Consider the following 47,618-nt stretch of genomic DNA (forward strand, 5'->3'; position numbering starts at 1 on the left):
ACGAGCAGGGGAAGATCATGACGCTCTCGCCGTACGTACCGATCCTGGGGCTGCTGGCCCTGGCTGCCTTCTTCGCGCTGTTCTCCGTGGCCTCAGCGCGCATCGCCGGCCCACGCCGTTACAACCGCGCCAAACTCGACGCGTACGAGTGCGGCATCGAACCAAGCCCGCAGCCCGTTGGCGGCGGCCGGTTCCCGATCAAGTTCTACCTGACGGCGATGCTGTTCATCGTCTTCGACATCGAAATCATCTTCCTGTACCCGTGGGCGGTCAGCTTCGACTCGCTCGGCCTCTTCGGGTTCGTCGAGATGGTCATGTTCATCGGCACCGTGTTCATCGCCTACGCCTATGTCTGGCGTCGCGGCGGCCTGGACTGGGACTGAAGGGAGGCACGCCAGCATGGGCATCGAAGAGAAACTCCCCGCGGGCGTCCTGCTCACCTCCGTGGAGAAGCTGGTCAACTGGTCCCGCAAGTCGTCGGTCTGGGGCGCGACGTTCGGCCTCGCCTGCTGCGCGATCGAGATGATGGCGGCCGGCGGCCCGCACTACGACATGGGCCGCTGGGGCATGGAGGTGTTCCGCGCCTCGCCCCGTCAGGCCGACCTGATGATCGTGGCCGGCCGGGTGTCGCAGAAGATGGCGCCCGTGCTGCGGCAGATCTACGACCAGATGGCGGAGCCGCGCTGGGTGCTCTCCATGGGCGTCTGCGCGAGCAGCGGCGGCATGTTCAACAACTACGCGATCGTCCAGGGCGTCGACCACGTCGTGCCCGTCGACATGTACCTGCCCGGCTGCCCGCCGCGGCCGGAGATGCTCATCGACGCGATCCTCAAGCTGCGCGAGAAGATCATGCACGAGCCGCTCGGCCCCAACGGCCGCAAGATGCTCGAGCAGCGCAAGGAGCGGGGTGACGTGCCGGTCGTGCCGTACGGCTCGATGCCTTCCTCCTACCGCAACGACAAGGCCCGGCGGGCCGAGTGGACCGAGGCGGTCCGCGAGGGCCGCGAGGAGCAGTTGCGGATCGAGAACTGGATGAAGCAGGAACGACACCTCCAGGGAGGTGGACGGTGGTGACCACCTCGCCGGACAAAGACCCGGTGACCAACCAGACCCCGAGCCAGCCGGGCGCCAAGCCGGGCGGAGGCGTGCCCGTGCAGGCCACTCCGGCCGGTGCGCACACCGGTGCGCCGGCTGAGCTGCCGCCGTCCTCTGTGGCCGGTCGTGGCATGTTCGGCATCCAGGGCTCCGGCGACACCTCCGGCTTCGGCGGCCTGGTCCGCCGGCGGGTCGGTGCCGGTGGCAGCGAGCGGCCGTACGGGAGCTACTTCGACGAGGTCTACGACGCGCTCGAAGAGGCGTTCCCGGGGCTCGACGACGCCATCGAGAAGGTGGTCGTCGACCGCGGCGAGCTGACCCTGCACGTCAAGGCCGAGCGGATCGCCGAGGTCGCCCGCACGATGCGCGACGACGAGTCGCTGCGCTTCGAGCTCTGCTCCTCGGTGTCCGGTGTGGACTATCTCGGTGCCGACGAGCGCCGGCTGCACGTGACCTACCACCTCGCCTCGATGACCTATCGGCGGCGGGTGCGGCTCGAGGTCGCGGTCGGCACCGACGACCCGCGCGTGCCGACGGTCACGCAGGTCTACCCGACCGCCGACTGGCAGGAGCGCGAGACCTACGACATGTTCGGGGTCGTCTTCGAGGGCCACCCCGGTCTGACCCGGATCCTCATGCCGGACGACTGGGAGGGCTACCCGCAACGCAAGGACTACCCGCTCGGCGGGGTTCCGGTGGAATACAAGGGCGCCGAGATCCCACCGCCCGACCGGCGGAGGAGCTACCAGTGACAACCAACCCGAGCTACGCCCCTGAGCGCGACACCTCCGAGGGCAAGGTCTTCACCGTTACGGGCGGCGACTGGGACACCGTCGTCGGCGCCGCGGATCCGGTCAGCGACGAGCGACTCATCGTCAACATGGGCCCGCAGCACCCGTCGACGCACGGCGTGCTGCGCCTGATCCTCGAGCTCGAGGGTGAGACGGTCCGCGAGATGCGTTCGGTCGTCGGCTACCTGCACACCGGCATCGAGAAGAACATCGAGTACCGCAACTGGGTGCAGGGCACGACGTTCGTGACCCGGATGGACTACCTCTCGCCGATCTTCAACGAGACTGCCTACAGCCTCGCGGTGGAGAAGCTCCTCGGCATCGAGGACGAGATCACCGAGCGGGCCACCACCATCCGCGTGCTGATGATGGAGCTCAACCGGATCTCGTCGCACCTGGTCTGGCTGGCCACGACCGGCATGGAGCTGGGCGCCATCTCGATCATGTTGTACGGCTTCCGCGAGCGCGAGTACATCCTCGAGATCTTCGAGATGATCTCGGGCCTGCGGATGAACATGGCCTACGTGCGCCCGGGCGGCGTGGCGCAGGACGTGCCGGACAGCGCGGTCGCGAAGATCCGCGAGTTCCTGAAGGTCATGCCGAAGCGCCTCAAGGAATACGAGGACCTGCTCTCGGGGCAGCCCATCTGGATCGAGCGGACGCAGGGCGTCGCCGTGCTCGACGTGACCGGCTGCATCTCGCTCGGCGTCACCGGCCCGGTGCTCCGCTCGGCCGGCCTGCCGTGGGACCTGCGCAAGACCATGCCGTACTGCGGCTACGAGAACTACGAGTTCGACGTGCCCACCTCGACCGACGCCGACGTGTGGGGTCGCTACCAGGTGCGGCTCGCCGAGATCCGCGAGTCCCTGAAGATCATCGAGCAGGCCCTCGAGCGGCTCCGGCCCGGCCCGATCATGGTCGCCGACAAGAAGATCGCGTGGCCGGCACAGCTCGCCATCGGCGTCGACGGTCTCGGCAACTCGCTGGAGCATGTCGCCAAGATCATGGGTCAGTCGATGGAGTCGCTGATCCACCACTTCAAGCTCGTCACGGAAGGCTTCCGGGTGCCGCCCGGCCAGGTCTACGTGGCGATCGAGGGCCCGCGCGGGGAGTTGGGCGCCCACGCGGTGTCCGACGGCGGCACCCGGCCCTACCGGGTGCACTTCCGCGAGCCCAGCTTCGTGAACCTGCAAGCGCTTCCCGCGATGGCCGAAGGCGGCCTGATCGCCGACGTCATCGCCGGCGGCGCCTCGCTGGACCCGGTGATGGGTGGGTGTGACCGATGACGACGCCAACGACGGTCTTCGACGAGGAGATCCGGCAGCGGGCCCGGGAGATACTGGCCCGCTACCCGGCCGACCGCACCCGGTCCGCCCTGCTGCCGCTGCTGCACCTCGTGCAGTCCGTCGAAGGGCACGTCTCGCCGGCCGGTGTGGAGTTCTGCGCCGAGGTGCTCGGCATCAACAAGGCCCAGGTCGGTGCGGTCGCGTCGTTCTACACGATGTACAAGCGCCGCCCGACCGGTGACTGGCTGGTCAGCGTCTGCACCAACACGATGTGCAACGTGCTCGGCGGCCAGGAGGTCTACGACACGCTCAGCGAGCACCTGGGCGTCGGGCACGACGAGACCACCGGCGACGGCTCGATCACGCTCGAGCACGCCGAATGCCTGGCCGCGTGCGACTACGGCCCGGTCATGACGGTCAACTACGACTTCTTCGACAACGTGACCCCCGGGTCGGCGACGGACCTGGTCGACGACCTCCGCCGGGGCAACCGCCCGCAGCCCAGCCGCGGCGCCCGGCTCTGCACGCTCAAGGAGATGTCGCTCCAGCTGGCCGGTTTCCCGGACACCCGGGACGACGCGGTCGCCGACGGAGTGCCGGGTGAACCGACGCTGCGCGGCCTGCAACTCGCACAGCAGCACGGCATCGCGGTCGCGGGGTTCAACCCGGACACCCCGATCAAGAAGGCCGGCGCCAAGGAGGACAAGAAGTGACCACAGCTCCGCGGCGGGAAGTCCTCGAGAAGCTCACGCCGGTCCTGACCAAGCGCTGGCTGTCGCCCAACGCCTGGGCGCTGCGGACCTACGAGCAGCTCGACGGCTACCAGGCGCTGAAGAAGGCGCTCAAGGCGCACCCGGACGACCTGATCCAGCTCATCAAGGACTCGGGCCTGCGCGGGCGCGGCGGTGCCGGCTTCCCGACCGGGCTCAAGTGGGGCTTCATCCCGCAGGGCGACGGCAAGCCCCACTACCTCGTCGTCAACGCCGACGAGGGCGAGCCGGGCACCTGCAAGGACCTGCCGCTGATGACCCACGACCCGCACTCGCTGATCGAGGGCGTGATCATCGCCAGCTACGCGATCCGCGCCGAGCGGGCCTACATCTACATCCGCGGCGAGGCGGTGCACGCCGCGCGCCGGCTGCGCAACGCGGTCGTCGAGGCGTACGACAAGGGCTACATCGGCCAAAACATCCTCGGGTCGGGCTTCAACCTCGAGGTGGTCGTGCACAGCGGCGCCGGCGCCTACATCTGCGGCGAGGAGACGGCGCTGCTCGACTCGCTCGAGGGCTTCCGCGGCCAGCCCCGGCTGCGCCCGCCGTTCCCCGCGACGCACGGCCTCTACGCCTCGCCGACGGTGGTCAACAACGTCGGCACGATCGCCAGCGTCCCCTACATCGTGCTCGGCGGCGCCGACTGGTGGCGCACGATGGGCACCGAGAAGTCGTCCGGCCCGATGATCTACTCGCTCTCGGGGCGGATCAACAACCCCGGCCAGTACGAGTGCTCGATGGGCATCACCCTGCGCGAGCTGATCGAGCTGGCCGGCGGCATGCGGCCCGGGCACGAGCTGCGGTTCTGGACCCCGGGCGGCTCGTCGACCCCGCTGCTCACGGCCGACCACCTGGACGTGCCGCTCGACTTCGAGGGCGTCGCGGGCGCCGGCAGCATCCTCGGCACCACGGCGACGCAGATCTTCTCCGACCAGGACTGCCCGGTCTACGCGACCTACCGGTGGCTGGAGTTCTACCACCACGAGTCGTGCGGCAAGTGCACGCCGTGCCGCGAGGGCAACTACTGGATGGTCCGGGTCTACGAGCGGATCCTGTCCGGTCGGGGCACCCACGAAGACCTCGACACGCTGCTCGACACCTGTGACAACATCCTGGGCCGCTCGTTCTGCGGTCTGGGCGACGGCGCGACGAGCCCGGTGACGTCCTCGTTGCAGTACTTCAAGCAGGACTACCTCGACTACATCGAGGGCCGGACGGCTCCCCGGCTGTCCGAGAAGGCTCTCGTGGGGGCGCACTGATGACCGACGTAGCTAAGAAGGCCGACGAGGTCACCCTGACCATCGACGGCGTCGAGGTGACCGCGCCGAAGGGCACGCTGCTGATCCGGGTTGCCGAGCAGCTCGGCATCGCGATCCCGCGGTTCTGCGACCACCCGCTGCTGGCGCCCGCGGGCGCGTGCCGGCAGTGCCTGGTCGAGGTCGAGGGGCAGCGCAAGCCGGTCGCCTCGTGCACCCAGCCGATCGCCGACGGCATGGTGGTCAAGACCCAGCTCACCTCTCCGGTCGCCAAGAAGGCGCAGGAGGGCATCATGGAGCTGCTCCTGATCAACCACCCGCTCGACTGCCCGATGTGTGACAAGGGCGGCGAGTGCCCGCTGCAGAACCAGGCGATGTCGACCGGCCGGGCCGACTCGCGGTTCCACGAGCACAAGCGGGAGTACCCGAAGCCGATCAACATCTCCTCGCAGGTCCTGCTCGACCGCGAGCGCTGCGTGCTCTGCCAGCGCTGCACCCGGTTCTCCGAGGAGATCGCCGGCGACAAGTTCATCGACCTGATGAACCGCAGCAGCAACGAAGAGATCAACGTCTACCGCGACGAGGTGTACGACGCGGAGGCGGGCGAAGAGGCCGAGGGCGACGTTCCCTTCAACTCCTACTTCTCCGGCAACACCGTGCAGATCTGCCCGGTCGGCGCGCTGACCGGTGCCCAGTACCGCTTCCGCTCCCGCCCGTTCGACCTCGTCTCGAGCCCGTCGATGTGCGAGCACTGCGCCTCAGGCTGCGCACAGCGCACCGACCACCGCCGCGGCAAGGTGCTGCGCCGGCTGGCCGGCGACGACGCGGCGGTCAACGAGGAGTGGAACTGCGACAAGGGCCGGTGGGGCTTCCGCTACGCGACCGCCACCGACCGGCTCACCACCCCGCTGATCCGCGACGCACAGAGCGGTGAGCTGCGCGAGGCGTCCTGGAGCGAGGCGCTGCGCGTCGCCGCCGACGGCCTGCGCACCGCCCGCGACGGCGCACACGGCGTCGGCGTGCTCACCGGCGGCCGGCTGACCGTCGAGGACGCGTACGCGTACGCGAAGTTCGCCCGCGTCGCCCTGCACACCAACGACATCGACTTCCGCGCGCGGCCGCTGTCGACGGAGGAGACCGAGTTCCTGGCCTCCTCGGTGGCCGGCACCACGGACGTCACCTACGCCGACATCGACACGGCGCCGGCGGTGGTCCTGGTCGGGCTGGAGCCCGAGGAGGAGTCGCCGATCCTCTTCCTGCGCCTGCGCAAGAACTTCACCAAGCGCAAGCTGCCGATCTACGCGCTCTCCCCGTACGTGACCCGCGGCCTGGAGAAGGTCGGCGCCAAGGTCGCCCGGATCATCCCGGGCGAGGAGGCGCGCGTGCTCGCCGAGCACGACGTGGTCGCCGAGGCGCTCAAGGCGCCGGGCGCGCTGCTGATCGTCGGCGAGCGGCTCGCCTCGGTGCCCGGTGGCCTCTCGGCCGCCGCGGCGCTGGCCGAGCGCACCGGCGCCAAGCTGGCCTGGGTGCCGAGGCGCGCGGGTGACCGCGGCGCGGTCGACGCCGGCTGCCTGCCCAACCTGCTTCCCGGCGGGCGCATCGCGTCCGACGCGGCGGCGCGGGCCGAGCTGTCCGGCGCCTGGGACGTGGAGCCCGGTGTCATCCCGAGCCAGCCCGGTCGCGACACCGACGCCATGATCGTGGCGGCTGCCGGTGGCCGACTCGGCGCGCTGGTCGTCGCGGGCGTCGACCCCGCCGACCTGAGCGACCCGAAGCTGGCCGAGCAGGCCCTCGACGCGGTGCCGTTCCTGGTCAGCCTCGAGGTCCGGCGCAGCGCGGTGAGCCGGCGGGCCGACGTGGTCTTCCCGGTCGCGCCGGTCGCCGAGAAGGCGGGCAGCTTCCTCGACTGGGAAGGTCGCCTGCGCACCTTCGAGACCGTGCTCGCCACCGACGCGATGAACGACGGCCGGGTGCTCGACGCGCTGGCCGCCGCGCTCGGCGTCGGGCTCGGCACCGGCGACGTCAACACGGTCCGCCGCGAGCTCGGCGGCCTGCCGGTGACCCGGTCCGACCGCCCGCACGCGCCGCTGCACGAGCCGGCCGAGGTGGCCGAGCCCGCTGCCGGCGAAGCGGTGCTCGCGACCTGGCACCAGCTCATCGACCTGGGCAGCCTGCTCGACGGCGACCAGGAACTGGCCGGCACCGCCCGGCCGCCGGTGGTCCGGCTCGACAAGACGACCGCCGAGGCGATCGGCGTCGCCGACGGCGAGGCGGTCACGGTCGGCACGGGCCGCGGCGCGGTGACGCTGCCGGCGATGATCACTGAGATGCCGGCCGGCGTCGTCTGGCTGCCGACCAACTCGCCCGGTTCGACCACCCGGCGGACGCTGGGCGTCACCTCCGGTGCGGTCGTCTCGATCTCGGCTGGAGGGGCCCGATGACGTCCGCGGTGCTACTCGCGCAGGACCCGACGCTTTCCGACTTCGGGCATGATCCCTGGTGGATCGTGCTCATCAAGATCGTCTTCGCGTTCGTCTTCGCGGTGCTCGCGACACTGCTCGGCGTCTGGTTCGAGCGGCGCGTCGTCGGGTTCATGCAGGTGCGGCCCGGCCCCAACCAGGTCGGCCCGTTCGGCCTGCTGCAGACGCTGGCCGACGGCCTGAAGATGGCCTTCAAGGAAGACATCCTGCCGAAGACCGCCGACAAGGTCGTCTACTTCTTCGCGCCGACGATCTCGGTGATCTGCGCGGTGACCGCGCTGTCGGTCATCCCGTTCGGCCCGATGGTGAGCATCTTCGGCCACCACACGCCGTTGCAGGTCACCGACATCTCGGTGGCGGTGCTGCTGATCCTGGCCGTGTCCTCGATGGGCATCTACGGCATCGTGCTGGGCGGTTGGGCCTCCGGCTCGACGTACCCGCTGCTCGGTGGCCTGCGGTCGAGCGCCCAGATGATCTCGTACGAGGTCGCCATGGGCCTGTCCATCGTCGCGGTGTTCATGACCGCCGGCACGATGTCCACCAGCGGGATCGTCGCGGCGCAGGCCGGCAGCGACTCGAGCGCGTCGCTCGGCGGGTTCGAGTTCTTCGCACCCGGCTGGTACGCGATCCTGCTGCTGCCCAGCTTCATCATCTACTTCGTCTCCGCGGTCGGTGAGACCAACCGGGCACCGTTCGACCTGCCCGAGGCGGAGTCCGAGCTGGTCGCCGGCTTCATGACCGAATACAGCTCGCTGAAGTTCGCGCTGTTCATGCTCGCGGAATACGTCAACATGGTGACCGTCTCCGCGGTCGCCACGACGCTGTTCCTCGGCGGCTGGCGGGCGCCCTGGCCGATCAGCATCTGGTCCGGTGCCAACGAGGGTTGGTTCGGCCTGATCTGGTTCTTCGCCAAGGTGATCCTGCTGGTCTTCGTCTTCGTCTGGCTCCGCGGCACGCTGCCCCGGCTGCGCTACGACCAGTTCATGCGGCTCGGCTGGCGCGTACTCCTGCCGCTGAACCTGGTCTGGATCCTGGCCCTGGCCGGCATCCGGGTGCTGCAGAAGGAAAACAGCGACGCGGTGCGCTGGAGCATCATCGGCGGCGCGCTGGTGGTCATCCTGCTGATCACGCTGCTGTGGCCCGACCGCAAGAAGAAGCCGCAGCCCACCCTCCAGGAACAGGTCAACGCGCGGCCGCAGGGCAGCTTCCCGCTCCCGCCGATGGACCTCGTGGTGCCGCCGAGCCCGCGGGCCCGGCGCGGGGTGGCGCAGCGACAGCCGGCCAACGTGGGCGGTGGCGCTCCGGACGTCATCGAGGCCACCTCGACCGAAGAGAAGGAAGACTGAGATGGGCGCCATCACGGGCACGTTCAAGGGCTTCGGCGTCACGTTCTCGCACATGTTCCGCAAGATCGTGACGACGGACTACCCGTTCGAGCCGGCTCCGGCGGCACCGCGCTACCACGGCCGGCACATCCTCAACCGGCACCCGGACGGGCTGGAGAAATGCATCGGGTGCGAGCTGTGCGCCTGGGCCTGCCCGGCGGACGCGATCTACGTCGAGGGTGGCGACAACACCGACGAGAAGCGCTTCTCGCCGGGTGAGCGGTACGCCACCACCTACCAGATCAACTACGCCCGGTGCATCTTCTGCGGGCTGTGCATCGAGGCGTGCCCGACCCGGTCGCTGACGATGAGCAACGAGTACGAGCTCGCCCGCGACAACCGCCAGGACCTGATCTTCACCAAGGAGCAGCTCCTGGCGCCGCTGCTGCCCGGCATGGAGCAGCCGCCGCACCCGATGCGGCTGGGTGAGACCGAGAAGGACTACTACGTCGGCGCGCTCACGAACCCCGGCACCTCCGCCGGCGCGGAGCGGGCACCGTGGTCCGAGACCGGTACCAAGGACGCGACGGGAGAAGCGTCATGACCAACATCGCGCTCGCGGCGACCGTCACCACCGGCGAGGCGGTGACCTTCTGGATTCTCGCCCCGCTCGCGCTGCTCGGCGCGATCGGCATGGTGGCGGCCCGCAACGCCGTGCACTCCGCCCTCTGGCTGGTGCTGACGATGCTCAGCCTCGGCGTGTTCTACGTCGTGCAGGCCGGTCCGTTCATCGGCATGGTGCAGATCATCGTCTACACCGGCGCGATCATGATGCTGTTCCTGTTCGTGCTGATGCTGGTCGGCCGGGACGCGTCGGACTCGCTGATCGAGACGTTGCGCGGGCAGCGGGTCGCCGCGGTCCTGGTCGGCCTCGGCTTCGCCGGGCTGGTCGGCACGCTCGTCGCCCGCGCGGTCAGCGGCACCGAGGCGGTCGGTCTCGACGCCGCCAACCGGGACGGCAACGTCCAGGGCATCGCGGCGCTGCTGTTCACGAACTACGTGTTCGCGTTCGAGGCGACCTCCGCGCTGCTGATCACCGCCGCGGTCGGTGCGATGGTGCTCGCGCACATCCACAAGCCGAAGAGTGAGAAGCTGGGCCAGCCCGAGACCATGCGGCTGCGGTTCCGCCCGGGCAACTACCCGGCCCCGAAGCCCGGTCCTGGCGTGTACGCCACCTCAGACTCGGTCGCCACGCCGGCGCGCCTGCCCGACGGCACGCTCAGCCAGCGCAGCATCCCCGAGATTCTCCCGACGCGTGAGCTCAGTTCGCGCGAGACCGCCCCGAAGGGCACCGAGAAATGAACCCGAGCTACTACCTGGTGCTGGCCGGCATCCTGTTCACGATCGGCGCCGTCGGCGTGCTGATCCGGCGCAACGCGATCGTGCTGTTCATGTGCATCGAGCTGATGCTCAACTCGGCCAACCTGGCACTGGTGACGTTCAGCCGGATCAACGGCAACCTCAACGGCCAGATCATCGCGTTCTTCGTCATGGTCGTAGCCGCTGCTGAGGTCGTGGTCGGTCTGGCGATCATCATGACGATCTTCCGGACGCGGCGCTCGGCGAGCGTCGACGACGCGAACCTGCTGAAGTACTAGAGGGGCCGCATTCGTGGAACAGACGATCGAGTACGCCCACGCTACGGGCGTACTGGGCAGCGTGTGGCTGCTCATCGCCATCCCGCTGGTGAGTTCGGCGGTCATCCTGCTGCTCGGGCGCCGCAGTGCGAAGTTCGCGCACTGGCTCGGCACCGCGGCGATCGGCGCCGGCTTCGTGCTGACCCTGATCTACTTCTTCTTGTTGCGCGACCAGCCCAACCGGGCCGTGGAGCGCAACCTGTGGGAGTTCATCTCGGTCGGCAGCCTGAAGGTTGACATCGGTCTGCTGTTCGACCCGCTGTCCGCCGTCTTCTGCCTGCTGATCACGGGTGTGGGTTTCCTGATCCACCTGTACGCGGTCGGCTACATGGCGCACGACGAGCGCCGGCACACCTTCTTCGGTTACTTCAACCTCTTCGCCGCCGCGATGTTGCTGCTGGTCCTCGGCAACAACTACGTGATGCTCTACCTCGGCTGGGAGGGTGTCGGCCTCGCGTCGTACCTGCTGATCTCGTTCTGGTACACCCGGCCGTCGGCGGCGACCGCGGGCAAGAAGGCGTTCCTGATGAACCGCGTCGGCGACGCCGGCCTGGTCATCGCGATCTTCATGATGTTCGCCTACCTCGGGTCGACGAACTACGCGGACGTGTTCAACGGCGTCGGCTCGCTGTCGTTCACCGTCGTGCTGATGATGGGCCTGCTGCTCCTGCTCGGCGCGACCGGCAAGTCCGGCCAGTTCCCGCTGCAGGCGTGGTTGCCCGACGCGATGGAAGGCCCGACCCCGGTGTCGGCCCTCATCCACGCCGCCACGATGGTCACCGCGGGCGTCTACCTGATCGCCCGGTCCAACGCGATCTTCTCCGCCAACGAGGTGCTGCAGACGGTCGTGGTCAGCGTCGGTGCGTTGACGCTGCTGATCGGCTGCATCATCGGCGCGGCCAAGGACGACATCAAGCGCGTGCTGGCCTGGTCGACGGTCTCGCAGATCGGCTACATGTTCCTCGGTGTCGGCCTGGGCGGCGGCGCGTACGCGCTGGCGATCATCCACCTGCTCGCGCACGGCTTCTTCAAGGCCAACATGTTCCTCGGTGCCGGCTCCGTCATGCACGGCATGAAGGACCAGGTCGACATCCGGCGGTTCGGCGGGCTGTGGAAGCTGATGCCGTGGACGTTTGCCACGTTCACCGCGGGTTGGCTCGCCATCGTCGGCTTCCCGGGCTTCTCCGGCTTCTTCACCAAGGAGCCGATCATCGTGGCGGCCTTCGAACGCGAGGGCTGGACCGCCTGGCTGTACGGCTGGGCCGCGCTGCTCGGCGCCGGGCTCACCGCGTTCTACATGACCCGCCTCTGGGTGCTCACGTTCCTCGGCCCCAAGCGGTGGACCGAGGACATCGAGCACCCGCACGAGTCGCCACCGATCATGGTCGGGCCGCTGGTGCTGCTCGCGATCGGTTCGGCGATCGCCGGTGGCCTGATGGCCAGCCCGGTCGCCAAGTGGCTCGAGCCGCCGCTGCCCGCGGAAGCGCACGACCTCCACCCGGTGATGTCGCACGGGGTGATCACCACGCTCTCGCTCGTGCTCACGTTCGCCGGCATCGGCCTCGCCTACCTGCTCTTCCGCCGCGGCACTGCGCTGGTCGAGCAGCCGGCCGGCGTGGTCGTCACGGCCGCCCGCCGCAACCTCTACGCCGACGCCTTCAACGAGATCGTCTTCGAGAAGCCCGGCATCTTCCTGACCCGCGCGCTGGTGTTCTTCGACAACCGAGGCATCGACGGCGCGGTCAACGGCCTCGCGGCCGCGGTCGGCGGCGGCTCCGGCCGGTTGCGCCGGCTGCAGACCGGCTTCGTCCGGTCGTATGCGATGTCCATGATGGCCGGCGCACTGCTCGTGGTCGCCGCGTTCGTCGCCGTGCAGATGGGATGGCTGAGCTAGCGATGCAGGACTTCCCGTACCTAACGGTCCTGACCGGGCTGCCGCTCCTCGGCGCGCTCGTCGTCTGGTGCCTGCCCAAGGCTCGCCCGGAGCTGGCCAAGATCGTCGCGCTCGCGTGGTCGCTCGTGGTCTTCGTGCTCTCGGTGGTCATGTGGATCGCCTTCAACCCGGGCGGCGACCGGCTCCAACTGCGCGAGTCGTACCAGTGGATCCCCACCTGGGACGCCCGGTTCACCTTCGCGGTGGACGGCATCGCGCTGGTGATGCTGCTGATGGTCACGGTGCTCGTGCCGATTGTGATCCTGGCTTCGTGGCATGACGCCGACAAGAGCCGCCGCAGCATCCCGACCTACTTCGCGCTGCTGCTCCTCCTCGAGTTCACGATGATCGGCGTCTTCGCGGCCGCCGACATCTTCCTGTTCTACGTGTTCTTCGAGGTCATGCTCGTCCCGATGTACTTCCTCATCGGCAGCTTCGGCGGGCACCAGCGGCAGTACGCGGCCGTCAAGTTCTTCCTCTACTCGCTGGTCGGCGGCCTGTTCATGCTGGCCGCCGTGATCGGCCTGTGGGTGGTCGGCGGCCACACGTTCGACTGGGTGGCGCTGACCAACAGCGACTTCGCCACGAACACCGGCCGGTGGCTGTTCCTCGGCTTCTTCGTCGCGTTCGCGATCAAGGCGCCGTTCTTCCCGTTCCACACGTGGCTGCCGGATGCCGGTGGTGCCGCACCGGCGGGCGCCGCGGCGCTGCTGGTCGGCGTGCTCGACAAGGTCGGCACGTTCGGCATCCTGCGGTACTGCCTGCCGCTGTTCCCCGAGGCGTCCCGCTGGTTCGCGCCCTGGGCGATCGCGCTCGCGCTGATCGGCATCATCTACGCCGCACTGCTGGCGATCGGCCAGAACGACCTCAAGCGGCTGGTCTCCTACACGTCGATCGCGCACTTCGGCTTCATCGGCGTGGGCATCTTCGCGTTCACCACCCAGGCCGGCACCGGTGCGGTGCTCTACATGCTCAACCACGGCCTGGCCACCGGCCTGCTGTTCCTCGTGGTCGGCATGCTGGTCGCCCGCCGCAACTCGGCCAACATCCGTGACTTCGGCGGTGCCGGCAAGCTGGTGCCGGTGCTGGCCGGCGTGTTGTTCTTCGCCGGTCTCGCCTCGCTGGCCCTGCCCGGCACGGCGCCGTTCGTCTCGGAGTTCCTGGTGCTGATCGGCACGTTCACCGTCAACAAGCCGGTGGCCGTGATCGCGACGGTCGGGATCATCCTGGCGGCCGCGTACGTGCTCTGGATGATCCAGCGGACGATGCAGGGCAACCTCAACCCGACGCTGGTCGACGAGCCGGCGATGCGGCGCGACCTGAACCTGCGGGAGAAGCTCGTCGTCGCGCCGCTGATCCTGCTGATCCTGTTCCTCGGCTTCTACCCGAAGCCGGTCACCGACGTGATCAACCCCGCCGTCCAGGCGACCGTGCAAGACGTGGGTAAGTCGGATCCGGCCCCCATCTCCGGCACCACCACGGAGGCTGCAGTCAAATGACGATCAAGTTCCCGGCGTTCGACTACGCCGCGATCGCCCCGATCCTCATCGTGTTCGGTTTGGCGGCGGCCGGCGTGCTGGTCGAGGCCTTCGTGCCGAAGCGCGCGCGCTATCTGACCCAGCTCGTGCTGACGCTCGGCGGTCTGGTGGCGGCGCTGGTCGTGCTCGTCACCCAGGCCGACACCCGGGTGGTGACCGCCGGCCAGGCGATCGCGATCGACGGGCCGGCGCTGTTCCTGCAGGGCTCGATCATCGTGCTCGCCATCATGGCGGTGCTGATGATCGGTGAGCGGGCGCTGGAGCGGGGCGGCCCGTTCGTCGCACAGGCGGCGATCACGGTCGGGTCCGAGGAGGACCGCCGGCAGGCGGCACGGGCGGACGGCGCCACCGAGATCTACCCGCTGACCTCGTTCGCGGTCGTCGGCATGATGCTCTTCGTCTCGGCCAACGACCTGCTGACGATGTTCATCGCGCTCGAGGTGCTCTCGCTGCCGCTCTACCTGATGTGCGCGCTGGCTCGCCGCCGGCGGCTGGTCAGCCAGGAGGCCGCGCTCAAGTACTTCATGCTCGGCGCGTACGCCTCCGCGTTCTTCCTGTTCGGTGTGGCGCTGGTCTACGGCTTCACCGCGCAGGTGCAGGCGACGCCGGGCGCGCACGCGGGTGGTGTCGACTTCGCCACGATCCACGCGGCCGCGGCCACCTCGCCGGCCAACCGCGCGCTGCTCTTCGGCGGCCTGGCCCTGATCGCCGTCGGCCTGCTCTTCAAGGCCACCGCGGCGCCGTTCCACGTCTGGACGCCCGACGTCTACCAGGGCGCGCCGACCCCGGTCACCGGCTTCATGGCCGCGTGCACCAAGGTCGCCGCGTTCGGTGGGCTGCTGCGGCTGCTCTACGTCGCGTTCGAGGGCGCCCGCTGGGACTTCACGCCGGTGCTGGGCGCGATCGCTATCCTGACCATGCTGGTCGGCGCGGTGCTCTCGGTGACGCAGACCGACCTCAAGCGACTGCTCGCGTACTCGTCGATCGCCAACGCCGGCTATCTGCTGGTGGGCGTGCTCGCCGGGGTGCGTGAGGGCATCTCCAGCACGATGTTCTACCTGGTCGCCTACGGCTTCACGGTGATCGCCGCGTTCGCGGTGGTGACGCTGGTGCGCGACGCCGACGGTGAGGCCACGCACCTGTCCCGCTGGGCGGGCCTCGGCAAGCGGTCGCCGGTGTTCGCGGGCGTCTTCACGTTCATCCTGCTGGCCTTCGCCGGCATCCCGCTCACGAGCGGCTTCATCAGCAAGTTCGCGGTGTTCGGGGCCGCCATCGACGGTGGGCAGACCTGGCTGGTGATCGCCGGTGTGATCACCAGCATGATCCTGGCGTTCCCGTACCTGCGCGTGGTGGTCATGATGTGGCTCTCCGAGCCTGGTGAGAGCACGCCGACGATCGCCGTGCCGGGCGCGCTGACCGCGGCCGCCCTGGTGATCGGCGTGGCGGCGACGCTGGTGCTCGGCGTGGCGCCGGCACCGCTGCTCAACCTCTCCGACACCGCTGCGCAGTTCATCCGATAACTGAGGTTTCCTGGATGGGGGTCGCTCACGCGGCCCCCATCTGCTGTTTTCCTTTGCTCTCTACGGCTAGCCCCGCGCTGAGTCGATTTCGCGGTGTGGCATCGTGGGTTACGTGGTGAGGGGGGCTGAAGAGCTGACTTCGATCGGGATCGACTTCGTCGATCCGACGGTCGAGTCGTCAGCACGCGCGGTCCTGGCCGCGGTCGAGGACGAACTGCGTAGTTGCGTGGCGAGCGCCGATCCGATGGTCACGGAGGCGGCGCGGCATCTCGTCGAGGCCGGCGGCAAGCGGTTCCGGCCGCTGCTGGTCGCGCTCGGCGCACAGTTCGGCGACCCGACGGCCCCGCAGGTGGTGCAGGCGGCGGTGGTGATGGAGCTGACCCACCTCGCGACGCTCTACCACGACGACGTGATGGACGAGGCGCCCGTGCGCCGGGGCGTCCGCAGCGCCAACTCGCGGTGGACCAACTCGGTGGCGATCCTGGTGGGTGACTACCTGTTCGCCCGGGCGGCGGACATCGCCGCGGAACTCGGCACCGAGGCGGTCCGGCTGCAGGCGCGCACGTTCGCCCGCTTGGTGCACGGTCAGATCGCCGAGACGGTCGGCCCCCGGTCCGGTGTGGACCCGGTGGCGCACTACCTCGACGTGCTGGCCGAGAAGACCGGCTCGCTGATCGCCACGTCGGCGCGGTTCGGCGGCATGTTCGGCGGTGCGACCGCGGAGCAGACCGAGGCGCTGGCCCGCTACGGCGAGAAGATGGGCATCGCGTTCCAGCTCTCCGACGACCTGATCGACATCGCGTCCGAATCGGAGCAGAGCGGCAAGACGCCGGGCACCGACCTGCGCGAGGGTGTGCCGACGCTGCCGGTGCTCTACGCGCTGGCCTCCGACGACACCGACCCGGCCGCGACCCGGCTGCGGGAGATCCTGTCCGCAGGCCCGGTGACCGACGACGACCTGCACGCCGAGGCGCTGTGCCTGCTGCGGGAGTCGGCGGCGATGAAGCGGGCCCGCGAGACGGTCCGCAGCTACGCCGAAGAGGCCCGCGAGCGCCTGGCTCCGCTGCCGGACAACGCCACCCGGGCCGCCTTCGAGTCCCTGTGCGACTTCATCGCGGACCGCACGGGCTGACGTCGAAAGTGCGTGACCAACCGCGCACCCGGCAGCGACGCGTGAGCGAGCGGTGTCCGGCGGGAGCGACGGTCTGAACCCGCCCGGACCCGGGAAAACTTGATCTTTGTCTTGATCTTGATCGGGTTGGTCAAGTCGCCGACACTGCGGGGCGGATGAACGGCGCGTATCGGGCGCATCGACGCTCCGTGTCGAGAAATTTGGCGTTCTCGATACCAACAGGCATTTCGCGGACGGGAGGTTTTTCATATGGTGTAAGCCCCGGCCCGCGGAGGTGGGTGTGCGCGACCCTCTGGCAGAACCATCGGATCTGATCCGCAGCGTGTCCCGCGCCCTACGCGTGTTGGAAGCCGTGGGTCGGGCGCCGAAGGGCCTCACCGTCAAACAGGTCGCCCGCCGTTGCGAGCTGACCGTGGCGACCACCTATCACCTGGTGCGGACGCTGGCCTACGAGGGCTACGTCATCCGCCGGGAGGACGGCACCTACATCGTGGGTCTGGAGGTCGCCGACCGCTACCGGGAGCTCGTGGCCGCGTTCCGTGGCCCAGCGGCCGTGGGTGACGCGCTCCGGAAGGCGGCGGTCGACACCGGCTACAGCCACTACCTCGGCCGGTTCGTCGGCGGCCAGGTGGCGATTACCGCGGCGGCGGAGGGCCCGCGGTCACCGCACCTGGAGGAGATGGTCCCCGGCTTCGACGAGGGCGCGCACGCGACGGCGCTGGGGAAGGCGCTGTTGGCCACGCTGACGCCCGATCAGCGGTTCCGCTACCTCCGGGAATACGGCATGCGGCCGTTCACGCAGCAGACGCTCACGACGACCGAGGCGTTCGAGAGCGACCTGGCCGCCGGTGAGCGTCGCGGCATGCACCTCGAGATGGGGCAATACCGGCCGGGCGTGGCCTGCGCCGCCGTCATCGTCACCCCCGACCGCGATATGGAACGCCGGGTGGTGCTCGCCTGCGCCCTGCCGGCGCCGGAGATGATGACCTCGGCCCGCGTCGTGCGGGCCAAGCTGCTGGCCGTTGCCCGGACGATCTCTGAAGCATTGGGCGCACCCGACAACGGAAACGGCTGAACCACTGCCGCCGACCGTGCGTGCGTTGGGATGACAGAGATCAGGGGAGGCCCGAAAGCTTGGCCGACGACGACGCTGAGTTGCTGCGCGCGCTCAACGAAGAGCACGGTGACGCGCTCTTCGCGCACGCGTTGCGCTTGGTGAGCGGCGACCGGCAGCGGGCCGAAGACCTGGTCCAGGAGACGTTGCTGCGGGCATGGCGCCATCCGGAGGCGCTGGACCCGGGGCGCGGCTCGGTGCGGGCGTGGTTGTTCACGACCGCACGACACCTCGCCATCGACGCGTGGCGCCGGCGGGCGTCCCGGGTCGGCGAGGTGGTGACCGACGACCTGCCCGAGCCACCGCCCGAGGTCGACGAGGCCGACCGGGCGGTCGAGGCGTGGACGGTCGCGGAAGCGCTGGCCCGCCTCTCGCCCGCGCACCGCGACGTCCTCGTCGAGTGCTTCTACCAGGGCCGCTCGGTCGCCGAGGCGGCCGTCCGGCTGGGCGTCCCGCCGGGCACCGTGAAGTCGCGCACGCACTACGCGCTGCGCTCGTTGCGCCTCGTGTTGGAGGAGATGGGGGTGACCCAGTGACGCACTGCCCGCACGCGCTCGATGACGGCGCCTACGTCCTGGGCGCCTTGTCGCCGAGCGAACGCGCCGAGTACGAACGGCACCTGGCCGGCTGTCCCGCGTGCCGGGAGGCGGTCGCGGAGATCGCTGTGCTGCCGGGTCTGCTCGGGCGCCTCACCGATCCGGACAGTCTCGATCTCACGCCGGCCACGCCGTTGCCGGACCGGATGCCCGCGCTGCTCGAGGCCGTCGGTGCCGAGCGGCGCCGTCTCCGGAAGGTGCGGCGCCGGCGGTACGTGGGTGCGGCGCTCGTCGCGGCCGGGCTCGCCGCGGTGGTCGGTGTCGGGGTGGCGGGCGCGGACGCCGGATGGTTCGGCGGCGGGCCTTCGGCTGGTCAGGTCACCGCGCGGGGCACACAGATCGGCGTGAAGCTGGTCGCGATGCAGCCCGTGGGTGGTGCGGTGCCGGTGACGGCGGAGATCGGGATCAACGGCACCAAGTGGGGCACCGAGATCAGCATGCGGTGCGCCTACAAGTCCGGTGGCGACAGCTCGAAGGCGTGGACGTTCCGATTGGTGGCGCACGGCGCCGACGGTGCGACGGAGCAGGTCGGCTCGTGGCGGGCCGCGGCCGGGGAGACCGTCGAGATGAACGGGGCGACCCGGTTCACCGGGCGCGAGCTGGTGCGGTTGGAGCTGACGTCGTACGACGGGAAGCCGTTGCTGGCGTACGACGTGCCCTAGGGTTTCTCAGGTTGTGGCTAGGGCGTCCTGTTTGGTGGTCTTGGCCTTGGCGGCGCGGGCGGTGCGGCGGGCCTGGCGGAAGCCGTCGGCCGTGAAGACGATCAGGGCGATCCAGACCAGGGCGAAGCCGGCGAGGCGGGCCGGTGGCATCGGCTCGTGGTAGAGGAAGACGCCGAGGGAAAGCTGCATGATCGGCGTCAGGTACTGGAGGATGCCGAGCGCCGTCAGCGGAAGCCGGTTGGCGGCGCCCGCGAAGAAGAGCAACGGGATCGCGGTGACCGCGCCCGCCAGCACCAGCAGGATCGTGGTGTGCGGCTCGTCGCCGAACGTGCTGTTCGGTGTGCTGGTCAGCCAGATCAGGTAGGCGAGGCAGGGAATCGCGAGGACGCCGGACTCGACCAGGAGACCCTCGGCGGCGGCGAGCTTGAGCCGCTTCTTGACGAGCCCGTAGCCGCCGAAGCTGACGGCGAGCGTCAGCGCGATGTACGGCAGCCGCCCGTAGTCGATCGTGAGCACCGCGACGGCGGCGGCGCCGATGCCGACCGCGACCCACTGGGCGGGCCGCAGCCGCTCCCGCAGCACGGTGACGCCGAGGACGACGGTGACCAGCGGGTTGATGAAGTAGCCGAGGGCGGTCTCGACGACGCGGTCGCTGTTGACGCCGTAGATGTACATCCACCAGTTGACCGCGAGCAGCGCGGCGGCGAACGCGATGGCGGCGACCTTTCGGGGCTGTTTGACCAGCGCTTTGAGCTGTCGGCCGCGCCGCATCGCGAGCAGGAGGAGCGCGATCAGGACGACGGACCAGACCACGCGGTGGGCGAGGATCTCGACGGAGCCGGCCTCGTGGAGTTGCTTGATGTAGATGGGCATGAACCCCCAGAGGAGGTACGCGCCCAGCCCGAAGAGGTAGCCCTTGCGCAGGTCGGTCACGGGGTGTTCCGCCGGTCGATCTCCATCCAGCGGTCGGGCCGGGCGACGGGCACGAAGCCGGCCTTCTCGTAGACGCCGTGCGCGTCCCAGGTGGCCAGGATGATCCGGAGCACGCCGGTCTCGGCGAGCAGGTCCCGGGCCGCCTCGGCGAGCCAGGTGCCGAGCCCGTGCCCGCGTTCCGCGGGGTCGACGTAGACGTCGCAGAGCCACCCGAAGGTGGCGTAGTCGGTGACGACGCGGGCGAAGGCGACCTGGGCCTGGTCTTTGTAGATGCCCAGCACGACCGAGTTGGCGATCGACCGCACGACGACCGCGCGGGGCCGGTTGGCGGCCCAGTAGCTGTCCGAGGAGAGCCAGCGGAACACGAGGTCGACGTCGATGCGACCGGGGTCGGTGTCGAGTTCGTAGCCGTCGCGGGTGGCCTGGTCGCGGTTTGTGCTGTGCCGTGTGGTCATCTCCACGCAGGCGACGTTAGCCCGCGACCGTTCGGCGGTCGCGGGCCAATGCCGTGCCTGCGGCCCGCGTCCGGGCCGCTTTCATCGTTTTTGCCGCCGTGTTCAGTCCCGATCGAAGATCAGACCGAGCACCCAGGTGACGAGGCTCACGAACAGCGCACCGAGGACGGCGGCGGGCCAGAAGCTCTCGACGTCGAACGGCAGGTCGACCTGCTCGGCGATCCACCCCGTCAGCAGGAAGAGCAAGGCGTTGACCACGATGGCGATCAACCCGAGGGTCAGGATGTAAAGCCCGCACCCGAGCGTCTTGATAATCGGCTGAAGCACGGCGTTCACCACACCGAAGATCACCGCGACCAGAACGACGGTGAAAACGACCTCACCGGTCGAGTCGGTGTTCAACGTGATGCCCGGAATGATCAGGGTGGCCAACCAGAACGCGAACGCGGTCGCCAACAGCCTGACCAGAACACCTTTCACAAAACTCATGCGCGGCATAGTGCCACGAAGATCCCCTGCTAGTCGCCCCCCTGAGCCGAGTTTCCGTGCCTGGTCACGGCGTGCGACGCATCGATGCCGTTCGGTGTTGCCGTAGTCAGGTGGCGCTCGATCGGTGTCGTCGCCAGGACGGCCCAACGCAGGGAGCCGTCGGCGACCACCGTGACCATCTCGCCGTTGATCTGGCTTAGCTCGCTGGTTTGGTCGTCGAGCCCTAGCGCGGCTTGGACCACGGCGGCTTCCGCTGCTCGTAGCCTCCGCAGCACGACCAGATCGGCCTGCGCCAGCAAGGCGGCGTCGTGGTCGGTCAACTCGTCCCGAACGGTGAGGACGGCCTGCCAGCGCGGTCGCGGCGGCGCCGGCTGGCTCGGGGTGGCTGTTGGAGCCTGGCCAGGGATGTCCAGTTCGAGGACATGCCGCCGGTCCGCGCCCTGCCGGGCGGCTCCTGCTGCTGATCTGCCTTCGTCGGGGGCTGTAGCGCCGGTTGGCTCCTGGGTGGGACCAGGTGCGGTGCTCGTAACGTCCAGAACGGTTAGGCACGGTTGCAGCGGGGTCCCATCGCTGGCCGTCGGGCTCGCGTGGGGCGTGGCCCTGTGACGCAACGGGGCGGCGTCCGGTGTCACCGTGATTTTGCCGCCGACCTCCTCGGCAAAGGCATTCCAGGCTGCCCACCGCCTTGTCCGCACGTCGACCCGGGCACCCGACGCCAACCCACGCAGCGCGAGCACCTGTGCCACCCGCAGGCCACCGACCGCGACGATCTGTGTCCCTTCGGGCCGGAACACCCGCACGACCACCGGGCTGCCGTGCCGGTCGTAGCCGAGCACCAACCCCGCTTGCGGAACCGTGCCTCCCACGACTTCGCGGGGTGGGTGGTGACGCCGCGGCCGTGGGCTTGGCCTCGCCCGGCTCGGCGGATGGACCTGGACTGGCGTTGACTCGCGCTGGGCAGAACGCTGACCCAACGACCGAGAATGCCTGCCGAACGGCAGGGTCTCCACGACCGTGAGCCGATGTTCGCCGTCGAGCCGCTGAACCACCGCGTGCTCGGCGCCCGCGATCTGACGGAGCGCGTAATCGGCCCGCGCGAGCTGATCCTCGGTCTCAGCCGCGAGGCGAACGGCCGCCCATCGACCCGACTGCGTTTCCGGATCGCGACCACCGCCGACGGCGATGGTGGTCACGGCGGCTGGGAGGCCGAGCAGCCTGTCGAGCGTCCGTCGGCCATGGCCAGCACCCGCCGCGTTGGGCAGGACCATGCGATAGGTCGCCTGAACCAGCCCACCGATCGCGACGAACGCCCACTGCTCCTGGACCCCGGCCATCCCGTCGTGCTGCGCCAGCTCGGCCACTGTAGCCAACGCGGAGTCACGATCGAGCCGGCGATGCGGACCGATGCGCTTGGCCACACGCCGGGCAACCGCGGCCATCGTCGGCCGAAGATCGCCGTCAGACCACCCCGGCGGACGCCCAACCCGCAGAACCACAAACGTCCGCCGCAGCGCCAACACGTGATCACCGGTGAGCTGCCGATAGGAGGCCGCGGCCGCTCGCCCAGGAGTTTCGGGCTTGGCCGACAGGCGGTCCAATAGGTGGCCACCGTCGGAAGCGAAGGCCGGAGGCGCGGTTCGTTGGGCGGTTGGGGCTCGGGCGACCGTTACCAGCAGTTCGAGCGTCGCGTGGGGTGGGTCGGCGGTGTGGTCGAGCAGGGTGGCTACGTCTGGGAGCGGGGTGGGTGCCGCCAGGACGGGCTCGGTGAGTTCGAAGACTGTGATCAGGCCGTCGGGGTCGACGAGGCAGCCGTCGTCGGTTGGGGCCACGTCTGGGGCCAGGAAATTGAGCAGGTCGGCGGACGTGGTGTGCGGCGGCAGGGTGTGGCGGCGTGTCGCGTATCGGACGGCCAGTGCGAGCCAGGTGAATAGCCAGCGGCCGCGTACTCGCGCAAAAGCGGCGACGACCAACAGCAAGCCGCCGGTGCAGGCGGCGGTCAGCAGCAGCGGGTGCTGGCCAATCGTGGCCAGGACGCCGGCAATCGCGATCTGAATCGTCAGGATCTGGCCGGTGCGAAAGCCGATCCATTGTGGAGACGATCGCGCAGCCTCGCGCGAGGGGTCCACAGCGATCGATGTCATCGCGGTAGCCTCCCGTCCGTATTCGGCGCGGTTACTCGCCGGATCCTAGAGCCGTCACTGCCCACAAGGGAGCCCCCGATGCCGTCGCGGCAGGACCAGTTGCAGTCGTACCAATTCATGGTGCAGCGAGTGGTGTCCGCGCTGGTCATGCATGAGACCGACCCGGCGCAGCCGCCGTTTCGGCGGGCCGCCGGGGCCGTGTTGGCCGGCGTGCTCGTCGCGGCGATCGCGTTGGGCGGGTTCGTCGCCTACGGCGCCATCGCCGGTGGTGGCGGGACGCCGTGGCGCGACAGTTCGGCCGTGATCGTCGAGCGCGAGTCGGGTGCCCGGTATGTCTATCGGGACGGCCGCCTCCACCTGGTCGTCAACTACGCGTCGGCTCTGCTGGCGGTCGGCTCCTCGCGGCCGAGGACCGTGCTGGTCTCCCGCCGCTCCATCGAAGGGGTGCCGCGGGGCAGCACACTTGGCATCGCCGAGGCGCCGGACTCGTTGCCCGAACCGGGGCGTCTGCTCGGTCCACCGTGGACCGTTTGTGCCCTGCCCGACGCCGCGTCGGTCATGGTCGTGGGCGCCGTGAGCGCCGGCGGTGCCGGGCTCGGCGATCGAGCGGTGCTGGCGCGACATCCCGACGGCTCCCTGCATCTCGTGTGGCAGAACCACCGCTACCTGCTGCCCGACCCGGCCCTCGGGTTGACCGCGCTCGGCTGGACGACCGCGCGGCCCTTCGGGGCCGCCCCGGCGTTGCTCGACGCGCTGCCGGCCGGCGCCGACCTGGCCGTGCCGCGTGTCGCGGGCGTGGGTGAACGGTCCGCGCACGTGCCGGCGGCCCGCGTGGGCGAGGTGTTCGTGGTGACCAGTCAGGGCGGCGGGCGGCAGTATGCGGTCGCGGTGCGGGACGGTCTCGCCGGCATCACCCAGGTGCAGGCTGACCTGCTGTTGACGGCCAACCGGCAGGACCGGCCGGTCGAACTGAGCCAGGGGCGGTTCGCCGCGATCAGGAAGGCGCCCGATCTGGTGCCTGACGGCCTGGTGCCCACGGTGACTCCTACGTTGGTCGGGTCGTTCGGGGGAGCGCTGTGTGCCGTGGTGCGCGACGAACGCGGCGTCGCCGAGGTGGTGGTCGATGCCGAGGCGCCCGATGTAGCGGATGCCGCCAGATCGCGGTCGACCGGTGGTGCCGACCACGTGGTGGTGCCGCCCGGCCGGGCCGCCGTCGTGGAGGCGGTCACGGCGCCGGGTGGGACCGGTGGGACCGTCAGCATCGTCACGGACCTGGGCCGGCGTCATGCGGTCGTCGGCACGGAGACCCTGGCGATGCTCGGATATGGCGGCGTGCGGCCGGTGCGCCTGCCGGCCTCGGTGGTCGCGCTGGTGGGAGCGGGTGCATCCCTCGATCCTGCCCGGGCGCGGGAGCCGGCTTGAGGTTATCCACAGGCAGGATGTTGTCCACAGCGGGTGTTTTCGGGGCTACCGAACGTGTGCCCCGAGGGTCTAGCGTCAGCGTCGGCATGCGAGACATTCGCCAACTTCGACGTGAGAGCGGGTGACGTCCGGGTGTCCCAGACGCAGGCGCAAGCGGCGGTGATGCAGCAGACGGCGGCCAGGTTCGAGCAGGTCGACCAGTCCCTACAGAGCATGCTGACCAGCCTGATGGCCGAGCTCGCCGTCCTACAGACCGCCTGGCGCGGCGCCGGTGGTCGCTCGTTCGAGCAGGTCAAACAGCAATGGTCACGAGACCAGGCCGCGATCGCGCAGGCCCTGCGCGAGACGGCGGGCGCGATCCGCACAGCGGGCCGGCACTACGAGGCCTCCGACAGCGACGCCGCCACCCGGATCGCCACCACGAGTCGCGGCATCCAGCTGCCGTTGTAGAGGAGCGACGCGATGCACGACGACATGCTGGTCGTCAACTTTCCGGCCCTCCACCAGGCGAGCGCCGACATCCAGAAGGCGCTCAACACCCTCGACACCCAACTGGGCCAGCTCGAACGCGACGCGGCTCCGCTCATCGCGTCCTGGGACGGCGAGGCCAGGCAGGCGTACGACCAACGCCAGTCCCGCTGGCGCACCGCCTCCGCGGACCTGCAGTCGATGCTCCGCGACATCAAACGCGCCCTCGACGACTCGGCGGCCGACTACCTCAGCACGGAGAAGAAGAACACGAGCCTCTTCCAGTAGGGCGCGGGAGGGTGACAGTTGGCGTCCGTGGTGTCCAGAAAGTCCGTGCTGATTGTCACCCGGTCGCGGAGTTGCGGGTGATCCGTGTCCGCCGTCCGGAAACTACCGCTAGCGTCACGCCGGTGTTGGTTGCCAGGTCGCGGCGGTGCATCGCCGATAAGCCGCTGCTCAGCGGCCGATCGTGGCCCTATGAAAGGGGTTGGGAGCGTGCCCGGCTGGCTTGGCGGGGCGGTGACGGAAGCTCGGGCAACTGGCAAGATGACGATTGGCAGGGAGAAGGCGGCGGCGACTACGGTCGCGAAGGGACGGGGTGCGCAGCCGACGGTCGTCGAGCACCTTTCGGGTCCACCCCGCAGGGCCGGCTCCCGACGGTATCGACGGCGGGCAGGATGCTATGGCCCGTGACGTCCCTACATCGTGATCTAGCCGACACCTTGTAGGTTGTACGCGATGCGTCTGGCCTGTCCGGGAAGGGGGTGGCCGTGACCGACTGGGAACCGGCCACCGAGGTCGAGGCCGCGATGCGAGACGCGCTCCGGGCCGGCGATCAAGAACTTTACTTCCGGATCCTGGCCCGGTCCGAGCTGCTGCTGCCCGTCTCGTCGGAGGCCCTGGCCGGGCGTGCTCCGGTGGGTTGGGGCACCTGGACCACCAACGGGCGCACGCACGTCCTCGCCTTCACGTCCGGTGACGCTCTGCGCATCTGCCTGGCCGACAACGCCGGTTCGGCGCGGCGCATGCCCTACCACGACCTGGCCTCAAGCTGGCCCAACCTCGAATGGTGGCTCGCGGTCAACCCGGGCCTGCCCATCGAGGGCTACCTACCGGCGTGGTTCGTGTCCCAGCTCGCCCGGGGAGACGTCCGACTACCTGGCCGCACGATGGGCGCCCGCGCCCGCCTCGACCGGGCCGAGTCCGCCGCGCGTGCGCGGGCACGGGCGACCGTGCCGGGGCAGGTCGTCCAGGGTGAGATCGTCGAGCCGCCGTTTGTCGACCGCGCCGCGGCCGCGAGCGGGCCCGTGCTCGAACCGGACAGCATCGAGCCGCCGCAGCGGAACAGGCCGACCCGGCCCCCGGGCTTCGACTCGCCCATCGCGGCCAGCCGGCGCCGCGGCGGGGTGCCGCCGACCGATGCGACACCGTCGTCCCCCGCGACTCCGCCGCCTTACCGACAGCCGCTGCCGCCGCCGCAGGTCACCGATGCCACGCCGTCGTCGCCTGCGGCGCCGGCGCCCTATCGGCAGCCGCTGCCGCCGCCGCAGGTCACCGATGCCACGCCGTCGTCGCCCGCGGCGCCGGCGCCTTACCGACAGCCGCTTCCCCCGCCGCAGGTCACCGACGCCACGCCATACCCGCAGCGGCCGACGGACAACGGATACGGTCGCCAGCCCGCGCCCAACAGCGAAGCGGCAGCCTGGCCGCCGCCGGTCGTCCGCGGTGAGCAACCGCCGCCGGCTCCCTCGCGCCCCGCACCGGAACCCCGCGAGGTCACCGACCGGCCCTCGCCCACCATGCGCCCCCGGTCGCCGTTCCGTGAAGACCCGGCACGATCGAGCCCGCCCGCCCGGTTCGGCGAAGCTCCGCGTCCGCCGCGACCACTTGCCAGGCCCACGTCGGGTGGTGGGTTCTTCGGGAGCGACCAACCCGACCCGCCGGCACATCAACCGCCTCGCGAGGACCGCCCGGCGGCGTGGTCGCCTGCCAACGGCACGCCCGCACCCAACGAGGGCGCGCCGTGGCCGCAGGCCGGCGCCACGCCAGGCTGGCCGGACGGCGTCGCGGCATCAGGCCGAGCGACACCGGCTTGGCCGTCGGCCGCGGCATCCGCTCCGGCGGTTTCGCCCGCGGAGACACCACAGCCGCCGGCCCAGTCGTGGCCCGCGCGGTCGGCGTTGCCTGGCGAATCAGACATTCCGGGTACGCGCTCCCCGCGGTCATGGGCCGAGGGTCAGGGCGCGGCCCCGTCCCCGCGGTGGTCCGACCGCGGCCAAGCCGGCTCGCCGCTGCCAAGCCGGGCGAGTTCGGAGTCGTCGGCGTCCGCCACCGCACAACCGTGGCCGGGAGAGCGCACAGCTGGCGACGCGAGCCCGCAAGGCACAGCGCCGGCCGCCCAGCCGCGGCCAGGACAGGCCACGGCGAGCGGCGCGGCGGCGGCCAACCTCTGGTCCGCTGGGTCCGCGGGGGGTCCACCGTCGCTACCGAGCGCGGGCACCGCTTCGCCGCAATCCTGGGTCGACCGGGCCGCGGCGACGGACGCTGAACCTGCAGGCCCCCCCGCGTCAGGCTCTGTCGCGCCGCAACCGCCGTCGCCTGTCGGCGAGGCACGAGCGGGCGCGACGTCGGGTTCGTCCCCCACGGATTCATGGACGAGCCGGCAGCCGTCACGCCCCGCGTCCGACCAGCAGGTCGGAGCGGGCGCCGGGCCGACGGCGCCGCGTGCCACCGACCTGTGGGCGCAACGAAAGCCCGCCGGCGCAGGCGAGCAGTCGATCCCCGGTGCGCCCGGGCCCCGTGCGACCGACCTTTGGTCTTCCGCCGGCACCGATGGGCAGACAACGCCAGCCGGGCCGGGCTCCGCCCCCGCGGACATGTGGTCGGAGCGCCAACCCTCCAACGGAGCTCCGCGCGGCGGCCAAGCGCCTGGTCAGGGACAAGCCCCTTCCGATCTATGGGCTGTGCAGCAAGCGCCGCCGCACGCCGCCTCCTCGCCGGCGGCAGCCGGCGACAGCAAGCCTTCGTCCGCGGACCTCTGGTCTGGCGACAAGCCGGCCACCTCCGACGAGTGGTCGGGCCGGCCGGCTGCTCCGACGACGGCCGGGTCGGCCGCGGCGGGACAGCCCGATCCCGCTTCCGGCGGGAGGGAAACCCCCTCGGCGACAGACGATCGCGGCGGGCAGCCGTCTCGCCGTGCGACGGATCTGTGGGCGTCGCGGCAGCCCAGCAGAGGGTCGGCCAAGGTAGAGGACCGGAGCAACGCCGCGCAGTCTTCCGCGCACCAGACGGACCTGTGGCCGGGTCGCTCCACCGGCTCGACATCGCCCGACGGGCAGGCCAACGAGGCAGCACCCGCGCAGAGTCCAGTCGTCAGCAACGCGGGCGGATCCGCACCGGACCGGTCCAACCCGGACTCCGCGGCCGGGCGTGGCACGGATCTGTGGTCCGACCGCGGTGACCCGCAGGGCCGCACCGACGTCGCGGGCGGTGGGCTTGCTGCGGGTGGCGGTGAGCGATCCGGCAGCAACGCGGACGCGACGGGGCAATCGGCGGGCAACTCCGCGGCTGGGCGTGGGGCGGATCTGTGGTCTGACCGTGCTGAGCAGGCTGGTGATCCGCAGGCTCGCGCGGACGCGGCGGGCCGCGGGCTTGCTGCGGGTGGCCCTGAGCGATCCGTCAGCAGCGCTGACGTGACGGACGGGCGGCCGGCGGACGGCGCGGCTGGGCGTGGGGCGGATCTGTGGTCCGACCGTGCTGAGCAGGCTGGTGACCCACAGGCTCGCGCGGACGCGGCCACGGACGGGCAAGCCTCGGGCGGCTCCGCGACTGGGCACGGGACGGATCTGTGGTCCGACCGTGCTGAGTCCGCCGACAACCAGGCGGGCCGCGCGCCGGCGGGTGAGGTTGTGGCCGGTCGCGCTGAGCGACCAGGCGAAGCAGACGCAGCCGACCGGAGGCCGCTGGACGAGCCCGCGAGCGACGCCGGCGGCGCCAACGGCGACCGAGAGCTAGCGGCCGGCCCAGAGGATCGGTGGTCCGCCACCGGCTCGTGGTCCGATCGCTCGACCGACGTCGCGGCCAGTGCCGCCGCCGTCGACATGACGCCCGCTGCTGCCAGCGGCCAGGCGCCCACGGACGGGTCGGATCACCCGTCGGCCGGCTGGGCCAGCACCTGGGCCGACCGCACGCCGACCACCGGCACCGCAACACCGTCCTGGTTGGACCAGCCGCAACCCCAGCGTCAGGACACCGTCTTCACCGCCGGCGCGGGGCCCGTGCCGGCCGACTTCCGGCCCGCCAACGACGTCGAGGAGAGTCTGCTCAACGCGGCCGGTGACGGCAGCACCGACACGTTCCTGTCGACGCTGCTGCTGGCCCGGGTGCTGTTGCCGGTGTCGCCCGACTCGAAGCCCGGCGCCCAACCCGGCAGCGACGGCTTCGTCTGGCGCACCGAGACCATCGACGACGAACCGTACGTCGTGGTGTTCACCTCGCCCGAGCGGATGGCCGAGCACGTCGACAAGATCCACGACACGGTCATGGTCAAGTTCGTCAAGCTGATCAACAGCTGGCCGCAGGAGGACTGGTCCTTCGCCGTCAACCCCGGCACTCCCGTGGGCGCGAAACTGCCCGGCGCCCAGATCGTCGCGCTGGCCAGTTGGGCCGCCGACGTCGGGCTCGACGCCAGCGACGACGAGCCGGTGGCCGCCGCCGCGCCCAGGCAAGAGGCGCCCGCGCCGGCTCCCGAGCCCAAGGCCGTCGACCCCGCACTGCCGACGATGATGCAGAAGACCATCGCGCCGAGTCAGGTCGACTACTACCTCGAGCGCGGCTACGACCGGGTTTCCGGGTTCGTCCACCGGGTCTCCGAGGTCGCCCACCTGCGCACGCCGGCGCAGCTGTTCACCGCGCTCGGCCTCGGCTACGCCAACAGCCCGTTCGCCGCCGACGCCGACGAGGTCTACGTGCTGCGCTGGCCGGCCTACCGACCCAGCCTTTACCGCATCCCGTACGGCGGCCCGAACGAGAGCGCCATGCGCGCCATGGAGGGCTGGGTCATCGAGCGCGCGCCCTTCCGCGGCAACGGTTTCGCGCCGGGCGAGGGCACCGACGTCATCGCCGAGTTCAAGGTGGACAGTGCTCGGCTGCCGCACGGCGCGCAGCTCTGGTTGGTGCGCCGCGACGGGTCCGAACAGGTCGTGGCGACCCTCGACGCCGACGCGCCCAGCTGGAACCGGGACGGTGCCAAGTGACCCGAGACGGCTACGTGGCCCGCTGGCGGGACCGCGAGTACGACGCCACCCCCGACGGCGAGCAGGTCCGCATCTACCAGCCGGATCCGGGGGAGGGCTTCACCGAGGTACGCACCGGCCGGCACGTCCGGGTCGTGCCGGTGGCCGAGGTCGACGAGCTCGCCTACGTGCGCACCACCTGCTCCTGGAAGGGTGAGCCGTTCATCGTGCTCGCCGAGCATGACGGGTGGCTGCGGGTCGAATACACGGGCGGACGCGCCCCGATCGCCGAAGCGCTCGGCCTCGAGGCCTTCGACTTCGGCGTCTACCAGGGCTGGGCGCCCGCCAACGAGGTCACCGACCTACGCGAGCAACGGGCATAGACGAGAAACAGAGCCCTAGGACTTCGCCCACCGCAGCACCTCGCCCAGCACCAGGTCCGGCGCCTCCAGGTGCGGATAGTGGCCAACACCTTCCAACAGCCGCCACTCGTACGGCGCCACGCAGTAACGCCCTGACCCCTGCGCCGTCCGCGCCAGCACCGCCGGGTCCAGCGCTCCGTGCAACTGCAGCGTCGGCGTCGTCAGCGGCGTCTGCATCTGCTTGACGAACCGGTAGCCGTGCAGCCGCATGACGGACCGGAACGCCCACCGGTAGCCCTCCAGCGCACAGAACGCCGCCTGCGGAATCCGCATCGCCTCCTGGCACCGCGCCACATAGTCCGCGAACCCGGCCGTCTCCGGCCACGCCGGCCCCGACCACCGCCGCAGGAACTCGCCGACCATCGCCGCACCGTCGCGGACCAGCACATGCTCGTACCGCGGAAGCTGGAAACGCAGCGTCGGCGTCGCCGCGCTGAACTGGCCGCGCGGGTCCGCGAAGATCGCGGCCCGCAGCCGCAGCGGGTGAGCGGCGCCCAGCACCACCAGGCGGCGCACCATCTTCGGGTGGAATGCCGCGGCGGCCCACCCGACCATCCCGCCGAACCCGGCCCCGACGATCGTCGCCTGGCGCTCACCCAGCGCCCGGATCAGCCCGGTGACGTCGGCCGCCATCGTGAACCCGTCGTACCCCCTGGGTGGCTTGTCGCTCGCACCGTAGCCCCGCATGTCGACCGCGACCGCCCGGAAGCCGGCGTCGGCGACCGCGGGCAGCATCTCGTGCCACGCCCACCAGAACTCCGGGAAGCCGTGCAGGAACAGCACGAGCGGCCCGGCGCCGGCCTCCACCACGTGGAAGCGGTTGCCGTTGGCACCCACCGACCGGTGCGTCCACGGCCCCTCGACCAGGACGCTTGTCTCGTCTACCACCGGTTCCATTCGGCCAGCGTAGGTCAGCGGCGCCCCGAACCGGCTCCGGAGATCTCCCGTAGGGTCTTCCTAGGCACTACCGTCAGGCCCATGACACTGCCGGTCCCTTACGTCGACGTCCACGGCACGCCCGGCGAGTGCGGCTTCGCGTACGGGACGGCGGCCCGCGACCAGATCGCCGCCAACCTGGACCTTTACGCAGCCCGCTTCCGCGCCGCCGGCCTGAGTCCAAGATCCAGCCAAGCGGCCGGCGACCGGTTCCGTGCGGAAACCACCACAAGGTTCCCGCGCATCGCGGAAATGCTCGATGCCACCGCGGAAGGCGCCGGCGTCACCCTCGGTGACCTTTACGCAGTCAACGCTCGCACCGAGCTGATCTACGGAGCCACGCCGGACGACGGCTGCACGGTTCTCGGCGCTCTCGGCACCCACACGGCCACCGGTCACACCCTGCTGGCGCAGAACTGGGACTGGCACCCCGACCAGCGCGGCACCATGTTGCTGCTGAGCACCACCGACGAGCGCGGCCACCGGGTCGTCACCCTCACCGAGGCCGGCATGCTCGCCAAGGCTGGGCTCAACTCCGCCGGCGTGGGCATCTGCGTCAACATGTTGACCACCGACCAGGACGGGCTGAAGGGCGCAGCCGTGCCCTATCACGTCGTCCTCCGGGCCGCGCTCGAAGAGACCACCCTCGGCCGGGCGCTCAAGGCGGTCGTCCCCAGCCCCCGCAACGCCTCGCTCAACCTGCTGGTCGGCCAGTCGGGCCCGGCGGGCGGCGAGTTGATCGACCTGGAGCTGATCCCCGGCGGGGCCGGTTGGCTGCACCCCGAGAACGGCGTCCTCGCTCACGCCAACCACCTCGAGGCCGCCCTGCCGGCCCGCGACCTGGTCAACGACTTCGGCGGCTCGACGCTCTTCCGCGCCGCCCGCGCCCGGCGACTGCTCACCGCGGCCGCCGAGACGGGCAAGCTCACCGACGACGACCTGGTCGCCGTGCTCCGGGACCACCAGAGCTACCCCAACGCGATCTGCCGCCACGTCGACGAGCGGGACGCCTACGCCGACCACTCGGAGACCGTCTACACCGTCGCGATGGACCTCGACGAGCGCCGTTTCGGGCTCGCCGAGGGTCCACCGTGTCAGCACGAGCTGCGCTGGGTCGAGCTGGGCGAAGGCTAGCGGAGCCGGCTGTTGAACACCTGGTTGGCGATCGCCTCGCCGGTGTTGTAGCCCTGGTCGGCGTCCCACTGCCAGTGGACGCCGAGGTAGATCCGGCTGCGCCCGTTCTCGCGCGCGGCGGCGGTGAACGTGCCCGGCGCGCGCGTCACGCCCACCGCGTGCGGGTCCTCCGTGGTCAGCACCTCGGGCATGCTGTCGCTGTTGAAGTAGCGGCGCATGATCCCGGCCCAGGCCGCACCGAACGTGGCGTGACCCGAGACGTACGCGGGGAAGTTGGGCGAGAACCGGGTCACGTTGTCGCGCATGACCGACAGCGGCTTCCAGTCGGTGATGGGCGCGGTGCTGGCGTTGCCGTCGCCGGCCGCCTCCCGGATGCCCGTCTCCGGCCGCCACAGGTCGATCGAGGTCTGGTACTTGGCGTCCCAGGCCGCGATGGCGGCGTCGGCCATCGCCATCGCGACCAGGGCGAACAGCTTGGCGTTCTGCGCCTCGGTGAGGCTGCGGGCCGAGGAGACCTGGTTGGTGTGGTAGAAGAGCTGACCCGGCGGCTTGTACGTGCCGTCCAGGTCGCACGCCCAGAAGAACGCGATATCCGTCTGGACCTGGGTACGCGTCGCGCTGATGTCCCGGCCGAGGTCACGTACCTCGTTGAACTGGGCCGTATAGGCCGCGCTCTGCAGCATCGCGGTGACGGTGGCGAAGCCGCCTGGCAGCGGCGGACGGAACTGGGAGCCGGAGCTCAGCGAGAACGGCCGAACGAGGCCCCAGTTGGGCGTCTTCGCGTCGCCGGAGCCGGTGGGACGCCACTGGCCCGGCGCCGTGCTCGGCGTGTACGGCGTCGTGTTGGTCGAGCCGTCGTTGACGCGGTTGTTGAGGATCGCGACCGCGGCGTCCTCACCGATGCTCGTGCTCCAGCCTTCCGGCCCGGGCTCGCCGATCGGCGGGTAGGCGTTCGAGTCGCTGAGCGCCTTGGTGAAGCTCATCGTCGGGAACACCGACTGCAACACGCGGTACGCCGCCCAGTTCACGTTCTGGCCGAGGTCGTAGGAGAAGTTGCCCTGTCGCGAGTACTTGGCCAGGTAGGGAGCGCCGATGTTCGCGAACGAGTTGTAGGCGTCGTAGATCGCCAGGTGCATCATCGCGCCGGCCCGGCTCAGCAGGGTGGGCGATGCGGCGGGGTTGCCGACCGCGGCGCGGTAGGCGCCGAGCAGGATGCGGTTCCAGTAGAGAACCTTGTCGAATCCCGGTGGGATCGCGAGCGCCGGTGTGCGGGCGAGCGTCGTCGCGCCGCCGACCGCGACGATAGTGGCGCCGGCCGTGGTCAACAGCCGGCGTCGGGACAGAGCGGTCAAGGGAGCCTCCGTGGTGGTGGTGGCGTTGAGATCGATGTAAATCGATCTTGAACCAACACCCCCGGCGTACGGGAGGGCAGAGTGGACGCTGGCCGGAAGCGGACGCTCAGACCCAGCCGCGTCGGGCGGCGGCGATCCCGAGGGTGAGCCGGTTGGTCGCGCCGAGGCGTTCCTCGAGCACCTCGAAGTTCCGCCGGACCCAGCGGGTGCTGCGGCCGAGGCTGCGCGCGATCGCCTCGTCCTTGAGCCCCACCGCGGCGAGCCGGAGCACCTGACTCTGCGCCGGGGAGGGCGGGTCCGCGTCGCCGGCGGCGCGCCCGAACGGGACCGACCGGCTCCACAGCAGGTCGAAGTAATGCCGCAACGCGGTCAGCAGACCGCCGGCGCGCACGACCAGGGCGAGCTGCTCGCGTGGGCCGTTGACCAGCAGCATCGCGCCGTGATCGGCCAGCACGAGGTCGCCGGGAAGCAACGGATGCACCCTCAGCTGCCCGCCGGCGGCGACCAGACCCTCGGCCTCGGCGCGCCCGGCCGGCTGCTCGAGGACGTCATTGCTGCAGACCGTGCGGAAGCGCGCCGGTGTGGTGAGGTGGCTGAGCCGGCGCGCGGCCGCCCATCGTTGCTGGAACGGCGTGGTCGCCGCGCCGGCCTGGACCGTGTAGCAGGGACCCTTGGAGTAGGTGGTCAGTTCGTGCCAGTGCGCCGCCATGTCGGCCGCACTGCGGGCCAACTCGGTCGCACCGGGACTGCCGGATCCCGTGGTCGGGAAACGCCGCTCCAGCAGCTCGAGCTGCGTGTAGTCGTCGTCGAGCCGGGTGAGCGCGTTGAGCAGTTGGCGTTGCCGCCCGGCCAACATGCGGCGCAGGGCGATCCCCGGCGGTGCGACGGTCAGCGATCCCGTGCCGCTGTCGCGGCGGACCAGGCCGTTGCTGACCAGCTCGTGGACCGCTTCGTCGTTCTCGTCGCCACTCTCGCCGGCCAGCAGTTGTTCGTAACGCAGGCGTGCGTCATCGGATAGGAAGACGTCCATGATTCCCCCGTTGGAGTTCCTGCGATGATGCTCCGACGGAAGATGATCTGTGTCAATAAGTAGATCAGTTGATAACTATCAGTCACTGCCGCTTGAACGACACCAGCGCGTACGGCGTACCCTCGCCGCAGTCGATCTTGACCCGCAGAGGCGCGACCGTCGCGGTGATGTAGCTGCCTTCATCGAGGACGAGCCCCGAGTCGTTGTGCAGCGCGAAGCGCTCGTTGTCGTCGTTGACGACCGCGTAGCACGGACCCGAACCGCCCTCGATCACGCGCCCGGAGATGGTGTCACCCGCGTTGAAGTCGCTCGGGGTGCTCGGCCCGACCTTCGGCGGCGCAGAACCGGATTGGGGCGGCCCTGACGGCGACACGGCGGATGGCGACGGCTCGGCTGACGGAGAGGACACAGCGCCGCAGGCAGTCGTCACGGCGCCCGCCAGGACGAGGGCGGCGACGGCGACGATGCGGCTGCTCACATGCACCTTCCTTGGACGCTGCGGCGTTGGCGAGGGTTCCGAAACGGGAACGCCCCCGCACCACCGAAGTGATGCGGGGGCGCCGTACCCGAGAAGATCAGTTGACCTTGATCTTGACGGAAGTGCCGTTCTCCTCGAGCACCTTGATCTTCACTCCGACGGCCGGCAGCTTGACGCCGTGGTTCGGCAGCGCCGAGTCGAAGTAGTTCTTGGTGTCGTCGAAGACGGGGTTCGCCTCAACTCCGCGGATGTACATGGCCTGGTCGAAGTGGTGCAGGGTGAACGAGTCGCCCTTGCGGAGGCTGAACGGTGCGTCGTAGATCTGGACCCGGGTCCGCCACGGCAGGCCGTCGAGGCGGTAGAGGGTCTTCGGACGGGCGTCGACGTAGAGGTTGAGACCCTCACCGGGGTGCTCGCTCACGTTGTTGTCGCCCTGCGAGGTGTCCCAGTAGGAGACCAGCAGACCCGTCTGGTACGGGAAGTGGTCAACCCGGTCCTCGGTCGGCCGGTTGAAGTAGTACGGGCCGTACTGCAGGTACTTGTCGTAGCTGACGTACGTCCGCCAACCGGCGATGTAGTAGTGCGGGTGCTGGGTGATGAACGTCGACTGGATGTTCTGGAAGCCGTCGACGGTCCAGCCCATGTTGCCGGCCGCGTCACCGTCGGCGAACACCGTGGTGCTGCCGTTGGTGATGGCGACCTTGTCGACGAACAGACCGTTGGGCAGGTCGACGTTCGGGTTGCCGCGCTGCGCCGGGTCGGTCTCGTAGCGGAACCGCAGGCCGACCGTCTTGCTGGCGAACGCCGACAGGTCGAACGTCGCGTCGGTCCACGTCTCCTGGACACCGTCGATGCCAGCGCCACCCTCGGCCTCGGTGGCCGTGGTGATGTTGCCCTTGATCGGGACGAAGCCGGCCCCGGAGTCGACCTCGACGTACGCGAAGTCGCACGGGTCGGCGCCGCAGTCCTCGATGTCCCAGCGGGCCTTGAAGGTCAGCGTGGACGTGCCGGCGGGCAGGGTGACCTGACGCGTCAGCGTGTGCGCGGCCGCGTTGGTCAGGTCGTCGGCGTCACCGCTCCACCACTGGTAGGTGCCGTCGGCGGGAGCACCGACCTGGTGGACGACGTCCTTGAGGCCGAGCGGAACGACCAGGGCCTGCGGCTTGTCGGAGTTGTATTCCTCCGGGCCGAGGGTCCAGGTGTCCTTGACGCCGGCCGGCGTCACCACGTAGTCGAGCCAGCCGAGCTGGAGCTTGTTCCAGGCGCCCAGGTCGCCGGCGCGGTCGCCGATGAACTGCTCGCCCTTCGCGCCGAGGCGGCTCTGCGCCATCAGCGTCCAGTACTCGTTGGGGTTGTCGCCCTGGCCGGTGGTGTCGTAGTCGTCCGGCAGACCGAGGTCGTGCGAGTACTCGTGGTAGAAGACGCTCCGACCACCGTTCTCCGGCTGGATCGTGTAGTCGTAGATCCACACGCCACTGGTGCCGATCTGCGCGCCGCCGATCGGGAAGTCGACCGGGCCCTGACCGGTGCCCTGGAAGGCCGCCCAGCGGTGGCTCCAGATGGCGTCCTCACCCTGGTGCGGGTCACCGTCGGCCTGGTCGCCGCCGGAGTGGACGATCTGGAAGTGGTCGATGTAGCCGTCGGACTCGTTGAAGTTGCCGTCGCCGTCGTGGTCGTAGCGGTCCCACTCGTCGAAGCTCTTCAGCTCGGCGTTGACCTCGGCGGCCGGCCGGCCCTGGGCGAGCTGGTCGGCGTACCAGGCGTTGGCGGCGTCGCGGATGAGCGCCCAGGTGTTGCTGCAGACGTTGCCCTGGCACACGGCCGGGTCGTCGCCGGGCTGGCCGTCGCGCACCGGGTCGTTGGACCGGCCGTAGCGGGCCTCGTTGTAGGGCACCTTCACCCAGTTGGTGACCGTGCCGTCAACGGTGTAGCGACCCGACGACTGCGTCTCCATGTACTGCTTCAGCGACTCGTCGTTCTTGCCGGTGCCGAAGTACAGCTTCTGGAAGTGCTCCTGGTTGAAGTCGGGCTGCCAGATCGTGGAGTTGTCCTTCGCCCGGTTGGGCTCGGGGATCTGGTTGTGCAGCGGGCCCTCGAAGGTGGTGGGACCCGCGACGTTCGGGTTCATGTCCTTGTCGGGGTAGCTCGGGTGCCGCTGGTTCCCGAACTCGGTCAGGATGACGAAGATCTTGTCGGTCTTCTCCCGCTGCAGCTCGACGTACTGGTCGACCTTGGTCTTGCCGGTCCGCTTCTGGGCGGCCTTGCTCAAGTCCTTCTGGCCGACCTTGACGACCTTGCTGCCGTTGACCATCTGCGGCGTGGCCTTGCCGGCGATCACGTCTTGAATCGCGGAGTCCCGCAGCTCGCGACGCTTCGACTCGAGCGGGTTGGAGAGTTCGTCCGAGACCAGTTGGGGCTCGGACTGCGTGGGGGCGTTCGCCGCCGCCTGCATAGGCGTCTGGCCGAGCGCCGCACCGCTCAGCGCGAAGCTGGTTGTCGCGGCCAGCGACAGACCTAGCAGCCCCACTGCGACTTTGCGCACGTGGATACCTCCGGTGTGAGGGAGCCGTCCTCGGGGGGTAACGAGGGCGGACGATCTGGTCCCTAATGAGGGACCAAAGAGGAAACTAAGCATTACTGGGGCCGGAGGGAAGCGGGGCGCGTCGATTTATTTCAAAAATCTTGGCGGGCGGGGCACCCACCGTCACATAGATGCCCGCTACCTGGATGCAGAAGCGGGCGAACCCAACACAGGGTCCGCCCGCTTCTTTCGTGTCGCGTCGTTTACTCGTCGTCGGATTTAGCCGACTTCATGCCGTCCGAGATGAGTTCCATGACCGTCGAATCCTGCAGCGTGGTGACGTCGCCGAGCGACCGGTGCTCGGCCACGTCGCGCAGCAGCCGGCGCATGATTTTCCCGGACCGGGTCTTCGGCAGCTCGGCCACCAGCATGATCTGCCGCGGCTTGGCGATCGGGCCGAGCGTCTTCGACACGTGGTCGCGCAGCTCCTTGATCAGCGCCTCGCCCGCGTCGCCCGCGGTGTCGACCGAGCCGCGCGGGATCGTGAACGCGACGATCGCCTGGCCGGTCGTCGGGTCGGTCGCGCCGACCACCGCCGCCTCCGCCACCGACGGGTGCGAGACCAGCGCCGACTCGACCTCGGTGGTCGAGATGTTGTGGCCCGACACCAGCATCACGTCGTCGACCCGGCCGAGCAGCCACAGGTCGCCGTCGTCGTCCTTTTTGGCGCCGTCACCGGCGAAGTACATGCCCTGGAAGCGGCTCCAGTAGGTGTCGATGAACCGCTGGTCGTCGCCCCAGATCGTGCGCAGCATCGACGGCCACGGCTCCCGGAGCACGAGGAACCCGCCGCCGCCGTCGGGGACGCTGCGGCCCTCGTCGTCGACCACGTCGGCAGAGATGCCCGGCAAGGGACGCATCGCGCTGCCCGGCTTGGTCGCGGTGACGCCCGGCAGCGGCGAGATCATGATGGCGCCGGTCTCGGTCTGCCACCAGGTGTCGACGATCGGCGTGTTCTCGTGCCCGATGTTCTTGCGGTACCACATCCACGCCTCGGGGTTGATCGGCTCGCCGACCGAACCGAGCACCCGCAGCGACGACAGGTTGGCCGCCGCCGGGAACTCGTCGCCCCACTTCATCATCGTGCGGATCAGCGTCGGTGCGGTGTAGAGGATCGTGACGCCGTACCTGTCGACGATGTCCCAGAACCGTCCCTTGTGGGGGGTGTCGGGGGTGCCCTCGTACATCACCTGGGTCGCGCCGTTGGACAGCGGCCCGTAGACGATGTAGGAGTGCCCGGTCACCCAGCCGATGTCGGCGGTGCACCAGTAAACGTCCGTCTCCGGCTTGAGGTCGAAGACCGCATGATGGGTGTACGACGCCTGCGTCAGGTAGCCGCCGGTGGTGTGCAGGATGCCCTTCGGCTTCGCGGTCGTGCCGCTGGTGTAGAGGATGAACAGCGGGTGCTCCGCGTCGAACGGCTGCGCCTCGTGCTCCGTGCTGGCGGCCTCGACGGTCTCGTGCCACCAGTGGTCCTTGTCGCCCCACGCCACGGGCTCGCCGGTGCGGCGGACGACCAGCACATGCTCGATGGTCGGGCACAGGGCGACCGCCTCGTCGACGGTCGGCTTGAGCGCCGACGGCTTGCCGCGCCGGTAGCCACCGTCGGCGGTGATCACCACCTTGGCGCTGGCGTCCTGGATGCGGCCCGACAGCGCGTCGACGGAGAAGCCGCCGAACACCACGCTGTGCGTCGCGCCGATCCGGGCGCAGGCCAGCATCGCCACCGCGGCCTCGGGGATCATCGGCATATAGATCGCTACGCGGTCGCCGGCGCCGACACCGAGGTCGGTCAGCGCGTTGGCAGCCTGGCAGGTCAGCTTGTGCAGGTCGGAGTAGGTCAGCGTGCGGGTGTCGCCCGGCTCGCCCTCCCAGTGGATGGCGACCTTGTCACCCTTGCCGGCCGCGACGTGCCGGTCGAGGCAGTTGTAGGCCACGTTGAGCGTGCCGCCGAGGAACCATTTCGCGAACGGCGGGTTGGACCAGTCGAGCACCTGGTCCCACTCTTGCGCCCAGTCCAGCCGCTGCGCCTGCTTGGCCCAGAACGCCAGCCGGTCCGCGTCGGCCTCGGCGTAGGCGTCCGACTTCACGTTGGCCGCCTCGGCGAGCGCGGCCGGTGGCTCGAAACGTCGGTTCTCCTGAAGCAAGTTCGCCAAGGTCTCGCTCATCGTCACGCTCCCTGCGCCGGGGTTGGGGGTCTGTCGAGAAATCTAGTGTCCGGGCCGCCTGGGCTGGGAGGGCTCGGTGGGGCGGTGCGCGCGCCGAGTGAACTCGCACACGCGCCGATGGGCCGGGCGGCGTGCGTACCTGTTCGAATCTTGCCATCTCCGCGCGCTTTCGCGCATCCGCTGCGCGCTCCGATAGCGTTGTCTCCGTGCTAGCTGATCCCTTGGCCCCGTTGCTGGAGCTCGCCGACGTGCAGGACGCTCTGGGCGACGCGCGGGAAGCCGTTGATGCCGCGATGCGGCATCGGGCATTGCGCCGGCAGGGTGGTGCGGTCGCGGCCGAGATCAGCCTGCGGTCCGCGGTCGCTTCGGCGGCTTTGGCGGGGTACGCGCACGAGCGCGAGCAGGTGCGCGCCGGTGTGGTGACCGAGCCCGTGGTGCAGGGGTGCCTGCGGGTCGCGGCGGCGCTGCCGTCGCTGGTCGACACCTGGCCGAAGGCGCCGCGGCAGGTGCTGGCGCGGTTGGACGTGCTGGCTTCGCGGGGGTCGGTGCCCGCAGCCGAGTTGGGGCATCCCGTTTCCGGTCCGGACGTGGGGCCGCGGTTGGACGCCTTGGCGTCGCTGGTCGCGGGCGGGACGTCGGCGCCACCGCTGGTGCTGGCGGCGGTCGTACACGGTGAGCTGTTGGCTTTGCAGCCTTTTGTCGGTGCTCCCGGGGTGGTGGCGCGGGCCGCGGCGCGGTTGACGCTGATGTCGTCGGGCTTCGACCCGCGTGGGCTGATCGCGCCCGAGGTGGGGCATTTGGCGCGGCAGCCGGAGTACGTCGGTGCGGCCGGCGCGTTCGCGACGGGTACGCCGGACGGGGTGCGGTCGTGGTTGCGGCATTGCGCGCTGGCGGTTTCGCTGGGTGCCGCCGAGCTGACCTCCGTGGCCGAACAGACGTGGACGGCGCCTCAAGCCTGAGGCGCCGTCACTCACGTCCGGCCGGGTTACCAAGCGTGCACCTTGAGTCGTCTGCGGCGGTCCGAAGATCCGCCGGGACGCGCCTGCCGCGGCTGGTCGCGCGTGGGTGCCCGGTGGCCGTGCACGGAGCCCATTTTCATGGGGTCCGCACTCCCTTTTCTACGCCGATGACCGCTTGATCGGAAGCCTTTGCCCGGGTTGTGTCGTTTCTTCGTGTCTCACGTTGCCGGGGCCGTGCGGGTGCGGCGGTGGCGGCCGTACCAGGCGATGCCGATCGCGACGCCCACGCCGACGCCGATCGCGGCGGCGGCCATCGGGACGGCCGGGCGCTCGCGCAGCCGCCGGCCGATCGGGATCGGGTGCCGGAACTCCAGCACCGGCCAGCCGTTGTCGCTGGCCAGGCGGCGCAGCGAGCGCACGGGGTTGACCGCGGTGGGGTGGCCGACGCACTCGAGCAGCGGGATGTCGGAGGTCGAGTCGGAGTAGGCGTAGCAGTCGGCCAGGTCGTAGCCGCGCTCCTTGGCCATCGCCTTGACCCCGTCGACCTTGGCCGAGCCGGCGGCGTAGAACTCGACCTCGCCGTTGTAGCGGCCGTCGGTGACACCCATCCGGGTGGCGATCACGTCGGTGATGCCGAGGAGCGCGCCGATCGGCTTGACGATCTCCTCGCCGGAGGCCGAGACCAGGACCACGTCGCGGCCGGCCGCCTGGTGCTCGTCGATCAGGGCGGCGGCCTCGGCGTAGATGTAGGGGTTGATCAGCTCGTGCAGCGTCTCGGTGACGATCTGCCCGACCTGGTCGACGGGCCAGCCTTTGCAGAGCGTAGCCAGGTAGTCACGGATCTTTGCCATCGACTGGTCGTCGGTGCCGCCCAGGCGGAACATCAGTTGCGCGTAGGCAGACTTGACGACGTCACGGCGCGTGATGAGCCCATCACGATAGAACGGACGACCGAACGCCAACGCGCTTGACTTGGCGATGACGGTCTTGTCCAGATCGAAAAACGCGGCGCTGCGGCCCACGATCGAAAGTCTAATGTGCGGCGCGAAATGTGGTGGCCCGCCCGGGGTGGCCTACCGCATAGCCTGGTACAACTTGGTACCGCCCCTCCGACACGGCGACCGATGTCACGGATCTTCATCGGCGTGTCGTGCGAGTTGGGGCAAACGCCACTCGACGCGCACCGCGCATATCAGGCATGCTAGTTGAGACACGATTTCCCGTCGTGTTTCCGACCCTCGGCGGTTGCACCCCCCGTAGCCGCTGAGTGGGTTCGGCTCGACCCCCCCGGAGCCGAACCTCAAGGCGACCCCCGTCTCCCCCCGACGGGGGTCGTCGTTTTTCGTCCGTCCTCTGTGGCGCATAGCATCCGCGGCCCGTTCGTGGCCGGTTGTCCACAGGTTCGCGGTTATCCACAGCGTTCCGCTTTGGCACGTGTGGGTCTCGCCGACTGACGGAAGGTGTGTGGGTCCTGCCCGCCCCTCTCGTGGAGGCCCTCGCGATGTCCGCTGTTCGTTTCCGTCTGCCGCTGGTCGTGACGGCCGACACTGATCTGCTCGAGGAACTGCTGCGGATCGCGGCGGCCGCGGGCACGCAGGTCGACGTCGCGCCCGATGCTGTCGCCGCCCGGGCTCGTTGGTCCGGTGCACCGCTCGTGGTGGTCGGGGCCGACCAGGCCGCGGGCTGTGTCCACGCTCGGCTGCCGCGCCGGCAGCGGGTGGTGCTGGCCGGGTGCGGTCCGGCGCCGGGTTTCGCGTCGGCGGAGTCGTTGGGTGCCGAATATGTGCTTCGCCTCCCTGAGGCCGAGGAGTGGCTGTTGCGTCGGTTCGGCGCGTTGTTCGGCGACGGCTCCGGTCGGGTGATCGCGGTGCTCGGCGGTCGGGGCGGCGCGGGGGCGAGCGTGCTTGCCGGTGCGTTGGCTGTGACCGCGGCTCGGGACGGGCGGCGGGCTCTGCTGGTCGATGGCGATCCGTTCGGGGGCGGCATCGAGCTGATGTTCGGGTGGGAGCAGGTTGACGGGCTGCGGTGGCCCGCGCTGGCCTCGACCGAGGGCGCGCTTGATCCGGTCGCGCTGGTGCGGTCGCTGCCGGCGCGCGGTGACCTGGTGATGGTGTCGTTCGATCGGGGCGCGCCGTTGTCGTTGCCTCCCGCCGCGATGGCCGCCGTGCTCGACGCTGGGCGGCGGGCGCGGGACGTGGTCGTGGTCGACCTGCCGCGACGGCTCGACGACGCCGCCGTCGCCGCGTTGCAGGGGGCCGACCACACGCTGTTGGTTGTGCCGGCCGAGCTGCGGGCCACGGCGGCGGCCGGGCAGGTGGCCAAGGCGGTCGCGTTGCATTGCGCGTCTGCGTCCGTGGTTGTCCGCGGGCCGGCGCCGGGCAAGTTGTCCGCCGCTGAGGTGGCGGAGGCGGTCGGGTTTCCGTTGGCTGGGTTGCTGGAGTCCGAGCCGGGGCTGGTTCGGAGTCTGGAACGCGGAGATGCGCCGGCGTCGGGTGGGCGTGGGCCGCTGGCCTCGCTGTGCCGGCGGGTGCTGGCCGACGTTTTCGCCTCGTCTTCCTCGGCGGTGGCGGCATGACGACGGCGTTGCCGGCCAACCCGCCGCCTTACGGTGCGGCCGATGTGGCTGGCCGGGTGCGGCGGCGGTTCGCGGCGGGTCGCGACGAGGTGAGCCCGGCCGCCGTGGTGGCCGCGGTGCGGGAGACGGAGCGGGCCGGCGGTGCGGTGCTCGGCGACCGCGACGTGCTGCGGCTGGCCGCCCGGGTGCACGACGATCTCGTCGGTGCCGGGCCGTTGGGTCCGTTGCTGTCGGATCCCGATGTGACCGACGTCCTGGTCAACGCGACCGAGGTGTGGGCTGACCGGGGTCAGGGGCTGCGGCGGGAGCGGGTGGTCCTGGCCTCGCCCGACGCGGTGCGCCGGCTGGCACAGCGACTGGTGGGTGCGGCCGGTCGGCGGCTCGACGACGGCGCTCCCTATGCGGACGCGGTCCTGCCCGACGGCACCCGGTTGCACGCCGTGCTGCCGCCGGTGGGCACCGGCGGGCCATATCTGTCGCTGCGCACGTTCCGCCGGCGCCCTTACACGCTGGCCGACCTGGTGGCCCGCGGCACGGTGCCGGCGCCGGTCGCCGACCTGCTGGCGGCGGTGGTCGCGGCCCGGTTGGCATATCTGGTCGTCGGTGGCACGGGCTCGGGCAAGACAACGCTGCTCAACACGCTGATCGAGCTGGTGCCGCGGGACGAGCGGATCGTGCTGGTCGAAGACGCGGCGGAGCTGCGGCCCGCTCACCCGCACGTGGTGAGCCTGCAATGTCGAGTGTCCAACGTGGAGAACCGCGGCGAGGTCGAGATGACCGACCTGGTTCGCCAGGCGTTGCGGATGCGCCCCGACCGGCTGATCGTGGGCGAGTGCCGGGGTGCTGAGATCGTGGATCTCCTGCGCGCCCTCAACACCGGCCACGAGGGCGGTGCCGGCACCCTGCACGCCAACGCGATCTCCGACGTGCCCGCGCGGTTGGAGGCGCTGGGCTTGTTGGGCGGCTTGCCCCGGGTCGCGCTGCACGCCCAGATGGCGGCGGCTCTGCAGGTGGTCCTGCACATGCGGCGCACGACGTCGGGCCGCGTGCTGGAGACGGTGGGGCTCGTGGTCGCGGAAGGTCCGGACCGCTTCGTCACCGTGCAGCCGGTCTGGGACCGCGCCGCGGGCTTGTCGGCCGCGGCGGGCGACCTGGCGTCGTTGCTGGCGTCGCGCGGCGTCCGGGTCCCGGAGATCCTGTGGCCCGGTGCGCGATGACCGCTGTCATCTTCCTCTCGGTGGCAGTTGCCGTCGTGCTGGTGATCGGGTTGCTGCGTGTCAGACGGTCGCGGGCTTTGCGGCGGCGGCAGCGATCCGTTCTGACGCCCGCTGCCGGGCGTGCCCGTCGGTCGTCTCTTCGGCCGTCGCGGATGCTGGTGCTTTCGTCTGTCGTGTCAGGGCCGCGGTGGCGGCCCGTTTCGCTGGCGCTTATCGCCGGGGCGTCGGTGGGATTTCTTGCTGGCGGTGCGGTCGCGGCGACGGCGTTGGGTGCCTACGGGGTGGTGGCCGTGGTGCTGCTGCGGCGTCGCCGGTTGGCCGCGGCTCGTCGCGCGGCCAGGTCGGCGCTGCTCGACCGGTTGACAGGGTTGGCCGCCGATCTTCGTGCCGGCGTCCCGATCCAGGCGGCGGCAAGGGATTCCGCTCTGGTCGGCGAAGCGGACGGGTTGACCGCGGCTCGTGGCGGGGCCAGGTCGGTGCTGCCTGACCGGCTGACGGGGTTGGCCGCGGACCTTCGTGCCGGCGTCCCGATCCAGGCGGCGGCAAGGGATTCCGCACTGGTCGGCGAATCGGGCGGGTTGACCGCTCTGGCCGGCGGAGCGGGCGGGTTGACCGCGTTGGCCGGCGCGGCGGTGGCGTTGGCCGAGCGCACGGGTGCGCCGTTGGCGGAGCTCATCGATCGGATCGAGGCCGACGCCCGGGCCGGGGACCGCGCGCGGGCCGCGGCGATCGCGCAGGCGGCGGGCGCACAGGCCACTGCGCTGCTCCTCGCCGCCTTGCCGGTGGGTGGGTTGGCGCTCGGCTACGCGATCGGCGCTGATCCGCTGGCGATCCTGCTGGGCACGCCACTCGGTGCGATCTGCGCTCTCTGCGGCGTCGTCCTGCAGATCCTCGGCCTCGTCTGGTCGCAACGCCTGCAGCCGAGGCTGCCATGATGCGCGGGCTCCGACGGCCGCGCGCGGCGCGGCGGTTGGCGTCGCTGTCGAACGCACCGAAGCCGCGGCGGCGTCCCGACCTCGCCAAGCTCGGCGCGCTGGCGACGGCGGCCGCGACCGCGGTGCTCGTCGACGGCTGGTTGGGTCTCGCCCTGGCCGCACCGGCGGCGGTCGTCGCGCACCGGGTCATCGGGCGGCTCGAACCCCCGGAGGCGAAGGAGCGCCGGCGCCGCGAGGAGGCGGACGCACCGATCTGCGCCGACCTGGTCGCCGCGGCGCTGCGGGCGGGTGCGCCGGTCGACGTTGCCGTGCTCGGCGTCGCCGACGCGCTCGGCGGGCCGGTGCGCGAGCGCCTGACCACGGTGGGCCGTTCGCTGCGGCTGGGAGCCGAGCCTGACGAGGCGTGGGGCCACCTGGCCGGCATGCCGGGCGGCACCCGCATCGCCGCGGCGGCGGTCCGATCGTCGGCCAGCGGAGCGGCCCTCGCGGGTGCCCTGACCCGGCTCGCGGACGACCTCCGCGCCGACCGCGCGGCGGCGATGGAGGCGGCAGCGCGCCGCGCCGGCGTACTCATCGTGCTGCCACTCGGTTTCTGCTTCCTGCCCGCTTTCATCCTCGCCGGTCTCGTCCCGGTGATCGTCGCCCTCCTCGGCGACTTCCTCTGACCGACAGAAAGGAGTCACCCCGTGCGCAAGCTCCTTGCCCGGATGCGCGATGACGACGGCATGACCACCGCGGAGTACGCGGTCGGCACGGTCGCGGCCGTCGCGTTCGCCGCCGGGCTGTTGAAGGTCGTCACCTCCGACAGAATCCTCGCCGCGCTTTCCGCGGTCATCAGCCGAGCGCTCGGCTGATGGCACGGGCCCGTCTCATGCGACCCGCACCGCCGCGTCGACTCCCAGGCGGCGAACCTCCGACGCCGCCGGGAGTCCTCCGGGGCCGGCGCGGCCGGTCGTGGCCGCGGTGGACGGGCCGTGGCCGCGACCGCGGCTCGACAACGGCGGAGTTGGCAGCGGCCACACCGGCGGTGGCCCTGCTGCTCTTCGTCGGCGTCGCCGCGGTCGCGGCCACCCAAACCAAACTCCGGTGCGCGGACGCCGCCCGCGACGCGGCCCTGGCCGCCGCCCGCGGCCAGGAAGGCGGCCTATCGGCGACCCACACGGCACCGGACGGCGCCACCATCACAATCCAAATCGCCGGCGACACGGTCACTGCCACAGTCACGGCACCGGCCCGCGTCGTAGGCACCCGCCTACCACCGATCGAGGTCTCAGCAACGGCCGTAGCCGCCCGCGAACCGGACCTGCCATGACGACGACGCCCGGTCCGCGGACTCGACCGACCCGTTGCCCACCTGGCCCCCGCAGCATCGTGCTCCTCGCGCGATGGCGTGGCGCCCGCGGAGCCGGCCCCGAGCGGCCTCACGCCGCCTGCTGGTCGCGATGGCGGAGGAACCGGCCGCGGACACGCTCGTCCACGGCGCTGCTCGCCGTG

At 70.5% G+C, this 47,618-nt stretch carries 40 protein-coding genes and 3 pseudogenes; 32 read left to right on the plus strand and 11 right to left on the minus strand.

Translation table 11 applies throughout. From position 1 onward, the window contains the following. Positions 1-17: 17 nt before the first annotated feature. From Air01nite_RS19985 to Air01nite_RS20070, 18 genes and pseudogenes are all read left to right on the plus strand, one after another. Positions 18-383: an NADH-quinone oxidoreductase subunit A gene (locus Air01nite_RS19985; protein ID WP_203704205.1), complete on the plus strand. Its 366-nt coding sequence runs from the start codon at positions 18-20 to the stop codon at positions 381-383. A gap of 16 nt (positions 384-399) precedes the next feature. Then, on the plus strand, positions 400-1,074 hold the full coding sequence (locus Air01nite_RS19990; RefSeq protein WP_203704206.1) for a NuoB/complex I 20 kDa subunit family protein: 675 nt from the start codon (positions 400-402) through the stop codon (positions 1,072-1,074). Between the two features lie 23 nt (positions 1,075-1,097). Next, a complete protein-coding gene (locus tag Air01nite_RS19995; RefSeq protein ID WP_203704247.1) occupies positions 1,098-1,847 on the plus strand; it encodes an NADH-quinone oxidoreductase subunit C in 750 nt (249 codons plus the stop codon). After that, entirely contained in the window at positions 1,844-3,172 is a 1,329-nt protein-coding gene (locus tag Air01nite_RS20000; protein ID WP_203704208.1) for an NADH-quinone oxidoreductase subunit D, read from the plus strand. Before Air01nite_RS19995 ends, Air01nite_RS20000 begins: the two co-directional genes overlap by 4 nt. Continuing rightward, positions 3,169-3,873, plus strand: a pseudogene (gene nuoE / locus Air01nite_RS20005) (NADH-quinone oxidoreductase subunit NuoE); the annotation flags it as partial. The gene Air01nite_RS20000 and the pseudogene nuoE, both read left to right, overlap by 4 nt. Positions 3,874-3,881: 8 nt before the next feature. Continuing rightward, positions 3,882-5,201: an NADH-quinone oxidoreductase subunit NuoF gene (gene nuoF, locus Air01nite_RS20010; RefSeq protein ID WP_203704209.1), complete on the plus strand. Its 1,320-nt coding sequence runs from the start codon at positions 3,882-3,884 to the stop codon at positions 5,199-5,201. Continuing rightward, entirely contained in the window at positions 5,201-7,639 is a 2,439-nt protein-coding gene (locus Air01nite_RS20015; RefSeq protein ID WP_203704210.1) for an NADH-quinone oxidoreductase subunit G, read from the plus strand. The genes nuoF and Air01nite_RS20015 overlap by 1 nt, the downstream gene beginning before the upstream one ends. Continuing rightward, positions 7,636-9,024: an NADH-quinone oxidoreductase subunit NuoH gene (gene nuoH / locus Air01nite_RS20020; protein ID WP_203704211.1), complete on the plus strand. Its 1,389-nt coding sequence runs from the start codon at positions 7,636-7,638 to the stop codon at positions 9,022-9,024. Before Air01nite_RS20015 ends, nuoH begins: the two co-directional genes overlap by 4 nt. 1 nt (position 9,025) lies before the next feature. Then, complete coding sequence (gene nuoI, locus Air01nite_RS20025; RefSeq protein ID WP_203704213.1) at positions 9,026-9,607, plus strand: NADH-quinone oxidoreductase subunit NuoI; 582 nt, start codon at positions 9,026-9,028, stop codon at positions 9,605-9,607. Next, positions 9,604-10,365, plus strand: coding sequence for an NADH-quinone oxidoreductase subunit J (locus Air01nite_RS20030; RefSeq protein WP_203704214.1), 762 nt, complete (start codon positions 9,604-9,606; stop codon positions 10,363-10,365). The genes nuoI and Air01nite_RS20030 overlap by 4 nt, the downstream gene beginning before the upstream one ends. Next, on the plus strand, positions 10,362-10,661 hold the full coding sequence (gene nuoK / locus Air01nite_RS20035) for an NADH-quinone oxidoreductase subunit NuoK (protein ID WP_116067379.1): 300 nt from the start codon (positions 10,362-10,364) through the stop codon (positions 10,659-10,661). Before Air01nite_RS20030 ends, nuoK begins: the two co-directional genes overlap by 4 nt. Positions 10,662-10,674: 13 nt before the next feature. Then, on the plus strand, positions 10,675-12,594 hold the full coding sequence (gene nuoL / locus Air01nite_RS20040; protein ID WP_203704215.1) for an NADH-quinone oxidoreductase subunit L: 1,920 nt from the start codon (positions 10,675-10,677) through the stop codon (positions 12,592-12,594). Positions 12,595-12,596: 2 nt separating this feature from the next. Further along, complete coding sequence (locus tag Air01nite_RS20045) at positions 12,597-14,132, plus strand: NADH-quinone oxidoreductase subunit M (protein ID WP_203704248.1); 1,536 nt, start codon at positions 12,597-12,599, stop codon at positions 14,130-14,132. Then, complete coding sequence (gene nuoN / locus Air01nite_RS20050) at positions 14,129-15,691, plus strand: NADH-quinone oxidoreductase subunit NuoN (RefSeq protein WP_203704216.1); 1,563 nt, start codon at positions 14,129-14,131, stop codon at positions 15,689-15,691. Before Air01nite_RS20045 ends, nuoN begins: the two co-directional genes overlap by 4 nt. A gap of 133 nt (positions 15,692-15,824) precedes the next feature. Next, positions 15,825-16,823 carry a polyprenyl synthetase family protein gene (locus tag Air01nite_RS20055; RefSeq protein WP_373310436.1) on the plus strand — a complete coding sequence of 333 codons (999 nt, stop codon included), beginning with the start codon at positions 15,825-15,827 and terminating at the stop codon, positions 16,821-16,823. Between the two features lie 280 nt (positions 16,824-17,103). Then, on the plus strand, positions 17,104-17,898 hold the full coding sequence (locus Air01nite_RS20060) for an IclR family transcriptional regulator (protein ID WP_203704217.1): 795 nt from the start codon (positions 17,104-17,106) through the stop codon (positions 17,896-17,898). Between the two features lie 80 nt (positions 17,899-17,978). Then, positions 17,979-18,473 carry a sigma-70 family RNA polymerase sigma factor gene (locus Air01nite_RS20065; protein ID WP_239090828.1) on the plus strand — a complete coding sequence of 165 codons (495 nt, stop codon included), beginning with the start codon at positions 17,979-17,981 and terminating at the stop codon, positions 18,471-18,473. Further along, positions 18,470-19,195 carry an anti-sigma factor family protein gene (locus Air01nite_RS20070; RefSeq protein ID WP_203704219.1) on the plus strand — a complete coding sequence of 242 codons (726 nt, stop codon included), beginning with the start codon at positions 18,470-18,472 and terminating at the stop codon, positions 19,193-19,195. The genes Air01nite_RS20065 and Air01nite_RS20070 overlap by 4 nt, the downstream gene beginning before the upstream one ends. Before the next feature lie 6 nt (positions 19,196-19,201). On the opposite strand, the gene rarD is transcribed toward Air01nite_RS20070, so the two are convergent. From rarD to Air01nite_RS20090, 4 genes are all read right to left on the minus strand, one after another. Continuing rightward, positions 19,202-20,128 (minus strand): EamA family transporter RarD, encoded by a 927-nt coding sequence (rarD, locus tag Air01nite_RS20075; RefSeq protein ID WP_203704220.1) that lies wholly within the window; start codon positions 20,126-20,128, stop codon positions 19,202-19,204. Further along, a complete protein-coding gene (locus tag Air01nite_RS20080) occupies positions 20,125-20,583 on the minus strand; it encodes a GNAT family N-acetyltransferase (protein ID WP_203704250.1) in 459 nt (152 codons plus the stop codon). The genes rarD and Air01nite_RS20080 overlap by 4 nt, the downstream gene beginning before the upstream one ends. Positions 20,584-20,685: 102 nt before the next feature. Then, complete coding sequence (locus Air01nite_RS20085; RefSeq protein WP_203704221.1) at positions 20,686-21,072, minus strand: phage holin family protein; 387 nt, start codon at positions 21,070-21,072, stop codon at positions 20,686-20,688. Positions 21,073-21,101: 29 nt separating this feature from the next. Then, positions 21,102-23,213, minus strand: coding sequence for a hypothetical protein (locus Air01nite_RS20090; RefSeq protein WP_203704222.1), 2,112 nt, complete (start codon positions 23,211-23,213; stop codon positions 21,102-21,104). Between the two features lie 78 nt (positions 23,214-23,291). On the opposite strand from Air01nite_RS20090, the gene eccB reads away from it, so the two are divergent. The 6 genes and pseudogenes from eccB (at position 23,292) to Air01nite_RS20115 (ending at position 30,720) form a co-directional block, all read left to right on the plus strand. Next, positions 23,292-24,635, plus strand: coding sequence for a type VII secretion protein EccB (eccB, locus tag Air01nite_RS20095; RefSeq protein ID WP_203704224.1), 1,344 nt, complete (start codon positions 23,292-23,294; stop codon positions 24,633-24,635). Between the two features lie 132 nt (positions 24,636-24,767). After that, positions 24,768-25,085 (plus strand): WXG100 family type VII secretion target, encoded by a 318-nt coding sequence (locus Air01nite_RS20100; protein ID WP_203704225.1) that lies wholly within the window; start codon positions 24,768-24,770, stop codon positions 25,083-25,085. A 12-nt stretch (positions 25,086-25,097) separates the two neighbouring features. Then, the gene (locus Air01nite_RS20105; RefSeq protein ID WP_203704226.1) at positions 25,098-25,391 is read left to right on the plus strand and encodes a WXG100 family type VII secretion target; all 294 of its coding nucleotides are present in this window, start codon (positions 25,098-25,100) and stop codon (positions 25,389-25,391) included. Positions 25,392-25,873: 482 nt separating this feature from the next. Continuing rightward, a pseudogene (locus Air01nite_RS42045) lies at positions 25,874-26,306 on the plus strand (SseB family protein); the annotation flags it as partial. Between the two features lie 596 nt (positions 26,307-26,902). Next, positions 26,903-30,358, plus strand: coding sequence for an SseB family protein (locus Air01nite_RS42090; RefSeq protein WP_505606724.1), 3,456 nt, complete (start codon positions 26,903-26,905; stop codon positions 30,356-30,358). Next, complete coding sequence (locus Air01nite_RS20115; protein WP_203704227.1) at positions 30,355-30,720, plus strand: UCP033725 family protein; 366 nt, start codon at positions 30,355-30,357, stop codon at positions 30,718-30,720. Before Air01nite_RS42090 ends, Air01nite_RS20115 begins: the two co-directional genes overlap by 4 nt. A gap of 15 nt (positions 30,721-30,735) precedes the next feature. On the opposite strand, the gene Air01nite_RS20120 is transcribed toward Air01nite_RS20115, so the two are convergent. Continuing rightward, entirely contained in the window at positions 30,736-31,656 is a 921-nt protein-coding gene (locus Air01nite_RS20120; protein ID WP_203704229.1) for an alpha/beta fold hydrolase, read from the minus strand. A gap of 81 nt (positions 31,657-31,737) precedes the next feature. Here Air01nite_RS20120 and Air01nite_RS20125 point away from each other — a divergent pair, with 81 nt between their 5' ends. Beyond that, entirely contained in the window at positions 31,738-32,829 is a 1,092-nt protein-coding gene (locus Air01nite_RS20125) for a C45 family autoproteolytic acyltransferase/hydrolase (protein ID WP_203704230.1), read from the plus strand. Here the strand turns inward: Air01nite_RS20125 and Air01nite_RS20130 are convergent. The 5 genes from Air01nite_RS20130 to acs all read right to left on the minus strand — a co-directional run bounded on the left by Air01nite_RS20130 (position 32,826) and on the right by acs (position 40,438). Further along, positions 32,826-34,181, minus strand: a complete 1,356-nt coding sequence (locus Air01nite_RS20130) for a vanadium-dependent haloperoxidase (protein WP_203704231.1) — start codon at positions 34,179-34,181, stop codon at positions 32,826-32,828. The genes Air01nite_RS20125 and Air01nite_RS20130 overlap by 4 nt on opposite strands. Positions 34,182-34,287: 106 nt before the next feature. Further along, positions 34,288-35,211: a helix-turn-helix domain-containing protein gene (locus Air01nite_RS20135; protein ID WP_203704232.1), complete on the minus strand. Its 924-nt coding sequence runs from the start codon at positions 35,209-35,211 to the stop codon at positions 34,288-34,290. A gap of 82 nt (positions 35,212-35,293) precedes the next feature. Next, on the minus strand, positions 35,294-35,689 hold the full coding sequence (locus Air01nite_RS20140) for a hypothetical protein (protein ID WP_203704234.1): 396 nt from the start codon (positions 35,687-35,689) through the stop codon (positions 35,294-35,296). Between the two features lie 97 nt (positions 35,690-35,786). After that, positions 35,787-38,216 (minus strand): immune inhibitor A domain-containing protein, encoded by a 2,430-nt coding sequence (locus Air01nite_RS20145; RefSeq protein WP_203704253.1) that lies wholly within the window; start codon positions 38,214-38,216, stop codon positions 35,787-35,789. Between the two features lie 257 nt (positions 38,217-38,473). Beyond that, a complete protein-coding gene (acs, locus tag Air01nite_RS20150; protein WP_203704235.1) occupies positions 38,474-40,438 on the minus strand; it encodes an acetate--CoA ligase in 1,965 nt (654 codons plus the stop codon). Between the two features lie 206 nt (positions 40,439-40,644). Here acs and Air01nite_RS20155 point away from each other — a divergent pair, with 206 nt between their 5' ends. Then, positions 40,645-41,397 (plus strand): Fic family protein, encoded by a 753-nt coding sequence (locus Air01nite_RS20155; RefSeq protein WP_203704236.1) that lies wholly within the window; start codon positions 40,645-40,647, stop codon positions 41,395-41,397. A gap of 218 nt (positions 41,398-41,615) precedes the next feature. On the opposite strand, the gene Air01nite_RS20160 is transcribed toward Air01nite_RS20155, so the two are convergent. Beyond that, positions 41,616-42,419 carry an HAD family hydrolase gene (locus tag Air01nite_RS20160; protein ID WP_203704237.1) on the minus strand — a complete coding sequence of 268 codons (804 nt, stop codon included), beginning with the start codon at positions 42,417-42,419 and terminating at the stop codon, positions 41,616-41,618. A 512-nt stretch (positions 42,420-42,931) separates the two neighbouring features. Here Air01nite_RS20160 and ssd point away from each other — a divergent pair. The 6 genes and pseudogenes from ssd to Air01nite_RS20190 all read left to right on the plus strand — a co-directional run bounded on the left by ssd (position 42,932) and on the right by Air01nite_RS20190 (position 47,436). Continuing rightward, positions 42,932-43,972, plus strand: a complete 1,041-nt coding sequence (ssd, locus tag Air01nite_RS20165; protein ID WP_203704255.1) for a septum site-determining protein Ssd — start codon at positions 42,932-42,934, stop codon at positions 43,970-43,972. After that, the gene (locus tag Air01nite_RS20170) at positions 43,969-45,189 is read left to right on the plus strand and encodes a TadA family conjugal transfer-associated ATPase (protein WP_203704238.1); all 1,221 of its coding nucleotides are present in this window, start codon (positions 43,969-43,971) and stop codon (positions 45,187-45,189) included. Before ssd ends, Air01nite_RS20170 begins: the two co-directional genes overlap by 4 nt. 485 nt (positions 45,190-45,674) lie before the next feature. After that, positions 45,675-46,124, plus strand: a pseudogene (locus Air01nite_RS42050) (hypothetical protein); the annotation flags it as partial. Beyond that, a complete protein-coding gene (locus Air01nite_RS20180; RefSeq protein ID WP_239090825.1) occupies positions 46,124-46,789 on the plus strand; it encodes a type II secretion system F family protein in 666 nt (221 codons plus the stop codon). The pseudogene Air01nite_RS42050 and the gene Air01nite_RS20180, both read left to right, overlap by 1 nt. A 21-nt stretch (positions 46,790-46,810) precedes the next feature. Further along, positions 46,811-46,978 (plus strand): DUF4244 domain-containing protein, encoded by a 168-nt coding sequence (locus Air01nite_RS20185; RefSeq protein ID WP_373310435.1) that lies wholly within the window; start codon positions 46,811-46,813, stop codon positions 46,976-46,978. A gap of 152 nt (positions 46,979-47,130) precedes the next feature. Then, entirely contained in the window at positions 47,131-47,436 is a 306-nt protein-coding gene (locus Air01nite_RS20190) for a TadE family type IV pilus minor pilin (RefSeq protein ID WP_203704241.1), read from the plus strand. Positions 47,437-47,618 lie beyond the last annotated feature (182 nt).

The sequence above is a fragment of the Asanoa iriomotensis genome (assembly GCF_016862515.1).
Lineage (GTDB): Bacteria > Actinomycetota > Actinomycetes > Mycobacteriales > Micromonosporaceae > Asanoa > Asanoa iriomotensis.

What these genes read in the sequence shown, in the direction of transcription:
- Air01nite_RS19985 (WP_203704205.1), top strand. Translation starts at nt 18, where the DNA reads ATGACGCTCTCGCCGTACGTACCGATCCTGGGGCTGCTGGCCCTGGCT.
- Air01nite_RS19990 (WP_203704206.1), top strand. Translation starts at nt 400, where the DNA reads ATGGGCATCGAAGAGAAACTCCCCGCGGGCGTCCTGCTCACCTCCGTG.
- Air01nite_RS20015 (WP_203704210.1), top strand. Translation starts at nt 5,201, where the DNA reads ATGACCGACGTAGCTAAGAAGGCCGACGAGGTCACCCTGACCATCGAC.
- nuoH (WP_203704211.1), top strand. Translation starts at nt 7,636, where the DNA reads ATGACGTCCGCGGTGCTACTCGCGCAGGACCCGACGCTTTCCGACTTC.
- nuoI (WP_203704213.1), top strand. Translation starts at nt 9,026, where the DNA reads ATGGGCGCCATCACGGGCACGTTCAAGGGCTTCGGCGTCACGTTCTCG.
- Air01nite_RS20030 (WP_203704214.1), top strand. Translation starts at nt 9,604, where the DNA reads ATGACCAACATCGCGCTCGCGGCGACCGTCACCACCGGCGAGGCGGTG.
- nuoK (WP_116067379.1), top strand. Translation starts at nt 10,362, where the DNA reads ATGAACCCGAGCTACTACCTGGTGCTGGCCGGCATCCTGTTCACGATC.
- Air01nite_RS20045 (WP_203704248.1), top strand. Translation starts at nt 12,597, where the DNA reads ATGCAGGACTTCCCGTACCTAACGGTCCTGACCGGGCTGCCGCTCCTC.
- nuoN (WP_203704216.1), top strand. Translation starts at nt 14,129, where the DNA reads ATGACGATCAAGTTCCCGGCGTTCGACTACGCCGCGATCGCCCCGATC.
- Air01nite_RS20080 (WP_203704250.1), bottom strand. Translation starts at nt 20,583, where the DNA reads ATGACCACACGGCACAGCACAAACCGCGACCAGGCCACCCGCGACGGC.
- Air01nite_RS20085 (WP_203704221.1), bottom strand. Translation starts at nt 21,072, where the DNA reads ATGAGTTTTGTGAAAGGTGTTCTGGTCAGGCTGTTGGCGACCGCGTTC.
- Air01nite_RS20090 (WP_203704222.1), bottom strand. Translation starts at nt 23,213, where the DNA reads ATGACATCGATCGCTGTGGACCCCTCGCGCGAGGCTGCGCGATCGTCT.
- eccB (WP_203704224.1), top strand. Translation starts at nt 23,292, where the DNA reads ATGCCGTCGCGGCAGGACCAGTTGCAGTCGTACCAATTCATGGTGCAG.
- Air01nite_RS20105 (WP_203704226.1), top strand. Translation starts at nt 25,098, where the DNA reads ATGCACGACGACATGCTGGTCGTCAACTTTCCGGCCCTCCACCAGGCG.
- Air01nite_RS42090 (WP_505606724.1), top strand. Translation starts at nt 26,903, where the DNA reads ATGCGCCCCCGGTCGCCGTTCCGTGAAGACCCGGCACGATCGAGCCCG.
- Air01nite_RS20120 (WP_203704229.1), bottom strand. Translation starts at nt 31,656, where the DNA reads ATGGAACCGGTGGTAGACGAGACAAGCGTCCTGGTCGAGGGGCCGTGG.
- Air01nite_RS20125 (WP_203704230.1), top strand. Translation starts at nt 31,738, where the DNA reads ATGACACTGCCGGTCCCTTACGTCGACGTCCACGGCACGCCCGGCGAG.
- Air01nite_RS20135 (WP_203704232.1), bottom strand. Translation starts at nt 35,211, where the DNA reads ATGGACGTCTTCCTATCCGATGACGCACGCCTGCGTTACGAACAACTG.
- acs (WP_203704235.1), bottom strand. Translation starts at nt 40,438, where the DNA reads ATGAGCGAGACCTTGGCGAACTTGCTTCAGGAGAACCGACGTTTCGAG.
- Air01nite_RS20170 (WP_203704238.1), top strand. Translation starts at nt 43,969, where the DNA reads ATGACGACGGCGTTGCCGGCCAACCCGCCGCCTTACGGTGCGGCCGAT.
- Air01nite_RS20180 (WP_239090825.1), top strand. Translation starts at nt 46,124, where the DNA reads ATGCGCGGGCTCCGACGGCCGCGCGCGGCGCGGCGGTTGGCGTCGCTG.